The organism is Afipia sp. MLSD5-FHT05B12, from assembly GCF_058793355.1.
The window spans coordinates 57,464-115,134 of record NZ_JBXAFS010000001.1 but is presented as its reverse complement, the minus strand read 5'-3'; the positions used below and the strand labels follow the sequence as shown (position 1 = coordinate 115,134).

General features: G+C 57.4%; 46 protein-coding genes and 1 pseudogene (2 of these 47 running past the window's edge). 20 read left to right on the top strand and 27 right to left on the bottom strand.

The genetic code is table 11. The annotated features are described in order from the left end of the window. Both AC1Q6J_RS00490 and AC1Q6J_RS00485 read left to right on the top strand, forming a co-directional pair. Positions 1-533, top strand: the 3' portion of a protein-coding gene (locus AC1Q6J_RS00490; protein WP_492277357.1) for an adenylate/guanylate cyclase domain-containing protein. The gene continues 2,791 nt to the left of window position 1, outside the view; 533 of the gene's 3,324 nt are visible here — the last part of the coding sequence; the start codon falls outside the window, past its left edge; it ends in the stop codon at positions 531-533. Positions 534-553: 20 nt separating this feature from the next. Then, the gene (locus tag AC1Q6J_RS00485; RefSeq protein ID WP_492277356.1) at positions 554-1,234 is read left to right on the top strand and encodes a peroxiredoxin-like family protein; all 681 of its coding nucleotides are present in this window, start codon (positions 554-556) and stop codon (positions 1,232-1,234) included. A 173-nt stretch (positions 1,235-1,407) separates the two neighbouring features. Here AC1Q6J_RS00485 and AC1Q6J_RS00480 read toward each other — a convergent pair whose 3' ends face one another. The 6 genes from AC1Q6J_RS00480 to AC1Q6J_RS00455 are packed head-to-tail and all read right to left on the bottom strand — an operon-like array spanning position 1,408 to position 8,090. Then, positions 1,408-2,298, bottom strand: coding sequence for a succinate--CoA ligase subunit alpha (locus tag AC1Q6J_RS00480; protein WP_492277355.1), 891 nt, complete (start codon positions 2,296-2,298; stop codon positions 1,408-1,410). Continuing rightward, entirely contained in the window at positions 2,295-3,422 is a 1,128-nt protein-coding gene (locus AC1Q6J_RS00475; protein ID WP_492277354.1) for a succinate--CoA ligase subunit beta, read from the bottom strand. The genes AC1Q6J_RS00480 and AC1Q6J_RS00475 overlap by 4 nt, the downstream gene beginning before the upstream one ends. Before the next feature lie 9 nt (positions 3,423-3,431). Further along, positions 3,432-4,859: an acylating sulfoacetaldehyde dehydrogenase gene (gene sauS / locus AC1Q6J_RS00470; RefSeq protein WP_492277353.1), complete on the bottom strand. Its 1,428-nt coding sequence runs from the start codon at positions 4,857-4,859 to the stop codon at positions 3,432-3,434. After that, on the bottom strand, positions 4,856-6,379 hold the full coding sequence (locus tag AC1Q6J_RS00465) for a tripartite tricarboxylate transporter permease (RefSeq protein WP_492277352.1): 1,524 nt from the start codon (positions 6,377-6,379) through the stop codon (positions 4,856-4,858). Before AC1Q6J_RS00465 ends, sauS begins: the two co-directional genes overlap by 4 nt. A gap of 16 nt (positions 6,380-6,395) precedes the next feature. Next, on the bottom strand, positions 6,396-6,932 hold the full coding sequence (locus tag AC1Q6J_RS00460) for a tripartite tricarboxylate transporter TctB family protein (RefSeq protein WP_492277351.1): 537 nt from the start codon (positions 6,930-6,932) through the stop codon (positions 6,396-6,398). Between the two features lie 24 nt (positions 6,933-6,956). Then, the gene (locus AC1Q6J_RS00455) at positions 6,957-8,090 is read right to left on the bottom strand and encodes a Bug family tripartite tricarboxylate transporter substrate binding protein (RefSeq protein ID WP_492277350.1); all 1,134 of its coding nucleotides are present in this window, start codon (positions 8,088-8,090) and stop codon (positions 6,957-6,959) included. 15 nt (positions 8,091-8,105) lie between these two features. Between AC1Q6J_RS00455 and AC1Q6J_RS00450 the strand changes: the two genes are divergently transcribed. Next, positions 8,106-9,014: a LysR substrate-binding domain-containing protein gene (locus AC1Q6J_RS00450; protein ID WP_492277349.1), complete on the top strand. Its 909-nt coding sequence runs from the start codon at positions 8,106-8,108 to the stop codon at positions 9,012-9,014. Positions 9,015-9,051: 37 nt separating this feature from the next. Here AC1Q6J_RS00450 and xsc read toward each other — a convergent pair whose 3' ends face one another. Further along, on the bottom strand, positions 9,052-10,827 hold the full coding sequence (gene xsc, locus AC1Q6J_RS00445) for a sulfoacetaldehyde acetyltransferase (RefSeq protein WP_492277348.1): 1,776 nt from the start codon (positions 10,825-10,827) through the stop codon (positions 9,052-9,054). Between the two features lie 144 nt (positions 10,828-10,971). On the opposite strand from xsc, the gene AC1Q6J_RS00440 reads away from it, so the two are divergent. Both AC1Q6J_RS00440 and AC1Q6J_RS00435 read left to right on the top strand, forming a co-directional pair. After that, on the top strand, positions 10,972-11,748 hold the full coding sequence (locus AC1Q6J_RS00440) for an IclR family transcriptional regulator (RefSeq protein ID WP_492277347.1): 777 nt from the start codon (positions 10,972-10,974) through the stop codon (positions 11,746-11,748). Beyond that, positions 11,748-12,668 carry a bifunctional enoyl-CoA hydratase/phosphate acetyltransferase gene (locus AC1Q6J_RS00435; RefSeq protein WP_492277346.1) on the top strand — a complete coding sequence of 307 codons (921 nt, stop codon included), beginning with the start codon at positions 11,748-11,750 and terminating at the stop codon, positions 12,666-12,668. The genes AC1Q6J_RS00440 and AC1Q6J_RS00435 overlap by 1 nt, the downstream gene beginning before the upstream one ends. 63 nt (positions 12,669-12,731) lie before the next feature. On the opposite strand, the gene AC1Q6J_RS00430 is transcribed toward AC1Q6J_RS00435, so the two are convergent. Beyond that, positions 12,732-14,054, bottom strand: a complete 1,323-nt coding sequence (locus AC1Q6J_RS00430; protein WP_492277345.1) for an MFS transporter — start codon at positions 14,052-14,054, stop codon at positions 12,732-12,734. Positions 14,055-14,106: 52 nt separating this feature from the next. After that, on the bottom strand, positions 14,107-15,723 hold the full coding sequence (locus AC1Q6J_RS00425; RefSeq protein ID WP_492277344.1) for a GMC family oxidoreductase: 1,617 nt from the start codon (positions 15,721-15,723) through the stop codon (positions 14,107-14,109). A 120-nt stretch (positions 15,724-15,843) separates the two neighbouring features. Here AC1Q6J_RS00425 and AC1Q6J_RS00420 point away from each other — a divergent pair, with 120 nt between their 5' ends. Both AC1Q6J_RS00420 and AC1Q6J_RS00415 read left to right on the top strand, forming a co-directional pair. After that, positions 15,844-16,665, top strand: coding sequence for an IclR family transcriptional regulator (locus tag AC1Q6J_RS00420; protein WP_492277343.1), 822 nt, complete (start codon positions 15,844-15,846; stop codon positions 16,663-16,665). A 44-nt stretch (positions 16,666-16,709) separates the two neighbouring features. Next, a complete protein-coding gene (locus AC1Q6J_RS00415) occupies positions 16,710-17,774 on the top strand; it encodes a YeiH family protein (protein ID WP_492277342.1) in 1,065 nt (354 codons plus the stop codon). A gap of 579 nt (positions 17,775-18,353) precedes the next feature. Here the strand turns inward: AC1Q6J_RS00415 and AC1Q6J_RS00410 are convergent. Genes AC1Q6J_RS00410 through AC1Q6J_RS00400 form a run of 3 tightly spaced genes read right to left on the bottom strand, consistent with a single transcriptional unit; the run spans position 18,354 to position 21,328 of the window. Continuing rightward, on the bottom strand, positions 18,354-19,331 hold the full coding sequence (locus AC1Q6J_RS00410; RefSeq protein WP_492277341.1) for a Bug family tripartite tricarboxylate transporter substrate binding protein: 978 nt from the start codon (positions 19,329-19,331) through the stop codon (positions 18,354-18,356). Positions 19,332-19,385: 54 nt separating this feature from the next. Beyond that, positions 19,386-20,885, bottom strand: a complete 1,500-nt coding sequence (locus tag AC1Q6J_RS00405) for a tripartite tricarboxylate transporter permease (RefSeq protein ID WP_492277340.1) — start codon at positions 20,883-20,885, stop codon at positions 19,386-19,388. Between the two features lie 2 nt (positions 20,886-20,887). Further along, positions 20,888-21,328 (bottom strand): tripartite tricarboxylate transporter TctB family protein, encoded by a 441-nt coding sequence (locus AC1Q6J_RS00400; RefSeq protein WP_492277339.1) that lies wholly within the window; start codon positions 21,326-21,328, stop codon positions 20,888-20,890. A 202-nt stretch (positions 21,329-21,530) separates the two neighbouring features. Here AC1Q6J_RS00400 and AC1Q6J_RS00395 point away from each other — a divergent pair, with 202 nt between their 5' ends. Genes AC1Q6J_RS00395 through AC1Q6J_RS00385 form a run of 3 tightly spaced genes read left to right on the top strand, consistent with a single transcriptional unit; the run spans position 21,531 to position 23,932 of the window. Next, positions 21,531-22,559, top strand: a complete 1,029-nt coding sequence (locus tag AC1Q6J_RS00395; protein ID WP_492277338.1) for a LacI family DNA-binding transcriptional regulator — start codon at positions 21,531-21,533, stop codon at positions 22,557-22,559. Continuing rightward, entirely contained in the window at positions 22,559-23,509 is a 951-nt protein-coding gene (locus AC1Q6J_RS00390) for an alpha/beta hydrolase (RefSeq protein WP_492277337.1), read from the top strand. The genes AC1Q6J_RS00395 and AC1Q6J_RS00390 overlap by 1 nt, the downstream gene beginning before the upstream one ends. A 45-nt stretch (positions 23,510-23,554) precedes the next feature. Further along, positions 23,555-23,932: a nuclear transport factor 2 family protein gene (locus AC1Q6J_RS00385; RefSeq protein ID WP_492277336.1), complete on the top strand. Its 378-nt coding sequence runs from the start codon at positions 23,555-23,557 to the stop codon at positions 23,930-23,932. A gap of 163 nt (positions 23,933-24,095) precedes the next feature. Here the strand turns inward: AC1Q6J_RS00385 and AC1Q6J_RS00380 are convergent, their stop codons facing one another. From AC1Q6J_RS00380 to AC1Q6J_RS00355, 6 genes are read right to left on the bottom strand one after another with little or no spacing between them, the layout of a single operon-like run. After that, positions 24,096-24,683, bottom strand: coding sequence for a flavin reductase family protein (locus AC1Q6J_RS00380; protein ID WP_492277335.1), 588 nt, complete (start codon positions 24,681-24,683; stop codon positions 24,096-24,098). 7 nt (positions 24,684-24,690) lie between these two features. Further along, on the bottom strand, positions 24,691-25,548 hold the full coding sequence (locus AC1Q6J_RS00375) for an ATP-binding cassette domain-containing protein (RefSeq protein ID WP_492277334.1): 858 nt from the start codon (positions 25,546-25,548) through the stop codon (positions 24,691-24,693). A gap of 7 nt (positions 25,549-25,555) precedes the next feature. Continuing rightward, a complete protein-coding gene (locus AC1Q6J_RS00370) occupies positions 25,556-26,368 on the bottom strand; it encodes an ABC transporter permease subunit (RefSeq protein ID WP_492277333.1) in 813 nt (270 codons plus the stop codon). Continuing rightward, positions 26,365-27,531, bottom strand: a complete 1,167-nt coding sequence (gene ssuD, locus AC1Q6J_RS00365; protein WP_492277332.1) for an FMNH2-dependent alkanesulfonate monooxygenase — start codon at positions 27,529-27,531, stop codon at positions 26,365-26,367. Before ssuD ends, AC1Q6J_RS00370 begins: the two co-directional genes overlap by 4 nt. Continuing rightward, positions 27,528-28,496 carry a sulfonate ABC transporter substrate-binding protein gene (locus AC1Q6J_RS00360; protein WP_492277331.1) on the bottom strand — a complete coding sequence of 323 codons (969 nt, stop codon included), beginning with the start codon at positions 28,494-28,496 and terminating at the stop codon, positions 27,528-27,530. Before AC1Q6J_RS00360 ends, ssuD begins: the two co-directional genes overlap by 4 nt. Before the next feature lie 37 nt (positions 28,497-28,533). After that, positions 28,534-29,481 carry a sulfonate ABC transporter substrate-binding protein gene (locus AC1Q6J_RS00355; RefSeq protein ID WP_492277330.1) on the bottom strand — a complete coding sequence of 316 codons (948 nt, stop codon included), beginning with the start codon at positions 29,479-29,481 and terminating at the stop codon, positions 28,534-28,536. A 440-nt stretch (positions 29,482-29,921) separates the two neighbouring features. Here AC1Q6J_RS00355 and AC1Q6J_RS00350 point away from each other — a divergent pair. Continuing rightward, a pseudogene (locus AC1Q6J_RS00350) lies at positions 29,922-30,907 on the top strand (aliphatic sulfonate ABC transporter substrate-binding protein). Between the two features lie 236 nt (positions 30,908-31,143). On the opposite strand, the gene AC1Q6J_RS00345 reads toward AC1Q6J_RS00350, so the two are convergent. The 5 genes from AC1Q6J_RS00345 to AC1Q6J_RS00325 form a co-directional block, all read right to left on the bottom strand. Beyond that, complete coding sequence (locus tag AC1Q6J_RS00345) at positions 31,144-34,497, bottom strand: TonB-dependent receptor domain-containing protein (RefSeq protein ID WP_492277329.1); 3,354 nt, start codon at positions 34,495-34,497, stop codon at positions 31,144-31,146. Positions 34,498-34,690: 193 nt separating this feature from the next. Then, positions 34,691-35,671, bottom strand: a complete 981-nt coding sequence (locus AC1Q6J_RS00340) for a FecR family protein (protein ID WP_492277328.1) — start codon at positions 35,669-35,671, stop codon at positions 34,691-34,693. Positions 35,672-35,805: 134 nt separating this feature from the next. Further along, positions 35,806-36,321, bottom strand: a complete 516-nt coding sequence (locus AC1Q6J_RS00335; RefSeq protein ID WP_492277327.1) for an RNA polymerase sigma factor — start codon at positions 36,319-36,321, stop codon at positions 35,806-35,808. Positions 36,322-37,061: 740 nt separating this feature from the next. Further along, positions 37,062-38,885 carry an AMP-binding protein gene (locus tag AC1Q6J_RS00330; protein ID WP_492277326.1) on the bottom strand — a complete coding sequence of 608 codons (1,824 nt, stop codon included), beginning with the start codon at positions 38,883-38,885 and terminating at the stop codon, positions 37,062-37,064. Positions 38,886-38,993: 108 nt separating this feature from the next. Then, positions 38,994-40,199, bottom strand: a complete 1,206-nt coding sequence (locus AC1Q6J_RS00325; protein WP_492277325.1) for an ABC transporter substrate-binding protein — start codon at positions 40,197-40,199, stop codon at positions 38,994-38,996. A gap of 625 nt (positions 40,200-40,824) precedes the next feature. On the opposite strand from AC1Q6J_RS00325, the gene AC1Q6J_RS00320 reads away from it, so the two are divergent. The 6 genes from AC1Q6J_RS00320 (at position 40,825) to AC1Q6J_RS00295 (ending at position 47,204) form a co-directional block, all read left to right on the top strand. Continuing rightward, complete coding sequence (locus AC1Q6J_RS00320) at positions 40,825-41,646, top strand: class II aldolase/adducin family protein (RefSeq protein WP_492277324.1); 822 nt, start codon at positions 40,825-40,827, stop codon at positions 41,644-41,646. A gap of 43 nt (positions 41,647-41,689) precedes the next feature. Continuing rightward, entirely contained in the window at positions 41,690-42,481 is a 792-nt protein-coding gene (locus tag AC1Q6J_RS00315; protein ID WP_492277323.1) for a class II aldolase/adducin family protein, read from the top strand. 262 nt (positions 42,482-42,743) lie between these two features. Beyond that, positions 42,744-43,955: an ABC transporter substrate-binding protein gene (locus AC1Q6J_RS00310; protein ID WP_492277322.1), complete on the top strand. Its 1,212-nt coding sequence runs from the start codon at positions 42,744-42,746 to the stop codon at positions 43,953-43,955. A 115-nt stretch (positions 43,956-44,070) separates the two neighbouring features. Next, positions 44,071-45,006 carry a 2-dehydropantoate 2-reductase gene (panE, locus tag AC1Q6J_RS00305; RefSeq protein WP_492277321.1) on the top strand — a complete coding sequence of 312 codons (936 nt, stop codon included), beginning with the start codon at positions 44,071-44,073 and terminating at the stop codon, positions 45,004-45,006. Between the two features lie 89 nt (positions 45,007-45,095). Then, on the top strand, positions 45,096-46,259 hold the full coding sequence (locus AC1Q6J_RS00300) for a lactate 2-monooxygenase (protein ID WP_492277320.1): 1,164 nt from the start codon (positions 45,096-45,098) through the stop codon (positions 46,257-46,259). 48 nt (positions 46,260-46,307) lie between these two features. Then, positions 46,308-47,204 (top strand): alpha/beta fold hydrolase, encoded by an 897-nt coding sequence (locus tag AC1Q6J_RS00295; RefSeq protein ID WP_492277319.1) that lies wholly within the window; start codon positions 46,308-46,310, stop codon positions 47,202-47,204. Positions 47,205-47,324: 120 nt separating this feature from the next. Here AC1Q6J_RS00295 and AC1Q6J_RS00290 read toward each other — a convergent pair whose 3' ends face one another. Both AC1Q6J_RS00290 and AC1Q6J_RS00285 read right to left on the bottom strand, forming a co-directional pair. Further along, positions 47,325-48,368: an alpha/beta fold hydrolase gene (locus AC1Q6J_RS00290; protein WP_492277318.1), complete on the bottom strand. Its 1,044-nt coding sequence runs from the start codon at positions 48,366-48,368 to the stop codon at positions 47,325-47,327. A 90-nt stretch (positions 48,369-48,458) separates the two neighbouring features. Further along, positions 48,459-49,397: a LysR substrate-binding domain-containing protein gene (locus AC1Q6J_RS00285; RefSeq protein ID WP_492277715.1), complete on the bottom strand. Its 939-nt coding sequence runs from the start codon at positions 49,395-49,397 to the stop codon at positions 48,459-48,461. Between the two features lie 549 nt (positions 49,398-49,946). Between AC1Q6J_RS00285 and AC1Q6J_RS00280 the strand changes: the two genes are divergently transcribed. From AC1Q6J_RS00280 to AC1Q6J_RS00270, 3 genes are all read left to right on the top strand, one after another. After that, on the top strand, positions 49,947-50,396 hold the full coding sequence (locus AC1Q6J_RS00280; RefSeq protein WP_492277317.1) for a winged helix-turn-helix transcriptional regulator: 450 nt from the start codon (positions 49,947-49,949) through the stop codon (positions 50,394-50,396). A 179-nt stretch (positions 50,397-50,575) separates the two neighbouring features. Then, positions 50,576-51,496: an NmrA family NAD(P)-binding protein gene (locus tag AC1Q6J_RS00275; protein WP_492277316.1), complete on the top strand. Its 921-nt coding sequence runs from the start codon at positions 50,576-50,578 to the stop codon at positions 51,494-51,496. Between the two features lie 168 nt (positions 51,497-51,664). Further along, positions 51,665-52,666 carry an NmrA family NAD(P)-binding protein gene (locus AC1Q6J_RS00270; protein WP_492277315.1) on the top strand — a complete coding sequence of 334 codons (1,002 nt, stop codon included), beginning with the start codon at positions 51,665-51,667 and terminating at the stop codon, positions 52,664-52,666. A gap of 197 nt (positions 52,667-52,863) precedes the next feature. Here the strand turns inward: AC1Q6J_RS00270 and AC1Q6J_RS00265 are convergent, their stop codons facing one another. Continuing rightward, entirely contained in the window at positions 52,864-54,555 is a 1,692-nt protein-coding gene (locus AC1Q6J_RS00265; RefSeq protein WP_492277314.1) for a long-chain-fatty-acid--CoA ligase, read from the bottom strand. 198 nt (positions 54,556-54,753) lie between these two features. After that, positions 54,754-57,671, bottom strand: partial view of an efflux RND transporter permease subunit gene (locus AC1Q6J_RS00260; RefSeq protein ID WP_492277313.1) — the 3' portion only. Its footprint extends 259 nt past the window's final position; only the last 2,918 of its 3,177 coding nucleotides appear in the window; its start codon lies off the right edge, out of view — the gene reads right to left on this strand; the stop codon is at positions 54,754-54,756.

Below are 57,671 nucleotides of genomic sequence, written 5' to 3'. Positions count from 1 at the left end.
CCGCTGGCCTTCTCAGTGCAGCCTGCCGCGGTTACACCAATCTTGGCGTGCTCTACACGATGGTCGATCCGGCGAGAGCGATGGAAGTATGCCGGCGCGGCCTTGCTATCGCGCGCCGTATCGGCGATCTCGGCTTTCAGGCGCGTCTTCTTGCCAACCTCGCCGTTGCCTGTTGCACTTTCACGGACAAATGTGCCAACGAGGGTGTGCCGGCTGCCGAAAAGGCGATCGAACTTGACCGTGCGCTCGACCAGCGCGAGCATCTCGCTGTGCCATTGATTGTGCTTGGGCAAATTCATCAATGCCATGGCCAACCGGAACTTGCGGCCCGCTGCTACAATGAGGCAATTGAGGTGGCTCGCGAAACGGGCGAGCCACAGCAGCTCTTTCCATGTTATGATGGTCTCGCGACGCTGAACCTCGATCGAGGCGACATGCCTGAAGCCGAGCGGTACTTTGCCTTGGCGCACGATGTTTGCGCCCGGCACGGGCTTGATCCTGAAGCGCTGATCGTACTGCCATTTCTTGATTAGCAAACTGAAGGAGGTTGACCATGTCCGAACGTCATGTCGATGGGCTACTCCAGCCGGGCGACCGCGCACCGAACGTCGTGCTGGATGCGATCACACGCGATGGCAAGATCGCGCTTGACGACTTCCGCGGCCGCCGTCCCGTATTGATCGGCTTATTTCGAGGCCTGCATTGCCCGTTCTGCCGGCGCCATCTTGCGGCCCAGGCGCAACTTGACACCGCGTTGCGCGAGAAAGGCATTGAGAGTCTGGCGGTGGTCAACACGCCAATCGAGCGCGCGCGGCTCTATTTCCGTTATCATCCGCTACCCAATCTGCTCGCCGCGTCCGACCCCGAGCGCGTCTCGCACCGCGCGTTTGGCTTGCCCAATCTCGAGTTCACGGAGAGCGAAAGCGAATGGCCGCGCAAAATGAGTATGAATGCCGTAATGACCATGCGGATGGACATGCCGGGGGAGTTACCCGAGCCGATGAATCCAATGGCCGCGGCTGATCTCCTCAACACCAAGGACGGCTACGAAATGACCGAAGCCGACGAGCACATGAAGGCAACCGGCCAAGGCCAACTCTTTGGCCAATTCCTGCTTGATCGGGAGGGTATCGTGCGCTGGAGCTTTACCGAAGTTCCCGAAGATGGCCGACGCATGTTCGGGGCTCCGACTCCCCGAGAGCTGATGTCGGCCGCCTCCCAAGTTGCGGGCTGAGTGTCTTTAATACGGTCCTCGCTGTGTGCCCTACCACGCTGTGGTTCTATTCTCCGGCCTCTGCGGCACGTCTCCAGAAAACGGGAGCCCGCTCGCTTGTTGTCCAGTACTATCCGACGCGCAGCGGGTCGGGTCATTTTCGTCACTCAAAGATTTGGAATGGCCAGGCTTTTTTAACTCGCTGCGGTGGCCAGCTGGGCGGTTGCGACACGAAGCAAATCGACGGCCTGCGCTGGTGTGTCGGCGACCCGCACGCCGGCTTTTTCCAAAGCTGCGCGTTTGGTGACATATCCGCCCTTGCCGCCAGTCACGATGGCGCCAGCATGCCCCATCTTTTTGTCCGGCGGAGACGAACGGCCGGCAATAAACGACACGATCGGCTTCTTTATACTGCGCGCATACTCCGCAGCCTCCTCTTCCATGCCGCCGCCAATTTCACCGACCAGAACAATCGATCTTGTCCGCTCATCGCGATCGAGCGCGACAAGCGCATCGCGCGTCGTCGTGCCGATGATGGGATCGCCGCCAACGCCAATGAAAGCTGATTGACCCAATCTGGCTCGTGTGAGGTTAAGACACATTAGCGTTCCGAGGCTCCCGCTTCGCGAGATTACGCCGACGTCCCCCCGCATGAAGATGTTGGGGTTATGCCCTGGCATAATACCGACAAAACCTTCGCCTGGCGTCACAATGCCGGCGGTATTCGGACCGACGATCTTACTTCGCGATATCTTCTGCCGCGCGAAAATCTCCAGCACATCATGACTGGGGATATGTTCAGTAAGTGTGACAATGGTTCCAACGCCTGCGTCAATCGCATCAATGATAGCCTCTTTTGCCATTGCTGGCGGAATGAAGATCACCGACACATCGATCCGCGTGCGCTTTGCGGCTTCCACAGCCGTCCTGAACATCGGCACGCCAAGATGCGTTTCACCCGCCCGCTTCGGATGCACACCAGCGACAACGTCGGTCCCCATTTCCATCATCCGCTCGGACCAGAACGAGCCCTGCTTGCCCGTCATGCCCTGCACCAGAACTTTTTGTCCGCGACGATAGATCATTGGGCTGCCTCAACCGCCGCCTTGACGGCGTCTTCCATGAAATCAAACGGTTCGATGCCAAGCTGCTCCCGAACCAGCTTGACCGCTTCATCCTCGCCGGTGCCGTGAATCGAGAAAAATACCGGCACCTTTGGTTTCAGCTTTTTCCACGCCCTCACGACGCCGTCGGCCATTACGTCGGTTCGCGCAAATGCACCGCAGAAATTGACGACAAGGCTTTTGACACCGGGATTTGCCAGGACGAGATCGAGCGCTATTTCCGATTTTGTGTAGGCCTCGCCCCCGATCTCGAGAAAATTCGCTGGCCGGCCACCAAAATGATCAATGACGTCCATTGTTGTCATGGTCAGGCCCGCGCCATTGGCAAGAACACCGACATTACCCTCGAGCTGAATGAACTTGAGTCCGCTGGCCGCGCCGCGTTCCTCCAGAACCGTCATTTTGTCCGGCGCTGCGACGCGGGTAAGATCCGGCTGACGAACCGACGATGCGTCATCCAGGACAAACTTGCAGTCCAGCGCGACAACACGCCCATCCTTCAGAAGGGCCAGCGGATTGATTTCGACCAGCTCGGCATCCTTAGCGCGGAAAATCCCATACAACCTTGCAAGAATGTCGGCGATCTTACCGGTTGCATCACCCAATTCGAGATCATTCAACATCGCAGCCGCGTCCGACGCGCCAAAGCCGTGGTGCATATTGACGACAGCACGGCAGATGGCGTCCGGGTGCCTTTCGGCAACGTCTTCGATATCCATGCCGCCTTCGGTCGAGAACAACACCATCGGGCTGCGGCTGGAAACATCGATCAGCACCGCGGCATAGAACTCCCGCTCGATCGGACACAGTTGCTCGACCAGAACGCGCGTGACGGGATGTCCGCCGATACTCATCCGCAGAATCTCGCGCGCAGCTTTCGCCGCTTCTTCCGGCGTATGAACCAGCTTGATGCCGCCGGACTTGCCTCTCTTTCCGGTCGGGACCTGGGCCTTCACTACAGACGGCCCGATATCCGCAACGATTGCGGAAGCCTGCTCCGCGGTTTCGCAGATACTGCCTTTTGGCGCCGGGATGCCCGCCGGTCCGAGGATGTGCTGCTTGGCGGCATGCTCTTCGAGATTCATTGTATCGTCCTATTTCCCGTAACGCACCCAATGCGGCCCAAACAGTTCTTCCTCGCTCGGCTTGTCTTCGGGAATTGGCGTGACAAGGTGAGTGATATTGAGAAAATGTTTGTAGTTCAGATTTTCCGAGATGCTGTTCTTCTGCCAAGAACCGCAACCCATGGTCAGCGTAAACTCCAGGCCGCTATCGAAACCGCCGCCATTTCCAAACGTATGAGCGAAGTTGATCAGCACGCGAACGACCGGAAGATCCTCCGCCAACTCGCATGCACGCGCCATGTTGGTTGTGTGCAGACCCATCGAGTGACCGCGCCCCTGAAAATTAAGGATCTTGCGGACAATCTCCTTGGCTGCGGTAAAATCCTTGGCGCGATAGACCGTCAGGACCAATGCCAACTTCTCTCCCGAGAGAGGATAGTCGCGACCAATTCCGGCTTCCTCGACCAGAATGTATTTTGACTTGGCCGCTGCGCCTGGAAGATTGAAGCTATCGACCAGCACCTTCATATCCTGAGCGATCAAACGCCTGTTGAGCTTCCCGTTTTTCCAAAGCTCGTTCTGAATCCTGGCCTTCTGCGACACGTCAGCCATATAGCCGCCGGCGCGCTTCAAAGCTTCGATGGCCTTGTCATAAACCGCATCGACGATGATCACCGCGTTCTCCGAAGAACACGATGTCGCGTTATCGAACGTCTTCGATGCGCATATTTTCTGAGCGGCCGAATCCAGATCGGCCGTTTCGTCTATAATCACCGGCACATTTCCGGCCCCGACGCCGATAGCCGGCGTCCCGCTTGAATAGGCCCGTCGCACGTTGTCCTGCGATCCGGTAACGAAAACAAGATCGACGGCTTCCATCAGCGCCTGTGTGGTCTCCTTCGTCACAGGATTCGGGAGAATCTGAACCAGATCCTCCGGCAGGCCGATCTGCGCCAGCGATTCGCGCATATAGTTCACGACCATCTCGGTCGTCCTATATCCCAGAGGCGACGGAGCAATGATCACCGCGTTGCGCCCCTTGATCGCCATCATCGCCTTGTTGACGGGCGTCGCGCCGGGATTGGTCGATGGCGTAATCGCACCGACCACTCCGACCGGCTTGGCAAATTTCACAATACCCCGCTTATCGTCACGCTCGATCTCACCGACGGTTTTCGCGCGAAGCAGATCGCGGAGCGTACCGAACGTTTTGCGCTGCTTCTTGATGATCTTGTCAGGCACATTACCGAGACCCGTGTCTTTCACCGCAAGCTCGGCAAGTGCCTTCGCGTGCTCTGGCTTGTAGAGCGACCACGCGATTGCGCGCACGGCTTCATCCACGCGGGCCTGGTTAGCATCGGCAAATGTCGCTTGCGCGGCCCGGGCGCGACGCATGAGATCTGCTGCGATCCCTTGAGCGTCCGTTTCTCGTTCTTGCAAATTAACAAGAGTACTCATGTCTTAACTCCATCTGGGGCAGGCATTAACGTGCGGCTGGCGCGCCATTGCTGTATGAATGGAAGCAGCAGCATCACAATCACAAAGACCATGACCGTTCCTGAAATCGGGCGGGTGAAGAACACCGTCCAATCATTCCCGAAACTGATCATCGAGTTCATGAAAGATTCTTCCGCAAGCGGTCCCAGGATGACGCCGAGTACGAGCGGCGCGACAGGAAACTTGAATCGTTCAAACAGGTAGCCAATCACACCGAACCCGATCATCAGCCACAGGTCAGTGATGCTGTTGCGGATCGAGAGAGCCCCGACGAAGCACAGAACCAGTACATAGGCTGACACAATCGCTTCAGGCAGATCGAGAATCTTTACCAGCGGGCGGATCGCGAAATAGCCGATCACGCACATCAGGAGAATGCCGAGAAAGATCGAAGCAAAGATGGTGTAAACAATCGGAGCCGAGTTCGCCATCACCTGCGGCCCCGGCTGAATGCCGTGCAGCATGAATGCTCCGAGAATGATCGCGGTCGCACCGCTGCCCGGAATACCGAGCGCGAGCAGCGGCACCAGCGCTCCGCCGACAGAGGCCGTCGCCGCGGCTTGTGGCGCGACGATACCTTCGGGAACACCGGTGCCCATATCGTTCCGGCGCTTGCCGAACTGCTTTTCCATACCGTAGCTCACGAACGAAGCGATCGTCGCGCCGGCGCCGGGAATAATACCTATAATGTTCCCTAGTATACTCGATCGCACAAACATCGCTTTGAGCGCGCCGATTTCACACAGGGTCGGCAACTCGGTGCGAGCAGAACCGATCTCTTCGATAGGCTTGGTCGCAAATCCCATCCCCAACCGCGACATAACTTCGCTGATGCCATAAACACCGACCATCACAACCAGGAACTCGACACCATCCGCAAGTAGCGGCGAGCCAAACGTGAAGCGCGATGAACCATAGGTCTCGTCGGTACCGACAGTCGCGATCAGGAGACCAACCGACAGACTGATCAAGGCGTTTGCCAGCGATCCGCTTCCCAGCGCAACGACGCTCGATAACCCGAACATCAGCACCGCGAAATACTCCGGCGTGGAAAATCGCAGCGCGAAAGATGCGAGCGGTTGGGTGAGTACAACCATGATGGTGGCAGACAGCAGGCCGCCGCCGAGAGCCGCGATCAGTGTCCAGCCGAGCGCCTTGGCCGCGTGTCCTTTCCGTCCCATCGTGTAGCCGTCCCATAACATTGGAACGTCGATCGGCTCGCCGGGTATACGGAACAGAATGGCAGTGAAAGCACCGCCATAGGTGCCTGATACATACATAGCGCTCAGCAGCACGATCGATGCAGTGACATCCATGCGGTAGGTGAACGGGAGCGCCAAAGCGACGCCCATCACCAGCGTAAGGCCGGGAAGTACCCCGATCAGCAAGCCAATGACAATACCGATGAACAGCATCAGCAAATGAATCGGCGTGAAGCAATCGATGAAGCCTTGGCCGAGCTGCATAAGAACTTGAGACATGCTTGCGCTCCTGCTCTCAACCACCAAGGATAATGCGAATGAAATCGGTGAAACCGTCGAACGGCGGCGCACCGCGAGGCAGCGAGACGTAGGCAATACGCATGAACAGGATTGCCGCTGCGATGGTTATGCCCGCGCTGGTGAGCCAGATGGTCCTATGGTGACGATAACGGCCAAGGTACATAAAGGCCGCGAGCAAGAGAAAAGTTGAAAGCAGAAAGCCAAGATAACCCACAACGAAAGCGTATGACGTCACCAGCGCGATGCCGCCGGCGAGAAGCCACGGGTACTTTTTCTCTTCCTCTTCAGTTTCTATCTCCTCCAGCGCGTCAACGACGCCGTGCGCTTCGCCCTTCAACCCGAGGAGAATTCTGCCGATTTCGAACAGGCACGCCGCCGCCATCAGCCCAATGATGGTCCGAGGCCAGAAATCAGGGCCAAGCGCGCCAGGCCGCGGCGAATATTCGATCTGCCGCGCAAAGTGAAAGAGCAACGCTGCAACAGCGAGGCCGACAAGATAGGGGAACGTCGATCGAATGATGCTTTTTTCCATATCCTGGCCTCGCCCCAATCGCGGCTAGTTGGTCGTAACCGTTTTTCTCATGTCTTCGAGTTGCTCTTTGACAAAGGCGGGTGCCTTTGTTGAATTCTCGAAGCTTGCGGAATCGCCGTACTGATCCTCGAGGAATTTCTTGTACTCCGGAGTCACAGCGACCTTAGCGAGTGCATCAGAAAGTTTCGCAATGATGTCGGGCGGAGTACCTGCCCGCACGACGATGGCGCGGAACTGCGGCAGGGCGACCTTGTATCCGAGTTCAAACGAAGACGGCACATCCTTGAACGCTGCCAATCGCTTTTCGCCGAACAGCATGATCGGACGCATTTGCTTACCGGTCAGAAACTGACCGACGTCACCTGCCTGTTCGTAAAGCGCGTCGGCATGACCGCCAAGAATTGAGACGTAGCGCTCGCTCGGCTTTCCGAACGGCACTTGCACGACCTTGACACCACCCCGTTCGAGCACGGAAAGCGAGAAGTCATCGACGCTGCCGAAGCCGAGTGTGGCTACTTTCAACTTGCCGGGGTTAGCCTTGGCTTCCTTCTCGAAATCGGCCCAGGTTTTGAACGGACTATCCTCTTTCACGAAGATGAAAGATGGCGCTTTGATCATCACCGCTACTGGCGTGATACTGTTCATCGTCCATCGCGGCGCCTTGCCAGCCAGCAACGCATGGCTGTCGGCGATGTAGATCGCCATCGCGTAGCCGTCGGCCGGCGCAGCGAGAAGCTTCGCCATGCCAGTGGCGCCCGTGCCACCCGGCACGTTCACGACCGGAACGCCCTGGCCGAGCAATGGCTCGATCAACTTGCCGACAAGGCGCGCGAGTTGGTCGGCACCACCGCCCGGGCCCCAAGGCACGATCAGTTCGATCGGTCGTTCGGGATAACCGGCTGCTACCGCCTTGCCGCCGAACATTGCAGCGCACAACGCAGCACCGAATACTACCAAGCGTCGCATCGCCGAGCGGTGAGGCGAATCCCGGCGCGCGGCCGTTTGTTGATTGACCTTCATGTTTCCCTCCCAACGATTTCTTCCGGCTTTTATGATCTCAACCGCCGGACTTTTGACGTCCGATTCAACCTTGGTCGTTTTTCTTATGGTGCATGACGCCAGAACCATGACAAAATTGATTGTCTGCATCGCCATCATTCACGGGATTTATCGGTGAACCAGGATCTCGATATCTCGCTACTGCGAACATTCGTTGCGATCGTCGATACCGGCGGACTCACATCTGCGGGAAAGAAGGTCGGACGCACGCAACCTGCCATCACGCATCAAATTCGACGCCTCGAACAAGCGGTCGGAAAGCCATTGTTCGGTGACAAGCGAAGGAACATGAGCCTCACGCATGACGGCGAGGTTTTGCTTGAGTTCGCACACTCGATCCTGCGTCTGAACGATGAGGCCCGCGGACGTTTTTCAGTTCCTGATATTGCGGGTCGTGTCACGCTGGGCACGCCGGATCTTTATGCCTCATACTTGCTGCCCGAAGTCCTCGACAATTTTTCGCGTGCATATCCGCAGGTCGAAATCCAACTGCGTTGCACGAGAAGCGTTCACCTCAACGCAGCACTGGAGCGCGAGGAACTCGACATCGCGCTGATGACCAACCAGCCGGAGTTTCGGCACGGCGAATTGGTGCGGTGCGAACCCCTGGTGTGGGTGGCAGGCTTGCGAAGTCAGCCGGAGCTACAGAAGCCACTCCCTCTTGCCGTCCTGCCGCAAGGCAGCGTTTATCGGTATCACGCGCTTGAGGCGCTGGGCGCGGCGGGAATGCAGTGGTCGATCCGTTCTGTCTCGGACAGCATCGCCGGGTTGCAAGCCGCCGTGTTGGCCGGGCTCGCGGTTTCTGTATTTCCACAATGTGCTGTCGTTTCGGGTATCCGGTGTCTCGACGGCGAGAGCGGCTTGCCGAAGCTGCACCCCATCGAACTGGTGCTGCATCGCAAGAGTCACGATCTGTCCGATGCGGCCGAACAGCTAGCGCAATATATCGCACATGAGTTGGGGAACCCGGCATTGACACCGGCGAGCGCCATGAAATCAGCAAAGGAAAAGCGGCTGCGTTGAAGCAGCCGCTCTCATATCACAACAACGATCTTCTGCTTTATGCGACTTTCTGTGGCCGCATGTCGTCCCGGCTGATGCCCGCGACAACGACAGGCTTCTTCATTGCGTCACGCCGGAAAGGCTCGCCAAGCTCCTGATTCAGGAGAACCTCGATGAAGGTCGTCTTGCCCTGCTTTTGAGCTTCGCAGGATTCGCGAAGTGCGTCGGTCAGCTCCTGCTGCGTTTTAACAACGATACCCTTGAGACCGCACGCATCAGCAAGCTTCGCGTAGCTCAAATGCCGATCGAGTTCGGTTCCGACGAAGTTGTTGTCGTACCACAGGATCGAATTGCGCTTCTCCGCGCCCCATTGATAGTTACGGAAAATCACCATGGTGACGCCAGGCCATTCTTCGCGGCCGACTGAGCTCATCTCGTTCATCGAGATTCCGAACGCGCCGTCGCCGGCAAAACCAACGCACGGGACGTCTGGGTTACCGATCTTGGCGCCAATGATCGAAGGAAAACCATAACCACACGGACCGAACAGACCGGGAGCCAGATACTTGCGGCCTTCATCGAAGGACGGATAGGCATTGCCGATCGCGCAGTTGTTGCCGATATCGCTCGAGATAATTGCATCGCGCGGCAGACCCGCCTGGATCGCGCGCCACGCCTGGCGTGGCGACATGAGCTCCTTGTCGCGAATTCGCGCATCGTGATTCCAGCTTGTGCCTGGATCGTCGTCTTCATGATCCATGCTCGACAAGGTTTGCAGCCACTTCGACTTGGTCTGGTGCAGCAGCACTTTGCGTTCCTCACGGCCTGCATCCCCGGCGGATGGCGACAGCTTTGCGAGAATGGCTTGCGCGACTCGTTTGGCGTCACCGCAAATCCCGACCGTCACCGGTTTGGTCAGACCGATCCGATCTGCGTTGATGTCGACCTGGATGATCTTGGCGCTGTTGGGCCAGTAGTCGATGCCATAGCCTGGCAGCGTGGAAAATGGATTAAGGCGCGTACCGAGCGCGAGCACCACGTCGGCTTTGGCGATCAATTCCATAGCAGCTTTCGAGCCGTTATATCCCAGCGGGCCGACCGCCAGACGGTGACTGCCGGGGAATGAATCGTTGTGCTGATAGTTATTGCATACCGGTGCATCGAGACGCTCGGCAAGCGCAACACAATCCGAAATCGCACCGCCGATCACAACCCCGGCGCCCGAGAGGATGACCGGGAACTTGGCTTCGGACAAAAGCCTCGCTGCTTCGGAGATCGCATGATCGCCGCCGGAAGGCCGCTCGAACTCTACGATCGCCGGCAAGTTGATGTCGACAACCTGAGTCCAGAAGTCGCGCGGGATGTTGAGCTGCGCAGGAGCGGACAAACGCTTCGCTTTCAGAATGACGCGATTCAGCGTTTCGGCCACGCGCGAAGGGTCCCGCACCTCCTCCTGGTAGCAAACCATGTCGCGGAACAGCGCCATCTGTTCGACTTCCTGGAAGCCGCCCTGCCCGATGGTCTTGTTCGCCGCCTGCGGCGTGACCAAAAGCATCGGCGTATGATTCCAATACGCAGTCTTGATCGGTGTCACGAAGCCGGTAATGCCCGGACCGTTCTGCGCAATCGCCATCGCCATCTTGCCGGTCGAACGGGTGTAGCCGTCGCAAATCAGGCCGCCGTTGGTTTCATGCGCCACATCCCAGAACGTGATGCCGGCTTTCGGAAACAGATCCGAGATGGGCATGAACGCCGAACCAATGATGCCGAATGCATGCTCGATGCCATGCATCTGCAGGACTTTCACGAAGGCTTCTTCCGTCGTCATCTTCATGGGAGGTGATCTCACTCTGTTTTGAAATACGGCGCGACTGAACTTTCCGGGCGAGCAATGCCATATCGCTTGACTGCTTGCAATGAATGTTTCAATTTATAGCTCAATACGTTCCGGAAAATGGAATAATTGCGAACTAGCGACATGAACGAACTTTTTGGCGCTCTCAAGCCGTTGGCATTACTCGAGGCCGTTGCAGGCATGCAGCATCCTGCGAGCCTGGCTGAGCTCGCCATCCACGTGGGCGTGCCAAAAGCAACGATGCATCGATGGCTCGGTTCGCTGGAAGATGCAGGCCTCATCCAACGCACGCCCGATGGCCGGCGCTACGAACTCGCAATGCGCGCATCGCAATTGGCGTTCTCGATTTTGTCGAACCGGCCGGGCGGCGCCATTCGCCACGAGATCCTCAAGCGCGTCGTTCAGGAAGTTGGAGAAGCCTGTAATCTCACGGTGCTTGACGGAATGCAGGTGACCTATCTCGATCGCGTTGAGTCAAAATGGCCGCTGCGCATCACCTTCCAGCGAGGATCAAAAGTCCCGGCCTATTGCTCCGCAAGCGGCAAGCTGTTTCTTGCATTGATGCAACCAGCCAAGCGCGACCTCATTCTGTCGGAAATCAAGTTCGAGCGGCTGACTGAAAACACAGTGGTCGACAGAAAAGCATTGTTGAAAGAATTTCTGGATATCCGCCGCGATGGTTACGCACTCGATCGCGAGGAATATCTTTCCGGTCTCGTCTGCCTTGCCGTCCCGATCTTTTACCAAAAGGGGCGTTCGCGCGTTTGCGCCGCCGCGCTCGCCATTCAGGCGCCCGTTGCACGCCTCTCTCAAGAAGAAATGCTGACGAAACTCCCGATTCTGCGAACCGCCGCCCAGTCACTCGGCGCGACAATCGGCGAGAAGGCGGAAACACAGTAATGGAAAAGTCTCTGCCGATGTTTCCAAGACTCGACGCCATGGAAGAGTCCGCGCGCGGCAAGGGCCGTCTCGTTGTGGCGGTCGCCTATCCCTGTTCAACCGACTCGCTTTCAGCAGCCTTGTCGGCGCGCGACGACGGAATCATTGAACCGGTTCTCGTCGGCCCAATCAGGCGCATGCAGGCGTGTGCCGACATGCTCAATGTCAATCTCGACGGTCTTCGATGCGTTGACGCCGAAGACGATCCCATATCGTCCTCGCGTCTTGCCGTGTCGCTTGTCAGCGCAGGAGAAGCCCGCGCCCTGATGAAGGGGTCTCAGCACACAGATGAACTTCTTGGCGCCGTCATGTCACGCGATGCCAATCTGCGCACGGAGAAGCGGATGAGCCATATATTCTGGTTCGATCTGCCGACTTACCACAAGCCATTGATGGTGACGGATGCCGTCGTCAACATCTCGCCAACCCTGAAGGACAAGGTTGGCATCCTCGGCAACGCGATTGACTTCGCATACTCAATCGGGACGCCTTCGCCAAAAATCGCACTCCTGTCCGCGGTCGAGAACGTCAATCCGGAACTGACGTCAAGCATGGACGCCGCGGCGCTATCGAAGATGGCCGATCGCGGTCAGTTCAGGCGCGGAATTGTCGATGGTCCTCTGGCGTTCGACAACGCAGTCTCGACAGCATCAGCGACAAACAAGGGTATTTCATCACCCGTTGCCGGAGATCCGGACATCCTCATGGTCCCCAATCTCGATGTGGGCAACGTACTCTATAAATCGTTCATTTATATGGGGGGCGGCGAATGTGCCGGCGTCATACTCGGCGCGAAGGCTCCCATCATTCTCACGAGCCGATCGGATTCGCGGCGCGCCCGTATCGCCTCCTGCGCATTGGCGCAGTTAAGTCTCTCGTAAAAAGCACTAGAAAAAACGGCCCGGATAATTCCGGGCCGTTTGTATTCGTCATGAATTAGGCGATCATGCCGCGATCGCCTTGGCGACCGGCAATCCTTCTCCCAACCGTCCTTTTGCAAGACTCTTGATCCAAAGGGCTGACAATGCACTGACGATGCCGGCGAACGCGCAGTAGCTGGCGATCGCCCAACCCGCATTTCCAGTGTAACGCTGCACCAGATAGGTCGCGATAATCGGCGTCAGACCGCTCGCGAATATCCCGGAGAATTGGTACACGAACGAAATGCCGGTGTAGCGCACCTGCGGCCCGAACAGATCGCAGAACAATGCGGCTTCCGGCCCGTACACCGATGCGTAAAAGATCGCGAACGGAATGATCAGCGCCGCCCAGACCAGGATCGGCTGTCCGGGATATGTCATCCAGATATAGAAGGCAGGAAATGCCGACAGACCGGTGATCAGCGATCCCCAGAAATATGTCTTCGTGCGTCCGATCCGGTCCGACACGTGACCGAAGTACGGAATGAACAGACACATCAGCAGTGCGGCCGCGCAAACGCCGAGCAATGCCTCTGTCCGGGGGACCTTGAGCTGCGACGTCAGATAGGCAATCGAATAGACACCGAAGATATTGAAAAACACACCGTCGATGTAGCGCGCGCCCATGCCGGCGACGATCTCCTTCGGATAATCCTTGATCATGGCCGCAAACGGCACCTTCACTTCAGCCCTGCTTTCCTTCAGCTTGGCGAACTCCGGCGTTTCCATGATATTCAGGCGAATATAGAGCCCGATCAACACCAGCACGAAGCTCAGAATGAACGCAAGGCGCCAGCCCCAGGCAAGGAATTGTTCGTTGGTCAGCGAATAGGACAACAGCGCGATGACACCCGATGCCATGCACAAGCCGATCGCGAGACCGATCTGCGGGAAACTTGCATATAAACCCCGCTTGTCCGGCGCCGCGTATTCATATGTCATCAGAACCGCACCACCCCATTCTCCTCCAAGGCCAATACCCTGGAGAATGCGCAAGGCAAGCAGCAGAATCGGCGCCCATACCCCGATTTGGGCATAGGTCGGCACCAGACCAATCAGGAAGGTCGCAACGCCCATGATCATCAGCGTCAGCACCAGCATGCTCTTGCGGCCGATGCGATCACCGAAATGCCCGAAGATCACACCACCGAGCGGCCGCGTGACGAAGCCTACGGCAAAAGTCGTGTAAGCGAGCAACGTGGAGACCACAGGGTCCCCCGAAGGAAAATAGAGCTGATTGAAAACGATACCGGCAACGACACCGTAAAGGAAGAAATCATACCACTCGACAGTCGCTCCTATCAGCGAAGCGATCACGACACGTCCTAGCAACTTATCCTGAGTCATTGTTTCACTCCCCGTTTTGTTTATGCGTTTTTGTCTTCTGTATTGTCGTTAGTTAAGCAGCGATCGCCCCCTCTTTCGTGTCGGCTAGAATCATATCCGCGGCCTTTTCCGCGATCATCACCGCCGGCGCGTGCGTGTTGCCGGACACCAGCGTTGGCATGATCGAACAATCAACGACACGAAGACCGCCAATGCCATGCACACGAAGACGGGCATCCGTCACGGCCATCGGATCCGAGCCCATCTTGCATGTGCCTGTCGGATGAAAGATCGTCGCGCCGTTGCCGCGGGCAAAGTCGAGAATTTCGTCGTCGGAGTTCACGCCCGCACCGGGCTTGTATTCGCTTGCGATGTAAGGCTTCAGCGCATCGGTTGCTGCAAGCCTGCGCGCGTACTTGATCGATTCAACCGCGCAGATGCGATCCGTCTCAGCCGCAAGATAATTCGGCTGCATTGACGGTGGCAGCAGAGGATCCGCCGATTGAATGTTGACGGAGCCGCGCGATTCCGGCCGTAACTGGCAGACCGAGAAAGTACAACCGGGCCAATCATGTGGCTTTCCGCCCGCCTGTTCCGCGGAAAGCGTCGCGAAGTGAAACTGGATGTCTGGTGTCTGTGACCCCGGCAAAACGCGCGTGAACAGCCCGCCTTGATTAATGCCGATGCCAAGCGGGCCTGTGCCCTTTATCAGCCACTTCAGTCCGATCCTCGCCTGCCCCGCGAGAGTACGCAGGTCATCGTTGGTTGTGATTGGCTTCGACACGCGATACATCAGACGGAATTGCAAATGGTCCTGCAAATTCTGACCAACGCCCGGCAGATCATGCACGACGTTGATGCCATGACTCTGCAAAAGCTGCGCGGGACCAATGCCGGAAAGCTGAAGTAAGTGCGGCGATTGAAGCGATCCTGCGGACAAAATCACTTCGCATGCCGCACGAGCTTCCCGCGAAACACCATTCTGCAGGTACCTCACGCCGACAGCACGGGTGCCTTCAAGGATAACACCGGTCACCTGAGCGTCCGTCTCGATCCGCAGGTTGGAGCGGCCACGAGCTGGCTTGAGATAAGCCACCGCCGAACTAATACGCCAGCCGTTATGCGTGAACAGTTGGTAGTAACCGACGCCTTCCTGATCGCCGCTGTTGAAATCGTCGGTCTTCGCAACACCAAGCTCATTCGCCCCGCGAATGATTGCTTCCATCAGTTCGTTTTTTTCAACGATATCTGACGACCACAATGGTCCGTCGCCGCCATGAGTCTTGCTGGCGCCACGACTGTTATGTTCGGACTTGATGAAGTAGGGAAGAACACTGCTCCAATCCCATCCGGCATTCCCGAGTTGCGCCCAACGATCGTAATCTTCTCGCTGTCCGCGCACAAAAATAAGCCCGTTGATCGAACTTGACCCTCCGAGACCGCGACCGCGCGGCCAGTAGATCTTGCGATCTTTCATGTTGGCTTCAGGGTCGGTGTAGAATCCCCAATTGTAAGCTTTGTGAAACATCGTCTTCCCATAGCCGATGGGAATGTGAATCCAGAGATAGTTGTCCTTTGGACCGGCCTCCAACAGCAAAACCTTGTGCCGTCCGTTCGCGCTGAGTCGGTTAGCCAGCACACATCCCGACGAGCCCGCACCCACGACAATGAAATCGAATTGATCAGCCATCCCCTTCTTTCCCCGAATATTCCATTTATTGAGACGATTTATCTTGAAGGTTGAGGCTCGCTAAAATTTTTGTCAACGTATGTCATCATTCGGTAACTCACTCATCGAGACGGCTCACACATGTCGACGCAAACAACATCTTCTGTCTCAGAGCGGGCACTCCTACTTCTTGAAATCATCGCCAAGACGGAAGCGCCGCTGACACTCAACGAGTTGATGACTGCGATTGCGTTACCGAAAGCAACGACGCACCGCTTCGTCGCACTGCTTGAAGAACTGGAATTCGTGCAACGCACTGGAGACGGCCGGCGATTCGAAATCGGACATCGGCTCACGAGTCTGGCGCTGGACGCGATGCGTCACGCATTTCAATTTGCACCTCGCCGCGTACTCCTCTCGGCGCTCGTCAAGGAAACGGGCGAGACTTGCAACATCACAATGCTGGACGGAGATCACCTGATCTATCTTGATCGCGTCGAGTCAGACTGGCCGCTGCAATTTCGCCTGAAGGTCGGATCGCACGTACCGCTCCATTGCACGGCAAGCGGCAAGTTGTTTCTCGCGCTTGGACCGCCGTCGTTGCGCAAGGCGCTATTCCGCACACAACCGCTCCAACGTTACACCTCGCAGACGTTGACAATGACGGCGAAACTGGAACCCGAACTTGACGTCATCCGTAAAACCGGGATTGGCACCGACCGCGAGGAGTTCATGGATGGCATGACAGCGGCTGCCGTACCGGTTTGCGATGCCAAAGGGCGCATCTTTGCAACTGTCGCGGTGCATGGGCCAAGCACAAGGCTGCCGCTGTCGCGTGCCGTTTCTCTCGCACCTGCTTTGAAAAGAGTGGCGCGGGCGATCGAGCAGACGCTTCTCAAGCCGGGTACGCCGCCTTCCGAGCATGAAAGCCTCGGACAGCGAACCACTAAAACTGTTGTCTAATATCTCTCACACAACCGCGCGGAGACGCGGACAGGAAATCGCCGATGCATGACAAGACCTCGCTTACCGCCAGCGCCCCTAAAAGGCTTGGGCTGTTTATCTGGTCCATCATACCCGGCACCTTGCTCAGCATCGCCATCACGATCGTGGCGATCGCTGGACAGCATATTGAAGAGCTTGCTTTTTCTTACCCCTATATTGAAGCGCTTGTAATGGCGATCTTGATCGGCATTGTCGTGCGCTCCTTCTGGCGCCCCGGACCACGCTGGCAAGCCGGCATCAATTTCAGTGCAAAGCTCCTGCTCGAAATAGCGGTGATGCTGCTGGGCGCCTCGATCAGCTTTAGTGCGATCCTGGCATCAGGCCCCGCATTACTGGCCGGCATCGTCTTTACCGTTATCCTAGCGATCGGAGCCAGTTACGCCATCTCTCGTCTGCTCGGTCTGTCTCAACACATATCGATTCTGATTGCGTGCGGGAATTCGATATGCGGCAATTCGGCAATTGCGGCTGTCGCTCCCGTTATTGGCGCTAGCAGCGATGATGTTGCCTCCTCAATTGCGTTTACCGCCGTGCTTGGCGTTGTGATTGTTCTTGGCCTTCCGCTCTTGTTCCCATTGCTTCATCTGAACGAAACACAGTACGGCACTCTCGCCGGATTGACAGTTTATGCAGTGCCACAGGTTCTCGCTGCCACGATCCCGGCGGGTCTTGTCGCTACACAGGTCGGTACGCTCGTCAAGCTCGTGCGCGTTTTAATGCTCGGCCCCGTTGTGCTTGTGCTGTCGTTGCTGCGAAACAGAATTTCTGACCACCAAGGCGATACACCTGCGAAGCCGGGGCTGTTGCAGCTAGTTCCATGGTTCATCGTTGGCTTTCTTGCGCTTGCAGCTGTTCGCTCGCTTGGCTTCGTGCCCGACGCAACTCTCAAGCCGATTACAATCACGGCGAGCCTGCTCACGATTGTATCGATGGCCGCGCTCGGCCTCGGTGTCGATATCAGGGTGATCGGCAATCTCGGCGGTCGCGTGACGTCAGCCGTCACAGGCTCGCTCATTGTCCTGTTCGCGATCAGCCTGGCGCTGATTCATTTTCTCGGGATTCACTAAACTCCGTCTTTCCGGCCTTTCACCCCTGACAAGGGAGAGCAGGAAAGAACATCCCGTCTTTGGATGATAGCGCGGTAGATTTATCCTCCAAAGCGCCCGGAATATGCCGATTTGTTTCCTTGAAGCCATTGATTTATAGATACAAATTCACGTCACCTTCGATACAGGTGATTGTCATGACCAAGCACACCAGCCCCTCGGGAGTTTTCGCCGGCCGTTCGGACTTCGGTCGGGACGGAATGCTCGGTCATTCAAATGCACACGCACATCTGTCTGAACCCGAGTTGTCTGTCTGGGCAGAACAATCGACCATCGCTGCTCGTGGAAAGTCTCGCTTCGGTCGTCTCGGAACCTTGGCCTTCTGGACGATTGTCGCCGGACTGTTGATTGCGAGATTTTTTGTAGTTGATCCGGCCACGCTTCGCCCGGAGGGCACCTCGCCTCCGGTCTCTATGTCATCAGGGGCGCCCTCGAAGATATAAGTTAACCGCCCCTTGCTTTACTATCCGGCGAGATCACGCTTGCTGATGCTCGCGTCAACATTAGTGCGAAGAGGAAGTGCGCGCCGGCTTCCATCCCCTATTCGATCCTGATGTTCGCGGCCTTCACCAATTCCGCCCAGCTCTGTACGTCCTTTCGATACTGCTGATTCCATTCGTCCGCTGTAACCGGCGGATCAATCGGAAGTGAGCCGCCCGCGATGATTTTGTCGCTAACACCCGGCTGCGCGAGTGCCTTGACGAAGGATGTATTCAGCCGATCAATGATCGGCTTCGGTGTCCCGGTCGGCGCAAATGCCGCATGCCATCCAACCGTGGTGAACGGGACTCCAGCTTCCGCAAGCGTCGGGATGTCGGGAAGCGATTGGAATCGCTTCGGACCGGTGACCGCGAGAGCACGAAGCTGTCCGGATTTGATGTAAGGAATGGTCGAGAGCGCATCGAGAACGCCGACCGTTACGTCTCCTGCGCGAATATCGATAATCGCGCCGCCTCGATTGTAAGGCACATGCGTCATGTTGACTTTGGCGTTCAGGTTGATGCTTTCGCCAGCGAGATGCGACGGCGTACCGGCGCCAAAACTTGCGAAACTGACTTTGCCGCCATCGCGCCTCGCAAGCTCGATCAGGTCAGGAACGCTCTTCAACGGCCCATCCGGCCTTGTCACCAGAACGAGCGGAGCGATCGCAAGCCAGGCAACACCGGTCAGATCCTTGAGCGGATCGTAGGACAGCGATGCATAGATCGACGGCGCGATCGCGAGAGCCCCCGCCGTCATCAGCAGCGTGTAGCCATCCTTCGGTGCGCGCGCGACCAGATCAGCACCAATGTTGCCGCCCGCACCGGGCCTGTTGTCGACAACGACACTCTGGCCGAGATCGTCACGCATCTTGTCGGCGACAATGCGAGCCATGATGTCCGTGCCGCCACCGGCGCCCGACGCGACGATGATGGTAACGGGCTTGGTAGGGAACTGGCTTTGCGCACGCGCAACACCAGGTGCTGTGAGCAGCAAAGCAGTTCCGCCTTGTAGCAGCCTTCGTCGATCAAGCATCATTGCCGTCTCCTTTTACAACGCCTCAATACGTCAGTTATCCGCGAGCGGTTGGGATCATTCCTGAAAGGCTTTTTCGCGTGTCGCCCGCACGGCCGGAAGAATGACCGCGAGCAGCAGCAGAACAGCCAGAACAAGAAGCGCCAGGCTCAGCGGCCGGTGCAGGAAGACCATCGGATCGCCCTGCGAGATCAGCAATGTCCGGCGCAGGTTCTCTTCCATCATGGGCCCGAGCACGAAGCCGAGCAGCAGCGGCGCGGGCTCACATCCGGTCCTCAGGAAGAAATAGCCAAGCAAGCCAAACAGCGCAGTCAGCGCAACCTCGAAGGTGCTGCTGTTAAGGCTATAAATGCCGATGCAACAGAACAGCAGGATAGCAAGAAACAACAGGCGATAAGGCACACGCAGCAGCCGCACCCAGATGCCAATCATCGGCAGATTGATGATGATCAGCATGAGGTTGCCGATCCACATCGAGGCCACGAGTCCCCAGAACAAATCTGGCTGCTTGAGCATCATTTGCGGCCCGGGCTGGACGCCCTGGATAATCATGGCACCGACCATCAATGCCATCACCGGATTTGGCGGGATGCCGAGCGTCAGCAGCGGAATAAATGAGGTCTGTGCCCCGGCGTTGTTGGCGGATTCCGGACCGGCAACGCCTTCAATGGCGCCACGGCCAAACCGCTCAGGCGTGCGCGAGATCTTCTTCTCTATGGAATATGAAGCAAAGGCTGCAAGCCCAGGCCCGCCGCCAGGCAGCACGCCAAGCATCGATCCCAGCGCCGTGCCACGGAAAATCGCGGGAAGCGCCTGTTTAAAATCCGGCCAGGATGGCATCAAGCCCTTGATCGGCTGATCCAGCACGCCCCTGTCTTCCTGCTTCGACAGGTTATGGATAATCTCTGCGATTCCGAACAAACCAAGGGCGATCGGAACAAAGCCGATGCCATCGGACAGCTCCGGGATTCCGAAAGTGAAACGCTGCTTGCTGGTATAGATGTCGGTGCCAATGAGACCGAGAAAGAGCCCTGCGAACATCATCGCTACAGCCTTGGTGACGCTGCCCTGCGCAAGAACGATCGCACCAATCAGGCCAAACAGCATCAGCGAAAAATATTCAGGCGCTCCGAAGCTCTGTGCCACTGCGGTTAGTGGCCCGCTGAACGCCGCCACCAATACGGTTGCGATACACCCGGCGATGAAAGATCCAATCGCAGCGATCGCGAGGGCGGCCCCGGCGCGTCCCTTACGCGCCATCTGATAGCCGTCCAGGCACGTCACGATCGATGACCCCTCGCCCGGCATGTTGACGAGGATGGCCGTGGTCGAGCCGCCGTACTGCGCTCCGTAGTAGATTCCGGAGAGCATGATCAGCGCGGACGTCGGCGAGAGCGTGAATGTGAAAGGCAGCAGCATCGCGATGGTCGCGACCGGACCGATGCCCGGCAAAACGCCAATCAGGGTACCGAGCAGCGCGCCGATGAGACAAAACTGGAGGTTTTGCAGCGTGACCGCTACGGCGAAACCGTGACCAAGGTGCTCAAGCATCTCCATTGTCAGACCCCCGGCAGGATTTTCATCGTCAAGCCGAGAGCCTTGACGAACACCAGTGCTGACACCACAGCGAGAACGGCACTGAAGATCAGGGCTTCAAGCCAGCGCGTTTCCTTTGATCCCGCTGCCGCAACCAAGGCCAATCCGATCGTTGCCGGAATGAGACCCGCTGTCTCGATCAACCCGGCGAAGACCAGCAGGCTCAACAGGACGAGGGCAAGCGGGCGCAACTGCCACCGCTCCATTTCCTCGCTGGGACGCAAAAATCCGGTCACAACAATGATCGTCCCCATGCCAAGCAGCGCCCAGCACAGCAATCTGGGAACGAACCCCGCCGCCATCCGGGCGGCAGTGCCGGTGGCGTAGTCCGCCCCGATCCAGAAGCCGGCGGCCCCAAGCAGGACGAAGAAGGCGCCTGCAAAAACATCCTTATCGACGGTCATTGGACTTCTCAGCAGCACTCTATGAAAACAATTTCAGAATTGTAGGACTCAAAATCTGAAATCGTCAATGCCGCTTGTTGCCATAATGATAATCAAATATGGCCTAATATGACAGCTTGCCGCGCATTGACATCCAGCCCCTTGCACGAATATCGTCAAAAATGTAATTGATTTCATGCATAACGATGAGTGGAATTCTGCCGTGACGACGACAACTGTTCACAGCCTGGCCCAGGTGGCGCGGCTCGCCGGGGTATCGACCGCAACGGCCTCACGCGCGTTCAACGCGCCGCAGCTGCTAAGCACCGAGACGCTCCAGCGCGTGAATGCTGCCGCCGAAAAGCTACAATATTTCCCCGACGGTCTCGCCCGCTCGCTGCGAAGCAAGCGGAGCATGGTTGTCGGAGCAATCATGCCTTCGTTGCGCCACGCCTATTTCGCCACCACCGTCGAAGGACTTCAGACTGCGATTGCAAAGCAGGGCTACACGCTTCTGCTCGCGACTTCCAATTTCGACCCTCAGACGGAATTGGCGGCGGCGCGCTCGATGATCCGGCAGGGCGTCGATGGCATCATTCTTGTCGGAACGCAGCATCATCCATCGCTGCTGCCGCTTCTGACAGACCGCGCCAAGCCGTTCATGATCACGTGGACCTATGATCAGGAACTTCCATCCGTCGGCTTCGACCACCGCCGCGCCAGCCAGGCCTTAGCCAGTCACCTGTTGGACCTCGGACATCGCGACATTGTCGTGGTTGTCGCGTTTCTCGCAGTGAGCGAGCGCGAACGCGAACGTCTCGCGGGAATTGAAGACGAATTTGCGGCCCGCAACATGAACTTCGCGCCCGACCGCGTCATCTATGCGGGTGGCAGTGGTCTTCAGGATGGCCGCAATGCATTGCGAACCGCACTGGCGCGCTTTCCTTCCGCCACGGCCGTGATTTGCGCCAACGATCTACTGGCGGCCGGCGCCGAGCTGGAATGTTCCGCCCGCGGACTGAGTGTCCCGCAAGACATCTCGATCACCGGATACGGCGATCTGGAAATTGCCGCAGCTATGAACCCTCCGATAACAACCGTGCGAACCCGCGCTGAGGACATGGGGAGAATTGCAGCCGAGTGCCTGCTCGCCAAGTTCGCCGGCCAAAACGTTCCGGATCACATCGAACTGGCCACCGAACTCATCGTCCGCGGAAGCACCGGCCCAGCAAAATCCCCAGGAGACCAATGATGAACATTTTCCAGAAACATGGCGAGCAACCGTTTCTCAGTAAGATCTATGATGTCCGGGTTACCCCTGATGTCACTTACGGGGTCGGTGGCGTCGATTTCTCTCCCGAACAAGGCGCTGCGCGATACCGAGCGCTGAAGCTCGACATCTATCAACCCGTTCCGGAAACAAACCAGCCCCGCCCGGCGCTTATTATGGCGTTCGGTGGCGCGTTTCATCGCGGGTCGAAGAGCCTTGAGGTTTTCGAAGGCGAGAATCCAAGCACAGCCATTGCGGAATACTGCCGTGAGTTCGCACGCCGTGGCTACGTCTGCTTTTCAATCGATTACAGGCTCATGCAGGAAGCTCCGGACCCCGGCACAACCCCGTTTCTGCTTCCAGGGCAACCTCAAAATCGCGACCGTATCGATTTCGTGCGCAACATTCTGGGCCTGCCGCCGAGCACGCCGCAAATGATGGCAGACACACTTGAAGCTGCGACGGACGATATGACCAGGGCGGTGAACTTCGTCCGTAACCAGTCACGCACTTACAACGTCGATATCACCCGTATCGCGGTCGGCGGGTTCTCGGCGGGCGCCGCCATCGCGCTCAACTCAGCTTTCGCCGAGCGGGCTCCAGTCGCAGCCGTTGTTGCACTATCGGGACGAATCGCTGGCCCGACTCTCGAGACTCATGTGACCGGCACTGCCGGCGAGCCGGCAATGCTGCTTTACTATGGAGAAGACGATCTTCCCGTCATCCTTGGCGGCGTCGATGAGATGCGCCAACACATGACCAAGGTCGGCGTCGAAAATCAGTTCGTACATGTCGCGGGCCAGAATCATTTCTACCTGAGAACTGCGGTTGTCGACCGCAAGGATGGCGGCAAGACTGATGTCGAAACTCTGATGGCCGAATTTCTCTATGCAAAACTCGGCTTGGCCGACCGCGCAAGGATAGAGGCTTAGCTCCGCAAACGAACCACGAAGAAGAATAGTAGCGAGTTGACCTGAATGACCTTCCCGCAAATGACGACCGGTATTCTTGAAGATTTCGCTGACGCATGGAACCGGCATGACATCGACACTCTCATGTCGCTCATGACCGACGATTGCGTGTTCGAATCTGGCACTGGCAACGACGTATCCGGGACCACATTTGAAGGCCGCGAGGCTGTTCGCCGCGGCTTCATGCTGGCCTGGCAGACGGTCCCCGACGCACGCTGGATGAACGCTCACCACTTTATCAGCGGCGAGCGCGGCGTTTCGGAATGGACGTTTACCGGCACAAACACAGGCGGTCAGTATATCGAGGTCAAGGGATGCGACATTTTCCACTTCCGCGGAGATAAGATCGTCAGGAAGAATTCGTTTCGAAAACAGCGCATGTAACGACGGGCAGGTTCCGAGATGGGCGGCGCGGACAGCCGGATCGTCCGAAATCATGGCCGATGCCCCGTTCGCCACAGGTGCGCGCGAGCAGGTCGGAATACCGTCTAGCAAGGTGCGGCATTCACGCGTTCTCTGGCACTGAACTTCCAGGCGGCCACTTCACTTACACCTGCCAGAGCGCCCGGGCCGTCGGCAGGGAGATATCGGTAAGGCGCGCGGCATCCTCATTCTGGTCGAGGGCGATGTACTGGCCCTGCCAATAGGTCAGCGACGGCTTGCCGGGTGACACCCGCAGATCGAGCACTCGCCCGATCACAATGGCATGCGAATGGCGTTCCACGACGTACTCGACCTCGCAGTCGAACGCAGCAAGCGCACCGGTCAGCAGCGGCACGCCGGAGACGAGACTGACCCACTCGGCGCCCGCAAAGCGCTCGGCGCCTTTCAGGCCGCCGACACCGGAAAATCGTTCCGCGATGTCGAGGTGATCGGAGCCGAGAATATTGATACCGAACACACCATGCCGCTGAAGCAGCGGCCATGACGACGCCCTGCGGTTGATGCTGACGATCAGCGTCGCCGGCTCGACCGACAGCGACGACACCGACGTCACGGTCATGCCGGACAGATCGTTGCCCCGCCCGGTCGTGATGACGCTGACGCCGCTCGCCAGCGAGCGCATCGCGCTCCGGAAATTATCTGCCGACGCTTCGATCCTGCTTTCGCGAATATTCCGGACCAGCGAATTCATGTCAGCCTCACGCTCCCGCCGGATCGTCGGTTTCTTTCAGCAGTTCGCGAAGAATGCTCCCTTCCAGCGCGGCAAGCTCCGCCGAGCCGCGCTGCCGCGGGCGCGCCAGATCGACAGCTATATCGTGCATGATGCGGCCGTCATCGATGACCAGAACACGATCCGCCAGCGCGACGGCTTCCGACACGTCGTGCGTCACCAGGATCGCCGTGAATTCCTGATCGCGCCAGACACGCTCGAGCAGCCGCTGCATCGAAATCCGCGTCAGTGCGTCGAGTGCGCCGAGCGGTTCATCGAAGGCCAAAATCCGCGGATGGCTGACCAGCGCACGCGCGAGCGCCACGCGCTGCTTCTGTCCGCCGGATAGAACTGCAGGCCACTGGTCCCGCTTGTCCTCGAGACCTACCTCGATCAGCGCTTCCTCTGCCCGCGCTTTCGCGTCAGTTGTGTCGCGATCGCGGCCGAGCCCGACCTCGACATTCGAGAGTACGCGCGCCCACGGCAGCAGCCGCGGCTCCTGAAACATCACGCGGGCATGATCGCTAGGACTTCCCTCGTGATCGCCGAATTCGATCATGCCCGCGCTCGGCCGGTCGAGGCCCGCGATCAGGCGCAGCAGCGTGCTCTTGCCGCAACCCGACTTGCCAACGATGGCGACGAACTGCCCCGCTGGGATATGCAGATCGATACCGCGCAGTACCTCGTTGTCGCCGAACGACTTGCGAAGACCGCGGATCGTCAGCGACAGCGCCCGGGACGCGACGGGCTCTCGTTTGTCTTCATGAACGAAGGCCGCGCGGCGGATCAGCTCCGCGGCCTGCAAACTTTCCGCGCTCGAGGGCACAAGTCGAACCAATTGCTGCATGAAGGCCTCACTGTTTCTGGAAGGCCGGGTGCCAGGACAGCGTGAACCGCTCCAGCACGCGCGCGATCGAGTCGGCGAGCTTGCCGAGCAGCGCATAGATCAGGATGCTGAGTACGACGACGTCGATCAGCATGAATTCACGCGCCTGCATCGCCATGTAGCCAAGCCCGGACGATGCCGCGATGGTTTCCGCCACGATTAGCGTCAGCCACATGATGCCGAGTGCAAACCGCAGGCCTACGAAGATCGACGGCAGCGCGCCGGGAAAGATCACGCGGCGAAACAGTTCGCCGTTGGTCATGCCGTAGATGCGACCCATCTCGATCAGCTGCGGGTCCACGGTCTTGATGCCGTGCAGCGTGTTGAGATAGATCGGGAAGAACACGCCGAGCGCGACCAGAAACAGTTTCGCCGACTCATCGATGCCGAACCACAGGATCACCAGCGGAATCAGCGCGAGGTGCGGCACGTTGCGCACCATCTGCAATGTCGTGTCGGTAAGCTTGTTGCTGAGCTGCGACAGGCCATTGGCCAGCCCGAAGATGAATCCGATGCCGCCCCCGATGAGAAATCCGACGCTCGCGCGCCAGAAGCTGACCCAGATATTGCGAACCAGTTCACCCGAGAGCAGCAGTTTCCACCCCGTCACCGCTACATCAGACGGCGCAGGCAGCACCCGCGCCGACACGAAGCCGGTGACGCAGGCCACCTGCCAGACCAGCAGAATGACAAGCGGAACGATCCACTGCGTCAGGCCGTCGGCGCGCGGGATGCGGAAACTGCGCGAACGCGCCTGTGATAGTGACTCCGCGAGACTCATGACGACGATGCCTGCTTCCGGGGACGATACTCGTTACCGATGGTCTCGCCGAACGGCCCGGTGTTGACGCGCAATTTCGCGGAACTGGACTTGTTCAGGTTGAGCAGCGGGAACACCAATTCGGCGAAGCGATAGGCTTCCTCGAGATGCGGATAGCCGGACATGATGAAGGTATCGATGCCGACGTCCTGATATTCCTTGATGAGTGCTGCAACTGTCTGCGGATCGCCGACGAGGGCTGTGCCCGCGCCGCCGCGCACGAGGCCGACGCCGGCCCACAGGTTCGGGCTGATCTCGAGCTTGTCGCGCCGTCCACCATGAAGCTGCGCCATGCGCTGCTGGCCGACCGAGTCCATCCGCGAGAAAATCTTCTGCGCCTGCGCGATGGTATCGTCGGTGACGTATTGAATGAGTTCGTCCGCCGCGCGCCATGCTTCTTCGTTGGTCTCGCGCACGATCACATGCAGGCGGATGCCGAAGGAGAGCTTGCGGCCCTTCTTGTCGGCGGCAACCTTCACCCGTGCGACCTTTTCGGCGACCTGCGCCGGAGGCTCGCCCCAGGTCAGATACTTGTCGACGGTATCGACCGCGACGTCGATGCCGGCGTCCGACGAACCGCCAAAATACAGCGGCGGCCGCGGCGATTGAACCGGCTCGAACAGCAGGCGACCGTCTTCGATCGAGATATGCTTGCCCTGGACGTTGACGGTCTTACCCGCAAGCAGATCGCTGTAGACGTTCAGGAACTCGCGGGTGACTTCGTAACGCTCGTCGTGATCGAGGAAGATGCCGTCGCCCTTGTTCTCGATCGGATCGCCACCGGTCACGACATTGATGAGCAAGCGCCCGTTCGACACGCGGTCCAGCGTCGCGGTCATGCGCGCAGCAACGCTCGGCGACTGCAGGCCGGGACGCACGGCGACGAGATAGCGCAGCCGCTCGGTCCATGGCGCGACCGCCGCGGCGACGACCCACGAGTCCTCGCAGCTGCGGCCGGTCGGCAGCAGCACGCCAAAATAGCCGAGCTGGTCGGCGGCCTGCGCCACCTGGCGCAGGTAGCTGAAGTTCACCTCGCGTCCGCCGGTGGTGGTGCCGAGATAGCGGCTGTCACCGTGGGTCGGCAGGAACCAGAGGACGTTGGCTGGAGTCGTGTTCGCGCTCATGATCCGGACTTTCGTGCGATATCCGACACACGGACTTCCTTCGGGATCAGCTTCAACTGGAACAGCGTGTCGGCGATTTTCTGCTGGTCGACAAGAACCTGTGAATCGATCGGCTTGATGCCGTAGGACTGACGCTTCAATGCGGTCTCGATGATCGGCACCGGCAGCCCGACCGACGGGCTGAGCTGTTCTGCGACCGCGTGAATGTCGGTCTTGGCCCACTGGTCGACCTCACGCAGACCGTCGAGCAATGCGTCGAGCACCTTGGGTTCTCCTTCAAGGAACCTCTGCGACGAGAGGTAGAACTGCGTGTTGGGCACGATGCCCGTGCCGTCCGTAAGTGTCCGCGCTTCGAGGGTAACTTCCGCGGCTGCCTGGAACGGATCCCAGATCGACCATGCATCCACCGCCCCGGTGCTGAACGCAGCGCGCGCATCGGCCGGTGTCAGGAATACCGGCGTGATATCTTCATATTTTAGGCCCGCTTTCTCCAGCGCCTTCACCAGCAGGTAATGCGCATTCGATCCCTTGGCCACGGCAACCTTCTTGCCCTTGAGGTCGGTCACGCCTTTCAGTGGACTGTCCTTCGGAACGAGAATGGCTTCGCCCTTCTGCGCTGGCGGCTCGTAAGCGACATAGCGAATCGGCGCACCGGCAGCCTGCGCGAACACTGGCGGCGTCTCGCCGGTGTTGCCGAAATCAATCGCACCGACATTAATGGCTTCAAGCAGCGGCGGACCAAACTGGAATTCCGTCCAAGTGACGGTGTAGCCGAGAGCCTTCAATTTTTGTTCAAGCGTCCCTTTGCTCTTGAGCAGCACCAGCTTGCCGTACTTCTGAAAGCCGATTCGGACGACCTTCTCCTGCGCCTGCGCAGGCGTGACCGGCAAAAGCGCTATGAGCGTCAACACGGTGGCGGCAGATACAACGAGCGCAAGCTTAGTGACGGAGCGACGTATGTGCATGAACTGTCCTTCGATGAAATGATATCGGTTGATAGGGTCAGGTCTGCGCCAGCTTCCAGACGATGTCCCGGACAGTGATCCGCTTCGGGATCAGTCCGAGTTTGTGGAAGCGGTCGGCGACGCCCTGCTGGGTTTCGATGACGCCGTCGGTCACGGGCCCGATGGCAAACGACGCGCGGCTCGCGGCCAGCGTTTGGATATCGAGCGGCACGCCGGTGATGTCGAGCAGCGATTTCGCAACCGCCTCGCGGTTGTTCTCCGCCCAGTTCGCCGCGGTCGCCAGACCAGCGATCACGCCGCGCAGCGTTTCCGGTTTCTTGGTGGTAAAATCGCGATTGGCGATAAAGAAGGCATTGGTCTTCGCCACCTCATACGCATTGATGAGAATGCGCGCGTTCTGCTTCTTCTCGCCGATGGCAAAGTAAGGATCCCATACCGCCCATGCATCGATGCTGCCGTTGGCGAAGGCTGGCCCGGCATCCGGCGGCGTCAGATAGACCGGCGTGATGTCTTCATAAGTGAGCCCCGCCTTCTCCAGCGTCTGCACAACAATGTTGTGCGCGCTCGATCCCTTGGTGAAGCCGACGCGCTTGCCCTTCAGATCCGCGATGGCGCGGATGGATGAACCCGGCGGAACCAGAATGCCCTGCCCGTTGCTGATCGGCGAAGCCGCGGCATAAACGATATTGGCGTTCGCGGCCTGCGCGAAGATCGGCGGCGAGTCACCCACCGCGCCGAAATCCACGCTGCCGTTGCTGATGGCTTCCATCATCGGTGGGCCGGACGTGAACTCGACCCATTTCACTGACGTGCCGCTCGCCGCGAAGCGCTTCTCGAGCGTGCCCTGCTGGCGTGCGATCACCAGAACGCCGGTTTTCTGATAGCCGATGCGAACTTCCTTCGCGACCGCTTGCGCGCGCGCGGATGTCGCGGCGAATGCCGCAATTGCCGCCGTGGACAGTTTCAGAAATTGCCGCCGCTTCATTCCGTTCTCCCGCAAATCGGATACGCACAGATGCTGTGCAGGTGATGCAGGATGATGGTCATGCAGATTTGAGGTGTCGAGGGCTGCGCAAAAATAGCGATGCCCGCGCTGTCCCGGTGCATGCACTCAACGGAAATATTTCGGAAAGCGCGCCGATCGCAGTCCGATTTTCTGCGGTGACTTTTCATCACACCGGCGTGAGCCGAATTAAATCACGGAGCCGGGATTCCAAATCGCTCATGCCTGCGCGGCACGCAACAACTCATCGTCGCGCATTCATTTCGCGCCGCGGCTGGAAACAAGGATGAAACGCGCGGCGAACGCCAGAACTATAGCAACTCATTATCTGGCTTGTTTCCTACAGTCTCACATCAGGGGCCGTCATGATCGCGCTTCCCAGGCTAGATCAGCGGCTCATCCCTCGGCAAGGACAGGAAACGATGACGCAACGCTTCAAGCTATCTGGTTCCAGATTAATTTCCGGAATGCTCACCGCCGCGTCGATCGCGCTTGCGGCGACGACATCGGTCGCGCAGGACAAGCCCGCCGATCAGATCCGAATCGGCCTGCAAAAGTCATCGACGCTGATCGCGGTCCTCCGCGCCAATGGTGAACTGGAGAAGGCACTCGCGCCGCTCGGCATGAAAATCTCGTGGCATGAATTCTCCAGCGGCCTTCCGCTGCTGGAATCGCTCGGCGTCGGCAATCTCGATTTCGGCGCGGACGTCGCGGACACTGTCCCGATCTTCGCACAGGCGGCCGGATCGAAGCTCGCTTATGTGGCGGAAGAAAGCGCATCGCCCGCGGCACAGGCGATCCTCGTGACCAAGGACTCGCCGATCAAGACGCTGGTGGACCTGAAGGGCAAGAAAGTCGCGGTGACCAAGGGCGCGGGCAGCCACTATCTGCTGCTCGCCGCGCTCGGGAAAGCCGGGCTGAATTTCAAGGACATCTCGCCTGCCTATCTCGCCCCGGCCGATGGCCGCGCGGCATTCGTCAGCAACAATGTCGATGCGTGGGTGGCATGGGACCCGTTCCTGACCAGCGCGCAGCGGCAGTCCGGCGCAAGGGTTCTCAGCGACGGCAGCGGCGGCCTCGCCAGCTACAAGCGCTACTATCTCGCCTCGGAAACCTTCGCGGACCGCCGCAGCGACGTGCTGAACCTCGTATTCGCAAGCTGCGCGACACAGGCAAGTGGGTGAAGGCCAATCCGAAGGAAGCCGCGACCCTTCTGGCCGGGCTGTGGGGCATCGATGCGCCCACCGTCGAGGAAGCCAACAGCCACCGCAGCTACGGCGTCGGCACGGTCAAGCCCGCAGGCCTCACCGAGCAGCAGAAGATCGCCGACGCGTTCCTTGGCGAGGGTTTGATCCCGAAGAAACTTGACACCACCGCCGTCAGAATCTGGACGCCGAACGCGCCATAAGGTCTTGATGGGTTCATGAACCGGAGCAAACGTTCCATCCCCGGCGATTGTCCGATGGTTGCGATCGCCAGCGGCGGATATTCAGGCGCGGCACGCCAGGTACGATACGCCGTCGCTCCTCTCTCGGATCGGTTTTGAGTCTCAGCGATCGCAGAACCGCTCCGTGAACCTCGCTCTCCCAGCCTCTGTCCGGGTAACACCAAATCAACACCTGAAGAATGGTTTTGACCCGCGGGCTAGAACCGGTAATTCACACCGAGCTTGATCGCATGCAGGTCGAGTTCGTTTTTCGCCAGACGTCCGTTCGTCGTCTGTGATGAGCCGGGAACGTTGATAGTGTTCCATAAGACACACCTGGGGCCTATGTATCGTGCGCAGGTGGTCCGCACCGAGGTTGGCAGCGTCACGCCGGCGGTCGCACCGCTGAAGAGAAAGTCCTCGTTTCCAAAGCGGTCGTAAGAATACTCCCCCTTCAGCGACCAGTTGTTCTTCAGCGCATATTCAAAACCCGCGCCGATCGTCCAACCGCTGCGGACGGCGGAGGCTTCCTCGTTCAAGGATAACTGAGTCCAGCGGTTGTTGGCGCTCGGCTGCACATATTGTGAGCGAACCTCGGTCTCATTCAGGAAAGCCATGCCACCTGTTGCATAGATAAGCATACGGTCAGCGGCATAACCGATGCGCCCACGCAGCGACGCGCTCCAGTCGATTGTGTAATTGGTTTTTGCCTGCAGAAAGCTTCCCGCTGCCATTTGAGGATCTTCCGTCACGATGGCGTTCTGCGTCTTCCTGAGCTTGGTCCAGGAAAAATCTCCCTCGACGCCGATCACCATGCGATTGGAGAATTGATAGTTGAATCCTGCCTGGATGCCTCTTGTCAGATCGCGGAAGTCCACGTTGGCGGATTCCGTCGCCGGGATACCGCCGGGCGTGCCGTCCGCAGCCGTGGTCACGCCGCGGATGCTGCCCAGGGCGTAGCCGAGGTGGCCGCCCGCATAGAAGCCGGTCCAGTCGCTCCCTGGCGCGCCGACCGAGGCGTTCCCCAACTGAATATGAGGGAAACTGGTGATGAGCGGATGCGTATCGCCCAACGTCGTGGTGTAGCTGATCCGCGCGGTACGGCCGGGAGACGGAACGCCGATAGAGGTCAGCGCGCCGAAATAATATTGATCGGTGATGTTCTCCACGCTGAAGTTGAGCGTAGAATCGGCATCGATCTTGTAGCTGCCGAACAGATCGTAGACCCGGTACGACGGCCAGGTGAACGTATCCGTGACAGAGGGCGGCCAGACGCTCCCTGTCCGCGCCGATGAGAACTGCACGCGGCCTCCCAGCGTCAGTTTCTGATCGAATAGCCGCACACCCGCGGTCACGCTGCCGGCGTATTCCGGCGGGACATAATTCGCCGCGTAGTCGTTCTTCAGCGCCCCCGACGCACTTCCGAAGCCTGATGAGAGCGGCGGTGCGCAACGACCGGCGGTCTCACAGTATTCGATTTTGAGATATTTTGTGAATGCGCCTTCGAGGAAGAACGCCCCTGCGTCGTAGCCGCCGGATATTTCAAAGCCGCGATAGTTCGCGCTATCTATATTATACCATTGATACGTGTTGTTGTTTGGGTTCGGTCTCAGGCGAACGATGTAGTCGTCATAATGGTTGTCAAAGTAAGACAGCTTGACGCGAAGCTTGTCGCCACTCTGGAAGAGGTTATTGCGCAGAATGTTGACGCCGCCTTCGTAGTTCTTGGCGATCTCCGGCCGCAGATCTGGATTGTTCCAGAGCAATCCCTGATAATGCCAGTGAGACTCCCGCAGACTCGGAGGCCGATAGCCCTCCTTGTACTGACCATAGAACTGCAATCCCTCGATCGGTGCAATCACGATGCCGGCGCTGGGACTGGCGCGGCCGCCGGAGCGCTCGGGAAATTTGGTGAGATATCCCTCGCCTTCGGAGTTGTAGTGATCGTAGCGTAGCCCCGCGGAGAGAGTCAGCCAGTTGGTCGGCTTCAGGCTTGCGTTGCTGAACGTACCGGTCATCAGCCGCACGCCCGAGGGGCCGTAGGTTTCCCAACCTTGCGATCCGGTTATCGCGCTCGCAAATTGCTCGGCCGTCGCATGTTCGCGCGTGAACTCCACGCCGTTGTCCCAGGTCAACTGGCCGAGCGGCGTGGCTAACACGGACGTGTTGCCGGCATCGCCGCCCAGAGTCGTAACTCCCGAAGGCCCCGGCAACAGGCCGTGGCGTTCGGAGGCAACGTCGCTGAGCCAGAGGTTGGCCCGCATCTTCACATACGGATTGTCGGACGGCTCATACTTGTACTTGGCTGTGTACGTATCGACATGGGTTTTCGAGAGCGGGACCTGCCCGTAAGCCAGAATCCCTGAATTCAGCGCGAACTGATAGCTGAGTTCGTCGAGCTCACCGTAACGGGAATTGTAGGAGAGATAACCCAGTTCGAGCGACTGGCCGTCGCCCCATTTCACTTTGCCCTTGGCCAGAAACGAATCCGTGTTCTCCGATGTGTTGAGCACCTCCTGACCAGGCCTCACGAGCGCATTGGCGTTTGTCGTCGTCGTTGCACCCTGCGGACGAAATGTGATTCCGGCAGGCACCTTCGTTCCCGCGAAATAGTTGCCCTGCACATGCTTGGAATAGGCAACGATGAATTCGTAGTTTTCCTTGATCGCGGCCACGGCGGCGCTGCCCGAATAGTTGTCGCCGTTGAAGAAGGACGGTCGCGAGCCGGTGGTGCTGTTGGAGCCGCCGGACAGGAAGCTGGGCGCATGTTCGGTGACCGCATTGGTCCCGACGCTACCCTTCAAGCGCGTGCCGAAAGTCTTGCCGTCCTTGACGATGTCGCCCGCCTCGAGCGTGCGGAAATTGACGCTGCCTCCGATCCCGCCAATTCCCGCACCTTCGCTTGGCCCCTTGGAAACATCTACCCCGCCGATGAGGTCGGGGTCCACATAGGTCTCGTCGCGGTTTCCGATGTAGCCCCGATAGGAACTCGTCGTCTGCCGCGCGCCGTCGATCATCGTGGCGACGCGGCCCATGCCCTGCAGGCCGCGGACGTTAGGATTGATCGAGGTGCCGACATGACTCCCTGCCGAAATCACGCCCGGCGTATTGATAAACACATCACCGGCCGAGGTCGGGGGCAGGCGGTCGAGCTGTTCGCGTGAGACGTGCGACACCGAACCTGGCGTTTCATAGGGCTTGTCAGTACTGGAAACGCCGCCGCTCACATCGATCGAATCGAGCAGCACGCCGTCCGACGGAGTCAAGTGTTCCGCATTTCCCCCGGAACGGAGGATCGTCACGCTGTTGATACCAGTGAAACGATAAGACAGACCCGATCCGGCAAGAAGGCGACCGAGTGCAGCCGACGGCACCATGGCGCCGCTGACAGCCGGTGAACTCCTACCTGCCACCAGCATCTGATTCGCAAAAATCTCGATCCGGGTCTGGCGCGAGAATGCGATCAGCGCACCAGCCAAAGGCTGCGCCGCAATATTGAGATCGCGCGCATCGGCGCTACCGATGATACTCGCAGGTTGCGTTGTCTGCGCGAACACAGACTGAACGACCACGACGGGAGTTAGGCACGTGCTCGCCATCACCAGGGCGGCGAATCTTCCTGCGCGCGCGTGCGCACTCGTTCTGCCCTGCCCCATCTGATTGACGCTCCGTCCTGCCGCAACTCAACAAAAGACCGCTATGTCGCGGTGTCCTGCGTTGAAGACGATGGGAGGAGGAAAAGCAGTTAGTCGAGCGCGGGAATTTTTACGGACCGCTGTTTGGAATAAGTACAGTCAGCAAGTCGGTCGCGCGGTAAATCCGCAGCGACAGGGACTGAGCGATGGTATCAAGTGCTGCGTCGCCGTTTTTTGCTTCAAAGACGGCGGTGACGTGCCGTCTGCCGAGCGATTTGCCCAATAGCACAATCGAACCGCGGCGATACCGCCCGAGCTCGGCAAGCACGGCATCCAGCGGAACATCCCGGAAGACGATCTGATCCTGCCGCCAGGCCTGGACCGCATCAAGATCGGCCGCTGTAACGGTGGAAACCCTGTTCACGTCATAGCGAACAGCCTGACCAGCCAAAACCTTCACGGGTGAACTTGTCGCATTGCGCACCTGGACAGTATTGCTGGTCACGGCGACCATGACTTCATCGGCAATCTTGACGTCAAACGCCGTGCCGAGAACTTTCACCTCGCCATTCCCAGCGGCGACAATGAAAGGCCGTTCCGGATCTTTCGTAACCGTGAAGAACGCCTCTCCTGTCAGCAGTTTAATCCGGCGCTCATTCGCGCTGAACGCAACGTCAATGGCCGTGGCGGCTCCCAACTCAACTTCCGAGCCATCTTGCAGCGTGATCATGCGCCGCTCACCGATCGTTGTCCGATAGTCAGCGAACAGGCCGGCCGGCATCATCTGCCAGCCAATTCCAGCCGCTATCAGCAGGACAATGGAAGCGGCCACGCCCTTCGCGGCACCGGCGCGGCGGCGTGGCGATTTCGTCCGCGATTTACGCCTCTTCTTCTGAAGAGAGCCGCCACGACTGGGCAACACTTTCGGAGCGGCGGCATCGAGTCCGCCCCACATGCGTTCGATCGAGCGCCATGCGGTCCCGTGAGCCGGATCGGCGGCAAGCCATTCCGCGAATGCGGCGCGGTCAACGGCGGTCGCCTCGTCATCCCGCAGGAGAACGAACCATTGGACCGCCTGATCATCCACCGAGGGGGCGTCGTTCCTGTCCATGCAGCCTCAAATGATGCAGCGCGCGGGCCGAGACTTCCAGATCATGTTCCGCAGGTTTTCCCGAGGAATCCCTCGCGTGGAGATTCATGCACCCCCCCAACTATTAAGAGAGACGTTGGTAAGCGTGAGATCAATTAGCCGCCCGGCGAGGAAATCTCGCCAAAGCGGCTTCGGAGGGAGGCCAGCGCCTTCACCATATGCACCATGACCGTGTTCTTGGCTATGTCCAGACGACCAGCGATCTCGATATAGCTCAGGTCTTCGAACTTGTGGAGAATCAGCACCTCGCGTGTACGTGGTGGCAGTTCGCTCAGCGCCGCATGCAACGCCAAAAGCTCTTCCCGGGAAATCAGGACAGCATCGGGAAGCGGAGCCGAATCAGCAATCGTCTCGTCCAGTCCGACAGGATCTCCGAGCGCGTTGCGCCGCTGCTGACGGGCCCGGTCGACGACGAGATTGCCGGTCGTCCGGAACAAATAGCCGCGAAGGTCGCGTATATCCTCGCGCGGAGCACGAAGAAGCCGGAGGAATGCATCCTGAACGATATCGGCTGCCGCACTCGCCGATATCCCGCGTCCCATCAGGAAGCGTTGAAGCCGCCCCTGTTCGTCAGCATAGAGCGCCGCCAGATTGCCCGCCAGATCACTCATTCAAACGCGACACCAATCAATTGATCACTGAATAAAGTCAGCACGATCATTCAAGCTACGATTAGCGGCGACACGTTTTCCTTGCAAACGCAATGATTTAGATTGGCTCTAGAGAGAAGATCAAAGCCAGGCGCAGAATCGACTTGCCAGAGCGTTTCCGCCCGATCCGTAGCGCTCTCGTGTTTGGAAGCTGCTACCTTCCAATATTCCTGGCCGATCCAATCCCGGCAAGGTCTTTGGCGGCGCTCCAAACGTGACTACCGCGCATGTGGTGGAGATAGGTATTTTCCTCATCCATCTCTCCTGTACGGAAACTTAATTTTCAGATCGGACCTTGGGGGTTCGTACCGTGTCACGAATCAGGCCCTGATAGATGTTGCCATCGAAGCAGGCGTTGCCAGATGAACCGATCAACTGAATCTCTCATCAAGTTTTACTTGGCCACTACGTGCCTTCCCATATCCAGCAAGCCGAGCGCATGATTGTTTCAGTCGCCAACCGATTGCCCGACACTCCTGATACGCGAGGCGAGGCGGTGGATTTGGTTTGCCGTATGCTGGGCGCACTGTTACTCGCCCGCGCGATACCGATATCAAGCGGTTCGGGCGACGAACTACTGACAAGAGCGACGGGACGCTGCAAGCAAAGCGCCGCAGCTTTCAATAACCATGCTGCTCAACCCAGAAGTGAGGATTAAAACGATCGTCGTGCCAACGCTAGTTTTTGGCTCCGCATTGTATCTAAACAACAATAATCTGATCGTAGCGCTCGGATGAATACAGCAGCTCAACGCGCGGTGCTCTATGGCTTAATACGGCACGTTGGTTGACGTAAGCTTTGTCGGTAATCTCTCCCGCTGCGAGTGAAGGAGGCTCTTCAAGAAGCGTGAGGATGCGAATGCGATCACTGCTTCCAACGCTCGCGTTGTGTGCTCTGAAACATTGCTGCAGAAAAGCGATCACGCCGGGGTCACTTGCCAGGTTCTCGGCTCCATCAGCGGCATACTCTTTTGCTCTGACAGGGTTCAGCCAGCCGAGTACCGCGCATGATCCACGATTCTCCCCGGCAATGACGGCATCCTGCAAGACACCATGTGTCGCCGCCAACACTGCCGCACGTAGATTTCCGACTACTACCCACGTTCCGTTTGCGAGCTTGAAATTCTCGGAAAGCCGACCCGTAAATCGCAGACCCGTATGTGGATGAGCTGGATCAAGGAACGAGACCGTGTCGCCTACGCGATAAAATCCTTCGTCATCAAAGGCCGCAGCCGTTGCTTCTGGCCGTCCGAGATACCCAGGGGTCACATTGGGACCCCGGACCCGCACTTCATATGTATCGCCAACAGGGATCAGCTTTAATTCCACACCTGGCGCGGGTAATCCGAGTTCGCCCGGCTCTTCTGTTGCCCAATGCGTGGTGCTGATCGTTGGCGCAGTTTCTGTGGCGCCGTAGCCAGACATCACAGGAATACGCCAGCCGGTCGTAGCCATCGCCAACTGGTACAGCTTGTCCAGTGTCGTTCGAGAGATCGCAGAGCCCGCATAACTGATCCGGTCAATGTGCCGGAAGAAGCTCGCTCGCAAATCCGCATCAACCTCCAGCGCCTCGCAAAGCAACGTATAGCCGGCCGGCACGTTGAACATGGCGGACGGCGATATTTCCTTCAGGTTAGCAATGGTCTTGTGGAACAACTGCGGAACCGGTCGGCCATCGTCGATATAAAGCGTGCCGCCGTTCTTTAGTATGCCGTGAAGGATGATGTTGCTTCCCATCGTATGATGCCAAGGGAGCCACTCGACCTGAACCGGCGCTTCGCGCGGCAAAACGAGCAACGATCCCATCTCGAGCGCACTGGACATCATCAGATGCGTATTGATCACGCCCTTCGGGAGTCCTGTCGAACCAGACGTGAACAAGATCTTGGCCGGCGCGTTCTTGTCGATCGAGCGAAACGCCTTCTCGAACGAAACACCGGGCGCTGTTTTATAGAGCGATTCAATTGACAACGACCCGGTTTTCTTATCGGCCGCAATCCAGGTCGCGCGCGTCAACTCCGGAATCGCGCGGGCGCCAGCGTAAGCATCACTGTCTTGCACGAACACGAACGATGGCTGGAGAACCTGGCTGATATCCTGCAGGCGGGCCAGGCCGCCGGGCAAAATCGAATAGTTGGGCGAGATCGGAGCTACTACCAAGCCAACGGACATCGCGGCGAACATAATCACTGCGTGCTCTATTGAGTTCCCCGAAAGGATCGCAAGCTTGTCTCCACCCCTCGCACCCTGATCCAGCAGCGATTGACCGACAGATTGCACGCGTTTCCACATCTCGACGTAGGACACTTTTTCCCACGTACCGTTGCTGCCACGCTGAGAAAGAAACGTCCGTTCCGGTGCCTTCTCCGCCCACGCCGGAAGAAAATCCAGAATCGTCCATTCCGGATTCGCGAATGCGATCGGCGATCTCAAAATGAGTGTGCCGTCATCGCGTTTCTCGATATCGACTACTCGCGGCGCAAAGCGCGGCCCCTGCGCGGTACTGGGCGTCAATTTAACAGTCATGAGTTTGGCTACACCTAACCACGAGGAGGCAACGAAACATCGTAAATGAGCAGCACGCGCCTCCAGGCAGAGCAGAGAAACGCGCGCGCAGGCGCTGGCCCTCTTGCCTTAGTCGGACTTGTCGTCGAGGACGCCGCCAAACTGCTCCCAACTGCGCCCATTCCAGCGCTGCAATTGCAACTGCGTCCAATTCATGTTGCTGGATTCGCTCGTATTAACGACGATTCCGGAAAATATGGTCGGCACCACTTCGTTCTTAAGCGATTTGGCCTGTTTAATGATATTGGCACGCGAGAGATCGTTACCGCACTTAAGAAGTATCTGTTCAAGGATTTTACCTTGCACATATCCCGTCTGGTAACTGCCGTTCTGGTAATCTGCACCCTGCAGATATTTGTCGAAGAAAGCCTTGTAGGCTTTGATCCCCTCATCATTCTCCCACTTGGGATCGGTGGGATCTTTATTCATCGTACCAGCGACCACGCCAATCGAATTCTCCAGACCGGCAGGCTTCAATGTGCCGCCGATTGAGCTCGATGGGAAATTGAGAACGATTTGAGTTTTCCAGCCGAGCTCCGCGGTCTTGCGGATCGCTTGCGCCGCAAACTTCGGCGTGCCCGCGATAAAGAGCGCATCGGCGCCCGTGCTCTTGAGATTCACAACCTGCGAGTCGACAGTCGGCTCCGAGACCTCGTAGTGAGCTGTAACAATGCGCTTGTCAAAATCATCCTTGAAGAATGACTTGAAGGCGCTCACATAATCTTTTCCGAGATCGTCGTTCTGATACAAAATCGCGTATTTTTTGCCGGGAAAAGTTTTATTGAGATACTTCGCGTAGATTCGCCCCTCGATCTGATAACTCACCAGACCCGTCGTTGTGAGCGGGTAGTCGGCCACAACGGTAAACTTGCTGGAGCCGCTGACGATCGAAATTGATGGAATGCCTCTAGTGGTCAGATATCTCGCAGTCGCAGAGATACCCGGTGTGCCCAGTTGGCTGAACATGAAGGAGATTTCATCGCTTTCAACGAGCTTGCGCGCATGCTCAACCGCCTTCGGCGGGCTGAAGGAGTCGTCCATTGCGATATAATTTATTTTGCGACCGTTAATGCCGCCGCGATCATTGATGTATTGCGTATAGGCCAAGACGCCTCTTCCGACGAGGCCTATTGATGACGCTGGACCGCTGAAGGGAAAGATCGCCCCGATCTTGATTTCGGTAGCAGTGACCCCGGGCTGGTCTGCAGCCATAGCAGGTGCAGTGATCAGCGACAGACTCAAACACGCGGCGAATATGCCGAACTTGGTATTCATGGTTTTCCTCCTTGGCGGCACTGAGCCTTGCACACGTTGCTTGTTTTCTTTGCTTAGCTTCGGAAAGAACGCGCAACGGACTCGTCGGGATCGATTACTAAATAAGTCCCGCGCTAGTTCCGCACCCTTGCGTTTCATTCAAAGCACTGTTGTCAACTTGCGATCAGCCTCTGGAATGACTTCTAGCTGAATTGACTTAAAGTTCTTTTTTGGAATTCGTCAATCGTCGAACGGCCGATATGCCAAACTTCATCGATAGAAATAGTTATAAATCCGCACTGCGAAACGTATATCCAGTCTGAGCTCTCATTATATGATATAACAGTTCTGATACAGAACTTTCATCTCAGCACAGCGCTTTTCGTTGAGAAGTTTTCAAAGTCGGGAAAATGGCCGATTGCGGGGTCAGCCGGCGAGACCCACGGCATCTAGTAACGCACGAACCCAGATTGCTCTGGACGCGAGAACCATGCCCTTCCCGTTGAGATATTCTCAGGAGCAGGGAAAATAACTCAATTGTAGGTCCGGTTCTTATGCCCCAGCTTCGCCGTCAATCGAGATCCGACTTTTCGCCAACGATTTGGAAGAAAAGTCGGCCTGACGTTGAAGCCGATCGGAGGACTTAATGAACGCTCCCTACCAACATGGTCAAGAAGCAGACGCAGCCAAAAAGATCGGCCGGGGGTTACCGCAACCACCCGTCTTTTCTACCGTCGCCGAGGAGCGGCAGCATCGAAAAGAGCGCCTAGCAGCAGGTTTTCGGCTGTTTTCAAAATTCGGATTTGATGAAGGCGTTGCCGGCCATATCACCGCCCGGGACCCGGAATTTACCGACACATTCTGGGTCAACGGTTTTGGTATGAGCTTCAGTCAGATCAAGGCCTCCAATCTCATTCGCGTCGATCACACCGGGAATGTTGTCGAGGGAAATCATCCCGTGAACGCCGCCGCTTTCGCTATTCATTCCAGCGTTCACGCGGCACGGCCGGAGTCCGTTGGAGCAGCCCACTCTCATTCAACCTACGGACGCGCATTTGCTGCTCTGGGCCGCAAGCTCGATCCCATTTCACAGGACGCATGTGCCTTCTACAACGACCATGCGCTTTATGAGGACTATGGTGGAGTTGCCGTAGAGCTAAGCGAGGGTCAGCAGATCGTGCAGGCATTGGGACGGCACAAGGCCGCGATCCTCCAAAACCATGGTCTGTTGACCGTCGGTCAAACAGTTGACGAGGCTGTTTGGTGGTTCATCACCATGGAAAGATCGTGCCAAGTCCAACTTCTCGCTGAAGCCGCTGCGGCACGTACCAATCAGCCGCTCAAATTAATATCCGATAACTCGGCACAGCAGGCTTTTAATGTTCTCGGCTCGCCGACCACCGGCTGGTTCCAGTTTCAAACGCTGTACGCCAAAATCGTCAAGGAGCAGCCGGACCTGTTGGATTGATTGACGCAGACATCCAAATCAACAAAAAATCAGCGAGGAACAAATGAACATTCAGACATCGCCGGAGAGCATCGGTCGCACCGCGATGGCGGCTGATGAACGGATTGTCCGCGAAGATCTCGCTGCTCTCTATCATATTTTTTATGATCACGGCTGGTGCGAACATATCTACAATCACATCACGGCTCGAGTGCCGGGTCCAGACCGCCATTTCCTGATCAACTCGTTTGGCTTGGCGTACAATGAAGTCAAAGCGTCCAATCTTATCAAGATTGATCTAGAGGGAAATAAAGTCGACGATACTCCGGGACGTGTGAACGCGCCGGGCTTCACGATTCATTCTGCTGTTCATGCGGAACGGCCGGACACGCACTTTGTTGCCCATACACATACGACCGCGGGCGTAGCTGTCGCATGTACCGAAGAGGGATTGTCGCCGCACAATTTCTATGGAGCGATGCTTTTTGAGCAGGTCGCCTATCACGATTTTGAAGGGATCTCGACAGATCTCGGTGAACGAGAGCGACTGGTCAAATCGCTGGGTGACAAGAACTTCATGATCCTTCGACATCATGGCTTGCTAACCTGCGGCCTTACAGCCGCTGAGGCGCTATTTCGGATGACGATACTTCAACGCGCGTGCGAGGTGCAGGTGACGGCGGCGGCATTTGGCGCCAACTTGCGTCCTCTGTCTGAAGAGGTGCTGCGGCGAACCCAGCGTCAGATGCAAAGCGAGGTCGCCAAAGGTTTCGACGAAAAATCATCCTTTGGCGAAGATTCGTTTCTTGCTTATCGCCGCGAACTCGACGCAAGGAACGCGCCTTACAGGGATTAAATGAAAGGCGCGGACCATATGCGTCGGCCTGACTCCCCTCGTCAACACTCCCCTCAGGTAGTCAGTCCGCAGGAAATAGCCGTGTCATGCTGATGCGCGCAGTAGGTCTTCACTAACTTTAGGAGGATTTAGGAAGCGACGAGAGCCACACGCTTGTTCCAGACACGCTTGAAAATGACAACAACCTCATCGACCAAGATGCGGGATTCAAACGGGAAACGCTATCTGGCGTTAAGGGCGCCATCAACAGAGGGAGACATAGATGATACCGAGAAATTTTTTGTTCGCTGGTGCAGTTCTGGCCTTGCTGCCTGCGCTGCCGTTGCAAGTTGCGAATGCCCAGGAGATGCCTGGCGTGACTGCAACAGAAATCAAGGTAGGTTCGACATTTCCATTTAGCGGTCCCGCGTCCGCGCTGGGAAACGTGGGTAAGGGGCTGATGGTTTACGTCGACCACATCAACGACACGGGTGGCATCAACGGACGCAAGATCAAACTCATCGCGCTCGACGATGCCTACACACCCGGAAAATCAGTTGAACAGAATCGCAAGCTCGTGGAGAGCGACGGGGTGGCGTTCATCTTCAGCCCACTGGGCACGGCGGCCATTTCGGCAAACTTAAAGTACATGAACATCAACAAAGTGCCTCAGCTCTTTGTCGTGACAGGAGGCGACAAGTTTACGGACCATGCCACTTATCCGTACACGACGACGGCCATGCCGAGCTACAATACGGAAGGCAAAGTCTACGCGAAGTTCATCAATGAAAAGCTGCCTAAGGCGCGCATCGCCATTCTCTACCAGAATGACGATATGGGAAAAGATCTCGTCGGCGGCGTTCGTTCGTTTCTGAAGGATGATTACGATAAACGGGTCGTTGCCAAAGCCTACGAAGTAACCGACCCAACGATTGATTCCCAGATCGTCACCCTCAAGAGCAGCGGGGCAGAGGCATTTTTCTTCGCTGGATCGCCGAAGTTCGGTGCGCAAACCATACGCAAGATTCGCGAAATCGGCTGGAATCCGCTGATGGTCATCAATGTTGCGGCCAGTTCTGTCGCCAGCGCCCTGACTCCAGCTGGCCTCGATAACTCAAAGGGCATAACTACCAGCACCTTCCTGAAGGACCCAACAGATCCAACCTGGACCGATGATCCCGCGGTGAAGAACTATCGAACAATTCTGGCTAAGTACCTGCCCGTTGCCGACCCCTCGGAAGGATTCTACCTTTACGGCTTTGCTCAGGGAGAAATTCTGAAAAAATTGCTGGAGCAGTGTGGAAACGATTTGAGTCGCGAGAATATTATGAAGCAAGCTCTCAATATCAAGAATTTCTCCCCAACACTGGCGGCTCGAGGTCTGAAAATCAATACGAGTCCGACCAACAACCAGGCCTATCTCGGGCTACAGCTTCAGGAGTTCAATGGCCGAAGCTGGGTGCCATTCGGAGGCGTTGTGAGCGCCGCGGACTGATCGCTGACGTTCGGGAAACAAAATCGCTGGAGTAGCAAATCAGGTAACTCCAGCGACATTCGCACGTGGAAAATCGTCGCGCGGAGCGGCATTTGAGATTTAGGAGGAGATGAACTTGCGTATACTAGTCATCGGAGCAGGAGCGCTGGGTGGATATTTCGGCGCGAGATTGATTGCTGCAGGTCGCGACGTCACATTTCTTGTAAGGCCAAAGCGAGCCGAGGCTCTTGCAAAAAATGGGCTTTCCGTAAAAAGCGTGTTCGGTGATCTTCACTTGTCCTCTCCGCCAACTGTCACGGCGGATAAGTTGACGAAGCCGTTCGATCTCATTCTCTTGAGCTGCAAGGCATTCGATCTCGATGGCGCGATCGAATCCTTCGCTCCGGCGGTTGGCGATGACACTGTCATTATCCCCTTGTTGAACGGAATGCGCCATCTTGACATATTGAACGTGCGCTTCGGCGAGAGGAAAGTTTTCGGGGGCCAGTGCGCCATCTCGGCGACGCTCTCAGCTGATGGTCACATCGAGCACCTGGTGGAATTGCATACACTGAGTTTCGGTGAGCAGAACGGCGCTGCATCGGAACATCGAGAAGCAATTGTCAAAGCACTATCTGACGCTAATTTTGTGGCTCAGGCGAGCGACAGCATCTTGCATGAGATGTGGGAGAAGTGGGTCTTCATCGCGACGGTCGCGGGCGCGACTTGCCTGCTGCGGGCTTCGATCGGCGATACAGTGACTGCCGCCGCGTCCGACGTCGTGATGAAGCTGCTCGACGAGTGCATTGGCATCGCGACAAAGCAGGGCTACAAACCGCGCGGACCCTATATCGAACGTATGCGTTCGCTGTTTACGATGCCGGGTTCGCCTCTCACGGCTTCGATGTTGCGGGATATTGAGCGAGGCGCCCCAACCGAGGGCGACCATATCCTCGGCGACCTGCTGGAGCGCAATGGAGGAGACGTGGCTACTCCATTGCTCAGAACTGCCTACGCACACGTGAAATCGTATGAGGCGCGTCATGCCCGCGAGGCGGTCGCCGCCCGGTGATCCGGACGCCCGATGCGAATGCATAATTGTTCTGCGGATAAGCGGTCAGATGAAGCTGCCCGATCGCTTAAAAAGATGCGGAGAAGTAATTGGCACACTACGGCGACTACCAGATGGAGATTTATAGGGCCGGCCTGAGCGGAAGGCTACCGAAGCTACCGGTCAATTTCAGCGACCTTGAAGCGCGCGCCCATGCGGCGATGCCGCCGGGCCTTGTCTCTTATGTGGCTGGCGGCTGCGGCAACGAGCATACGCAGAATATCAATGTCAGTGCATTCGAACACTGGGGTCTGATACCGAGGATGTTCGTCGGTGCCGACAAGCGCGACCTGTCGATCAATCTTCTCGGAATGTCGCTTCCCACGCCAATATTCATGAGCCCGATCGGCGTCATTGGTCTGTGCGCACAAGACGGGCATGGTGATGTCGCAACAGCGCGTGCCGCGCAGCAGCTCGGCGTCCCCATGGTCGCATCGACACTGAGCAATGATCCGCTGGAAATAGTGGCGCGCGAATTCGGCGATACACCGGGCTTCTTCCAGCTCTATACTCCGACCGACCGCGCGGTTGCCGAGAGTCTGGTTCATCGGGCGGAGGCTGCGGGATTTAAGGGACTTGTAGTGACGCTGGACACGTGGATCACGGGATGGCGTCCGCGCGATCTCAATCAATCCAATTTTCCGCAACTACGGGGGCATGCTCTCGGCAATTATTTCTCGGACCCGGTATTTCGCGCCTCTCTCGCAAGGCCTCCTGAGGAAGATCCACAGGCGGCCGTGATGGGCTGGGGCAAAATCTTCGGTAATCCCCTGAAATGGGAAGATCTGCCGTGGCTGCGGTCGCTGACGAGGCTACCGCTAATCGTGAAAGGCATCTGCCATCCCGATGACGCCAGACGAGCAATCGACGGAGGCGTCGACGGAATTTATTGCTCAAATCACGGCGGCCGTCAGGCTAACGGCGGGATTGCTGCCGTAGACCTCTTGCCGGGTATCGTGAAGGCGTCAGGCACTACGCCGGTTTTGTTTGATTCCGGTGTGCGTTCGGGAACAGACGTTGTCAAAGCGCTCGCTCTGGGCGCAACCGCAGTGGGTATCGGCCGGCCTTATGCTTATGGTCTGGCCCTCGATGGTGTCGACGGCATTGTTCACGTCCTGCGATCTATCCTGGCAGAGGCGGACCTGCTGATGGCTGTCGATGGCTACCCGCGGATAGCCGATCTGAAGCCCTCGTCACTCATGGCGCTTCGATAGACAGCGTCGCGGCGCTATCGTGCCCGCACAATTTACATGGAGTTGACAATGATCGGAGAGAACGAAAACTTCGGCGGAACGTGGCCATTCGCACCTCACTATTTTTCGGGCAATCGATTTCGCATGCATTACGTCGATGAGGGGCAAGGCGAGCCCATCGTCTGCCTTCACGGTGAACCGACGTGGGGGTATCTCTATCGCCGTTTCATTCCACCCCTTTCGCAGACCCATCGAGTGATCGTACCTGACCATATGGGTTTTGGGAAAAGCGAGACTCCGCGCGATCGCCAATACTCCTTGAAGCCTCACGTCGAGAATTTAACGGGATTGATAGCCGCGCTCGATCTGAAGAACGTAACCTTGGTGATGCAGGATTGGGGCGGGCTGATAGGGGCTGCATATGCCTTGCGCAATCCCGATCGGATCAAGCGGCTGTTTTTCCTGAACACGCTGTCCGGCTACGGAAGGATCCCGTTCGTCAAGACAACGCAGTGGTTCAGCTTTATCAAGAAACATCATGATGCGAACACGCTGCACGAGGTGCTCGGGAATCTCGATGCGAATGTTCTCAGCATCATGAAGATCATCGGCTTCGAGAACTCCGCTACCGTCGACAAAAACTGGATTGCGGCTTATAGCGCGCCATTTCCCACGAAAGAGGACTGCGTGGGCGCCATCGAGTTTCCGCTTGATGCGCTTCTGGGACGGGTTGCGCCCTATATCCAGGAAGGCTTCCCGCTACTGAAGAATCTGCAGGCCAAACCGGCGATGCTGACAGTTGGAATGAAGGACACCGCTATCGCGCCCGAGACGCAAATCGCGGACTTTCAAGCTGTCTGGCCGGGCCGCCCGATCATCAAGCTGCCGAACGCGGGGCACTTCAGCCAGGAAGACGAGCCCGATACGATCATTGCACTGATTCAGCAGTTCATCCAGAGTACGTAGTCCAGCGCGACACTTTAGCACCTGCTTTGGGGGCTGAATGAGTGTCAGCCTCCATGCGGTGTCTCTCGTTTCGATGAAAGTGGCTCGGCGGGCGGGCCTCTCAATGAGCACCTCGCAGCTTCAAGGAGTGCGTTGGAACGGCCACGCTTCGCCGACTTCCGTTGCAAGCCAGTTGGCGAGGTGTGCATTAACATGCGTCGGACGTTCCTGCGCCATCCAGTGACCGGAGGGAACACGTCGCATCGTCAGCTTGCGCGCAAATGTCTTCATCGGATCCGCGAGCCGGGATATGACGGTCTCGCAGGTGTAATCGAACTCTGCTTCGAGAAAAAGCACGGGCATGTCGAGGTGACCGCCGTTCACGGCTTCGGCAGCATAGGCTGCGTTCGCATCGTCATTCATATAAAGCGAGTCGGTGCCGAAGAAGCCCGTGCGTTTGTAGGCAGATACATAAGCGCTGAGATCCGTTTCCGAGAGCAGGCGCTCGTCTCGCGGGAAATCCGGCGCGGACGGCCTGCCGCCGAACCATCCGCCCTCACGCCGCACCTGTGAGAGAAGCGCGGGCTTGCCCTTCCCTTCGGGATTGCCCGAGCGGAACAACAGCTTGAAGGTCGCTTCCACATTTGCTTCCATCGCCTGCGCCGCTTTTGGGAAGTTCTCGCTATAAAACCGATAATATTCGAAGTTGCCGTAGGGATACTCGCTCTCGGGATAGGTTTGCCGATCTAGTAGAGGCAGAATAGCCTGCAATCCAAACTCAAAGGTTCGATACGGAAGATTGAGCCCAGCGACCGCGATGCATCGGTCGGGATGGTGGCTCGCGATGTTCCAAACCACGGGCGCACCCCAGTCATGGCCCACCCAGATCGCCTTCTCTGCGCCTGTAGAATCGAGAAGCTCTATCATGTCGGCTACTATCTCGCGCTGAGCATAGGACTCGTGCCGATCATAAAAGGTTGAGCGACCGTGACCACGCAGATCAGGGGCGATGACGCGGAAGCCAAGACTTCCGAAAACGGGAAGTTGATGACGCCAACTTAGGGAGAGCTCAGGCCAGCCATGTATGAAGATGAGTGGTATGCCGTCGTGAGGACCGGCGGAAAAATAGAAGGAGGTATGGCGGGACGAACGGAACGTATTTTCCGAAATTTGAGCAAACGACATCGTATAGTTCTCCGTAGACACCTTTTACATTGTTGGATTGTCGTGCGCGAGATTACGAGGGGCCCTCGCGTGAAGGATAATCAACCTGCTTTAGAAGCCGAGTCGTTTAGCCTCCAACTCCAGTTTTTCAGCAACGTCGACTAACCATTTATAGACAGCTTTTACTTTCAACGAATCCTGGACCGCGCTTCCGCATACAAAGTAAAAATCGCTTCCGCCTCCAAAGTCGAGGGATGGGATGGGTGGTGCGCAGAGCGCGCCTGATACGACCCTTGGAATCAGGAGCGGCAGTGGTGCAAGGATCACTCCCATCCCCGACTCGGCCATTTGGATGGCAGTCAACAGACTATCGCTAACTAGATAGGGCTCATCCTTTTGGGTGCCGCCGATGGGGTCAATTTCACGCAGCCACTTGTGCCAAACAACCTGTGTTCCCAGAAAGTCTATCAACGGCATTCGAGCGATGTCGCGAGCAGCTTTGATTGGCGCAAATCGGTCCCATAACTTTTTATGTGCGAGTGGGACCAAGCGCGAGTTAAAAAGGCGATACGCGGTCAATCCCTCGAAGGGCGGACTACCCACGCAAACAGCTGCATCGAACAACTCCGCATCGACGTTCAGACTTGTGTTCCTGGCTTCCAACTGAAGGTGAAGTTTGGGATTCGCCTTTCGAAAGTCCTCTAAATGAGGAAGCGCCGCCAGCATTGCAAACGTGGGCGTGGTAATGACATGGACGACAGGATCTTTACGGAGCCCTTCAAGAAGTTCGTTGGCCCGGAACAAATGACTAAATGCCTGGATGATCGGCGGAGCGTAGATGGCTCCCTCATTGGTCAAGCGGACTTGGCGGCCCTTCACTTCGATCAGTTGGAGTCCGACATGCGCTTCCAAGGCTCTCAATTGATGACTTATCGCTGATGGCGTAACATTCAAATACTCTGACGCCATCTTCACGCTACCCAGGCGCGACACCGCTTCGAAAGCCCGAAGACTTGCCAATGGTGGAAGCGAGGAAGAGATGCGGTGCATTGCCAATTTAGCATCCCTCGGGCGGCATCGGCGGACCCTGATCTAGCGTTAGGCACTGTTTTTTGAAGACGGCTCTTTATCAGCACAAGAATTGCGGCATGACCGTCGCCCCAATGCCAAGGCTGAGGCTGAGGCTGAGGCTGAGGCTGAGGCTGAGGCTGAGGCTGAGAAGCGACATCTTTACTGCTCGGCACTTCACTTCTTAAAAGATATTCACTTTAATAACGATACTTAACGAATGCAAGGTCATATGGTTAGTGGCGCCACGCGAGAAGCACGTGTTCGAAATGCCACAAAACTTGCGCATTAATGGCTAGCTAAAGTATGGTAACATTGATTCATTCCTCTAGTGTGAAATCGCCTTCGTCGGCGGAACTGAGGTTGGCTTTGCTAAGATGTGGACCAAGGTTCGATTGGCAAAACACCTCGTTGCCCTAACGGCAGTCGGTCGTGGGGAGGCACGCTTGCCCACATCAGAGTCACGCTCTAAAGTGATTGAAGCAGCGTTGGTGCTTTTGAGTCCGCCCCCCCGGACCTGAGTGAGAGAACATGCCAAAGAAGAGCTTCGGACAGGCTTGTGCGGTATCCCGCACGTTAGACATTGTAGGTGAGCGCTGGACTCTCTTGATCATCCGGGAGTTGCTGTCTGGTACATTACGGTTTCAGGATATTCAGGAAAAGCTTCCCGGCATCGTTGCGAGCCTTCTGTCAAACCGTCTCAAGACTCTGGAAGAGCACGACATAGTTTCCAGAGAGTATTACTCGGAGTACCCTCCCCGCGCGGCCTATGCTTTGACAAAAAAGGGACGCGAGTTGGGGATTGTTATAAGTGCGCTGGGGCGTTGGGGAGTGCGCCATCTAGGCGCCAAGATGAGTAAAGCGGTCAAGCACACGACTTGCGGCCATGCGCTTGAGTTACATCAGTATTGCCCTCATTGTGAAGCAGCTGTGCATACTGGCGACGTAACTGTTGTTGAACGGACTTTCAGAGCGCAGTGAGACCTGCCGTTAGGTCACTCGCGGTGGAGGACTTCCGTTTCACGTAAACGGATTTTCCACGCTATCCTCGTTGAACCCCATTAGTTTTAATGCTTGGAAGTCAAGCGGCACCTTATTGCTAATTACTATAAAAAAGATAGTCTATATGTATTAGATATCATTTAGGCAGGATTGATACAATGACCTATGACCGTCCCATTCTCGTGACCGGAGCGGCCGGCCAAGTAGGCGCTGTGGGCCGATCAATCACCGAAATTCTTCTGGATCGCGGCTTGAAGGTCCGAGCTATGGTTCGAACAAACGACGAGCGAGCCGAGGCGCTTCGCGCACGTGGCGCCGAGATCGTTGTGGGAGACCTCCTGGATCTGAAATCCATCCACACGGCCATAGAAGGTTGTGAGCGCGTGTATTTTGGAATGTCCATCACCTCCACTTACCTGGAAGCGGCGGTTAATATGGCTGCGGTCGCCAAGCATCATGGCGTTAAAGCGCTGGTGAACATGTCCCAGCTCACCGTGGCCGAGATGAGTGTCCACGAAACCACCACGAGCCCCCAGCAAAAACAGCATTGGCTGTCAGAGCAGATTTTTAGCTGGTCTGGACTTCCTGTCGTAGAAGTTCGGCCGACCGTCTTTCTTGACGCCTTCTTCCTCCGGCTTGCTGCACCGGCTGTCTCAGCGCACAACAAGCTCATGCTTCCGTTTGGCGACGGAAAGACGTCTCCGATTGCGGCGTTCGACGCGGCGCGCGTGATTGCAGAAATCCTGGCGGATCCCGCGCCTCATATTGGCAAAGTGTATGCTTTGACCGGCCCCGTTTCTCAGGATCTCAATGCCGTAGCAAAGGAATTCTCAGAAGCTCTCAAACGGCAGATTACCTACGTTCCGGTACCCGTCGAAAGTTTCAAGGAGCGATTTGCAGCAATGGGGCTGCCGCCGCATCTTGCAACACATCTGACGACGATGTGCTTGCTACATCAAGCCAATCGTTATGATCGCTATACCGACGATGTCCGCCAGATCACCGGCACTCCAGCGATGAGCGTTCGGCAATTCGTGGAGCGGAATGCGGCAACGTTCAACGCGGTTGCCGCTTCGTAACGCGCGATGTTTTGATTTTCGAATGTCAACTTCTCCACCGCTAAGCCTGTTGATTTTTGGATTCGCGGCGAACATCGACGAGCAATTTGCCTAGGAGCGCTTTCGCGGTAGCGCGGACGCGAGCAAACTTCCTTTCAGAAATGTTCCATTGCTCAAAAGGGGAGCGATATGTCCAAGAATGATCCAATCCTCATCACCGGGGCCGGAGGCCATGTTGGCTCCGTCAGCAAGACGATGATCGAGATGCTACTCAAGGACGGCTACCGCATTCGCGGGTTCGTGCGAGCAGATGATGAGCGGGCGGAAGCGCTGCGCCGCATAGGTGCCGAGGTTTTCGTCGGCGATCTTTTGAATCCCGAGGACATTGCAAATGCGATGAAAGGTTGCCGCCGCGTCTATTTCAGTATGAGCCTGAACCCGTACTACGCCGATGCGACCATTTTGATGGCGGCTGTTGCCAAGGCGCAAGGCAACATCGAGGTACTCGTAAATATCTCTGAATATGAGCAGTCGCGGATGACCTACGATCTGATGACGTCTCCGCGCGTCGCGCGACTTCAAGAATTCGGCGGACTGGTCGCGGACTGGTCTCCTCAGCAGCGAGCGCACTGGGCGTCCGAACAAGCGTTGAAATGGTCAGGCCTTCCCATCGTAAACGTCCAAGCCACGATGTTTGCCGAAAACCCTATTATCTCCTGGTTTATTCTTAAACCAATGCTGGAATCCGGAGAGTTGCGTTTGCCTTTCGGCGACCAAAGGCTGGCGCCCATCGCGGCGTATGACGTAGCCGAGTTTTGCGCGAAGGTGCTTAGCGATCCGCAGCCCTACCTTCGCAAGGACTACGTCCTGACCGGGCCTCGGCTGGTCGGCGGACGCGATCTTGCTGAGATCTACTCCGCTTTGCTGGGACGCAATATTACGTATGTCCCGAAAGACCCCGAGACGTGGAGCAAGATGTTTATCGATACCGCACTGGCGGACAAGCCGCATGTCGCAGAGCACCTCAGGACACTCGTTCTGCTCGTTGCGGGGGGATTTTATAACGTCGTGACCGACAAGCTCGAACAGATGTTGAGCCGTACACCAAAAGAACCATCATGGGCATTCGCGCAACAACCGCTCTTGAAGCAGGCCCTGCAACGCAATGAGACGTCGAGAACAAGCTCCTAGGGCCTCAGTACGCGAGAGCTATGGGCAGAGTATCCCGCGGTCGCTGTCACCGCACTCCATCGTGACGTGATCAACACTCCTCGCATTGCCGTAATCGTCCAGCTGGGACTTCCCCGTGCCAGGCAAGGGACATATTCACGATGAGGCTGGTATCGCGGGCGAGGATCTAGGCTCCTCGCCGAGCGCTTATTCAATGCTCATTCGGCTGACAACCGCTGAGCCTCCAGGTCCCGCAATTCACGTCGCAGAATCTTTCCCACATTGCTCTTGGGCAACTCTACTCTAAATTCGACATGCTTCGGCACCTTGTAAGGGGTCAACTGCGTTGCCGCAAAGCGGACTATGTCTGCAGCCATCAGCGCGGGATCGGAAGACACGATGAAGACCTTGACCGCCTCCGTTGATTTTAAGTCAGGCACACCAACCACGGCGCATTCGACGACGGAGGGGTGCTGACTGATGACTTCCTCGATCTCGTTCGGGTACACGTTAAAGCCAGACACGATAATCATGTCTTTCTTCCGGTCCACGATCCGAGTAGATCCATCTGGTGACATGACTCCGACATCCCCCGTGCGAAAAAACCCATCACTCGTGAATGCACGTTCCGTTTCGTCCGGCCTGTTCCAGTAACCGACCATAACCTGAGGCCCCTTGGCGCAAATCTCGCCGGGCTCCCCTATCGGGGCCTCGTTGCCGCTTTCGTCGCGAATGGAAATATAGGTCGACGATACCGGAAGGCCGATGGTGCCGGAAAATTCTTTCAGATGTGTCGGTGTGATGGTCAAGACCGGCGAAGTTTCGGACAGGCCATAGCCCTCGGACAGAACACATCCTGTGGTTGTCAGCCATTTGTCTGCAACGACCTTCTGCGTCGCCATGCCGCCGCAGATAGCGAGTTTCAGCTCAGAGAAATCTACTTTGTGGAAATCTGTATCGCGCAGCAGGCCATTGTACAGGGTATTGATGCAGGCGAAGATATGCACCTTGTAGTTTTGAAGTTCTTTCACGAAGCCGGGAATATCCCTCGGATTCACGATGAGGAGGCTGGTGCCTCCTGAGCGCACCGAGAACAGGAAGGAAACCGTGAGCGCGAAAATATGATAAAGTGGCAGCGCGCACAGGGAGAAGATTGGATCGACTATCGGCGGCTTCGCGAAGGCCGGCTTGATCCACTCACCGATCTGCAGCAGGTTGGCAACCAAGTTGCGATGAATCAGCGTCGCGCCTTTGGAAACGCCGGTCGTGCCGCCGGTATATTGAAGAAACGCGGCGTCTTCCGGCCCGACCTGCGACTTTGCGAGCGTCATCCGACGGCCCGCCGCCAGTGCGTCCTTGAAGGGAACTGCACCCGCGATGGAGAAAGCGGGAACCATCTTCCTGACCTTTCGGACCACGAGATTCACGATCAGTCCGCGCAGGCCCAAAAGATCGCCCATTGAAGCGACGATGACGTGCCTGACGGCCGCTTTAGGCAAGGCCTTCAGAAGCGTGGCCGCGAAATTCTCTAGTACCAAGATAGCTTCAGCACCGGAATCTTTAAGCTGATGCTCGAGTTCTCTCGGCGTGTAGAGTGGATTCACGTTCACGACAGTGTACCCCGCCCGAAGGGCAGCGACGATCGCGATGGGATTCTGAAGAACGTTGGGCATCATCACCGCCACGCGCGCGCCCTTCGCGAGACCCTTGCTCTGAAGGTAGGCGCCCAGCGCAGCAGACATCTCGTCGAGCTCGCGATAGGTCAGCGACCGGCCCATGCAAATCAGTGCTGTGCGATCTGAATAGGTCGCAAAACTCTCCTCAAAAATATCGATCAGTGACGCGTATCGATTGACATCGACGTCCGCAGCCACGCCTTCGGAGTAACTCTTGAGCCAAAATCGTTCCACAGTGCTTCCTCCTTGGAAAAATGGCGCTTTTGCGCTCTTTGGTTGTTAAACCTTCAGCAGTCCGCGCCCGGGTTACAGCGAGGCAAGACTCACTGCTGGTCCCGCAAGGATCACGTCCACTCTCCCCCGAGCCGCTAACGGCGTGCTGCTGCATCTTGCGAAACATGCGCCTTTGATCCCTCCGGCTGAATTTTCGGATCAGGTATGTTCCCTGATTTTGACCGCTTGAACATCAGGCGTGTTGGTGCCACCCGAGCGGTCGTTCGAACCGGTCGTGCGAAAAGCGATATCTGCGTGTGCGAGCGGCGCGTTATCGAGATCGTTTGTTGTGGTTGGCTTGATCCTGAACCATGCGGCGTACAGCGCCGGCAGGAACAGCAAGATCAGCGCAGTGCCAACGGCAGTGCCACCGATCAGCGTATAAGCCATCGATCCCCAGAAGACCGAGTGGGTGAGCGGAATGAATGCCAGAACAGCAGCAAGCGCCGTCAGCACCACAGGCCGCGTGCGCTGGACTGTCGCCTCGATGACGGCATGATAATCATCGAGTCCGGCTGCCTGATTCTCCTTGATCTGTTCCGTCAGGATCAAAGTATTGCGCATCAAGATGCCGGCAAGCCCGATCAAGCCCAGAATGGCATTGAACCCAAAAGGTTGATTGAAGATGAGCAGCATCGGTACGACACCGACGACACCAAGCGGAGCCGTTAACATCACCATGGCCATGGTTGAGAATGACCGAACCTGCAACATGATCACGATCATCATGGCAGCGATCATGACCGGAAAGATTTTCCCGAGCGCATCGTTTGCCTTGGTTGCCTCTTCGATCGACCCTCCCATCTCGATCCGGTAGCCTTCGGGCAACGAGGCGATCAGGGGCTGCAGTGCGGTCAGGATTTCCTTGGACACTTCAGGCGGCTGCGTCGCCTCGTTGATGTCCGAGCGTATCGTGATCGTGGGGATCCGGTCACGACGCTTCATGATGGGCTCTTCGTATCTGATCTCCGAACGGCCGATTTGATCGAGCGGGATCTGACGACCATCTCGGCTGGTCAACGAAAAGTCTGCAAGGCGGCTCGGGTCAAGCCGCTCGCCACCCGCGCTGCGCGCGACAATCGCCACGTTACGGATGTTTTCCCGAATTTGCGTGATCGTTACGCCGGTCAGGAGGAACTGAAGCTGCTGTGCGGCGTCCACCGGTGACAAGCCGATGAGATTCAAGCGGTCTTGATCGGGAACGAACCGCAGCACGGGAGAGCGATTGCCCCAGTCGCGGTTAGGCTGCCGCACATCGGGTACGCTGCGCATCAATTCGAGAGCCCGCTCCGAAAGACTGTACAGCTTAGCTGGATCAGGGCCCATGATGCGAAACTCGACCGGGAATGGCGTGTAGGGTCCAAATACAAGCTGGGCCACCCGCACGGATGCTTCGGCTGCAAGCCCGTCCGCAACGGCTTTTCGCAGCTTGTGCTTCAGATCCTCGCGCGCCTCGGCGTCCGGTGTCAGAACGACAATCTTGGCAAACGACGGGTCAGGCAACTCTGGCGCCATGGCGAAGAAGAATCGCGGCGCGCCCTGGCCGACATAGCTCGTAACGATTTTCGCGTTCGACTGATTTTCAAGCCAATGCTCGATCTTCGCCACCGTGGCCGTTGTCGTTCCAATGCTGGTGCCTTCCGGCAAGCGGACTTCGACCAGGAGTTCTGGGCGGTCGGACGTTGGGAAAAACTGTTGCTTAAGGGCACCCATGCCTGCGATCGAAAACGCAAACGCTATTCCGACCGCAGCAGAGACCATAAATTTATGACGAATAGCATAAGCGATCGCTCGCCTGAGGCGGCGATAGTACGGGGTATCATAGATCGCATGATGGCCGCCTTCGACCGGCTTGATTTCAGGCAGCATTTTGACGCCGAGATACGGCGTGAAGATCACGGCAACGAGCCACGACACGATCAGAGCAAACCCAACAACCCAAAAAATGTTGCCCGCATACTCTCCTGCGGTCGAGCGCGCGAAGCCGACAGGCAGGAAACCTGCGATCGTCACGAACGTACCTGACAGCATCGGGGCCGCGGTGTGGCTCCAGGCATAGGCCGCAGCCTTGATGCGATCCATCCCCTCTTCCATTTTAACAACCATCACCTCAATGGCGATGATGGCGTCATCCACGAGAAGACCGAGTGCCAGGATCAGCGCACCGAGCGTAATGCGATCGAAGAAGCGGCCCGTCTCCAGCATGATCAGGAACACGGCGGCCAACGTCAGAGGAACGGCAGCGGCCACGACAATGCCGACGCGCCAGCCGAGGCTGACCAGACTGACGATAAGAACCACGCCAAGCGCCATGGCGAACTTCATCATGAATTCACTGACCGCCGACGAAATATTGACGGCCTGGTCGGTCACCTTGGCGAGCGTCATTCCAAGAGGCAGCGTGCGCGCAACGGCTGCGGATTTGTCTTCGAGTTCCTTGCCGAGTTGGAGCCCGTTCCAGCCTTCCTGCATCACGACGCCCAGCATGATGGTGGGCTCGCCCTGATGACGGATCAGAAAGGTCGGAGGGTCTTCATAACCCCGGCGAACCTCGGCGATATCGGAAAGCTTTAAAGTTCTGCCTGACGCAACAATGGGCGTATCGGCAACGGTCTGGACACTGTCATAGGCACCATCGAGCCGGATGAAAACCTGTGGCCCCTTCGTATCGATCGATCCGGCTGGCGTAACAATGTTCTGACGTCGCAAGGCGAGAGCCAGATCCTGAGCCGATATACCTAGCGTTGCGAGTTTCGCGTAAGAGAACTCGACGAATACTTGTTCGGGGCGCTCGCCAAGGATGTTGATCTTCTTGACGCCCGGCACATGCAACAGATCCTGCCGGATCGTCTCTGCCTGCCGGACCAGATCGCGCATCGGCATCCCTTTTGCCTTCAAGGCATAAAGGGCAAAACTGACGTCTGAGTATTCATCATTTACAAAAGGCCCCAACACGCCTGCCGGCAGATTGCGAGCCTCGTCGCCCAGTTTCTTACGAGCCTGATAGAACTCCTCGAGAACCTGACTTGGCGGCGTGCTGTCCTTGAGAGTAATCACCAGAAAAGCATATCCCGGCC

Coding starts and splice junctions, on each gene's coding strand:
- AC1Q6J_RS00385 (WP_492277336.1), top strand. CDS start 23,555: ATGACCTTCCCGCAAATGACGACCGGTATTCTTGAAGATTTCGCTGAC.
- AC1Q6J_RS00325 (WP_492277325.1), bottom strand. CDS start 40,199: ATGAATACCAAGTTCGGCATATTCGCCGCGTGTTTGAGTCTGTCGCTG.
- AC1Q6J_RS00485 (WP_492277356.1), top strand. CDS start 554: ATGTCCGAACGTCATGTCGATGGGCTACTCCAGCCGGGCGACCGCGCA.
- AC1Q6J_RS00440 (WP_492277347.1), top strand. CDS start 10,972: ATGAACGAACTTTTTGGCGCTCTCAAGCCGTTGGCATTACTCGAGGCC.
- AC1Q6J_RS00290 (WP_492277318.1), bottom strand. CDS start 48,368: ATGTCGTTTGCTCAAATTTCGGAAAATACGTTCCGTTCGTCCCGCCAT.
- AC1Q6J_RS00340 (WP_492277328.1), bottom strand. CDS start 35,671: ATGGACAGGAACGACGCCCCCTCGGTGGATGATCAGGCGGTCCAATGG.
- AC1Q6J_RS00320 (WP_492277324.1), top strand. CDS start 40,825: ATGAACGCTCCCTACCAACATGGTCAAGAAGCAGACGCAGCCAAAAAG.
- AC1Q6J_RS00475 (WP_492277354.1), bottom strand. CDS start 3,422: ATGAATCTCGAAGAGCATGCCGCCAAGCAGCACATCCTCGGACCGGCG.
- AC1Q6J_RS00380 (WP_492277335.1), bottom strand. CDS start 24,683: ATGAATTCGCTGGTCCGGAATATTCGCGAAAGCAGGATCGAAGCGTCG.
- AC1Q6J_RS00405 (WP_492277340.1), bottom strand. CDS start 20,885: ATGGAGATGCTTGAGCACCTTGGTCACGGTTTCGCCGTAGCGGTCACG.
- ssuD (WP_492277332.1), bottom strand. CDS start 27,531: ATGAGCGCGAACACGACTCCAGCCAACGTCCTCTGGTTCCTGCCGACC.
- AC1Q6J_RS00270 (WP_492277315.1), top strand. CDS start 51,665: ATGTCCAAGAATGATCCAATCCTCATCACCGGGGCCGGAGGCCATGTT.
- AC1Q6J_RS00455 (WP_492277350.1), bottom strand. CDS start 8,090: ATGATGGCGATGCAGACAATCAATTTTGTCATGGTTCTGGCGTCATGC.
- AC1Q6J_RS00330 (WP_492277326.1), bottom strand. CDS start 38,885: ATGACTGTTAAATTGACGCCCAGTACCGCGCAGGGGCCGCGCTTTGCG.
- AC1Q6J_RS00360 (WP_492277331.1), bottom strand. CDS start 28,496: ATGCACATACGTCGCTCCGTCACTAAGCTTGCGCTCGTTGTATCTGCC.
- AC1Q6J_RS00430 (WP_492277345.1), bottom strand. CDS start 14,054: ATGACTCAGGATAAGTTGCTAGGACGTGTCGTGATCGCTTCGCTGATA.
- AC1Q6J_RS00315 (WP_492277323.1), top strand. CDS start 41,690: ATGAACATTCAGACATCGCCGGAGAGCATCGGTCGCACCGCGATGGCG.
- AC1Q6J_RS00275 (WP_492277316.1), top strand. CDS start 50,576: ATGACCTATGACCGTCCCATTCTCGTGACCGGAGCGGCCGGCCAAGTA.
- AC1Q6J_RS00335 (WP_492277327.1), bottom strand. CDS start 36,321: ATGAGTGATCTGGCGGGCAATCTGGCGGCGCTCTATGCTGACGAACAG.
- AC1Q6J_RS00420 (WP_492277343.1), top strand. CDS start 15,844: ATGTCGACGCAAACAACATCTTCTGTCTCAGAGCGGGCACTCCTACTT.
- sauS (WP_492277353.1), bottom strand. CDS start 4,859: ATGAGTACTCTTGTTAATTTGCAAGAACGAGAAACGGACGCTCAAGGG.
- AC1Q6J_RS00355 (WP_492277330.1), bottom strand. CDS start 29,481: ATGAAGCGGCGGCAATTTCTGAAACTGTCCACGGCGGCAATTGCGGCA.
- AC1Q6J_RS00375 (WP_492277334.1), bottom strand. CDS start 25,548: ATGCAGCAATTGGTTCGACTTGTGCCCTCGAGCGCGGAAAGTTTGCAG.
- AC1Q6J_RS00425 (WP_492277344.1), bottom strand. CDS start 15,723: ATGGCTGATCAATTCGATTTCATTGTCGTGGGTGCGGGCTCGTCGGGA.
- xsc (WP_492277348.1), bottom strand. CDS start 10,827: ATGAAGATGACGACGGAAGAAGCCTTCGTGAAAGTCCTGCAGATGCAT.
- AC1Q6J_RS00285 (WP_492277715.1), bottom strand. CDS start 49,397: ATGCACCGCATCTCTTCCTCGCTTCCACCATTGGCAAGTCTTCGGGCT.
- AC1Q6J_RS00390 (WP_492277337.1), top strand. CDS start 22,559: ATGAACATTTTCCAGAAACATGGCGAGCAACCGTTTCTCAGTAAGATC.
- AC1Q6J_RS00400 (WP_492277339.1), bottom strand. CDS start 21,328: ATGACCGTCGATAAGGATGTTTTTGCAGGCGCCTTCTTCGTCCTGCTT.
- AC1Q6J_RS00465 (WP_492277352.1), bottom strand. CDS start 6,379: ATGTCTCAAGTTCTTATGCAGCTCGGCCAAGGCTTCATCGATTGCTTC.
- AC1Q6J_RS00280 (WP_492277317.1), top strand. CDS start 49,947: ATGCCAAAGAAGAGCTTCGGACAGGCTTGTGCGGTATCCCGCACGTTA.
- AC1Q6J_RS00480 (WP_492277355.1), bottom strand. CDS start 2,298: ATGATCTATCGTCGCGGACAAAAAGTTCTGGTGCAGGGCATGACGGGC.
- AC1Q6J_RS00410 (WP_492277341.1), bottom strand. CDS start 19,331: ATGATGCTTGATCGACGAAGGCTGCTACAAGGCGGAACTGCTTTGCTG.
- AC1Q6J_RS00415 (WP_492277342.1), top strand. CDS start 16,710: ATGCATGACAAGACCTCGCTTACCGCCAGCGCCCCTAAAAGGCTTGGG.
- AC1Q6J_RS00460 (WP_492277351.1), bottom strand. CDS start 6,932: ATGGAAAAAAGCATCATTCGATCGACGTTCCCCTATCTTGTCGGCCTC.
- AC1Q6J_RS00435 (WP_492277346.1), top strand. CDS start 11,748: ATGGAAAAGTCTCTGCCGATGTTTCCAAGACTCGACGCCATGGAAGAG.
- AC1Q6J_RS00370 (WP_492277333.1), bottom strand. CDS start 26,368: ATGAGTCTCGCGGAGTCACTATCACAGGCGCGTTCGCGCAGTTTCCGC.
- AC1Q6J_RS00310 (WP_492277322.1), top strand. CDS start 42,744: ATGATACCGAGAAATTTTTTGTTCGCTGGTGCAGTTCTGGCCTTGCTG.
- AC1Q6J_RS00295 (WP_492277319.1), top strand. CDS start 46,308: ATGATCGGAGAGAACGAAAACTTCGGCGGAACGTGGCCATTCGCACCT.